Source organism: Blastococcus sp. MG754426, from assembly GCF_021699055.1.
GTDB lineage: Bacteria > Actinomycetota > Actinomycetes > Mycobacteriales > Geodermatophilaceae > Blastococcus.
Window position 1 is genome coordinate 1 of the sequence record NZ_SSXC01000033.1, and the last position, 57,337, is coordinate 57,337.

Sequence of the window (57,337 nt, forward strand, 5' to 3'; positions counted from 1 at the left end):
CCGCCGTCCCGTCCGGCCCCGCCGTCCCGTCCGGCCGCGGCGGCCCGACCGGCGGCCCCCGGGGAGCCCGGCGAGGGGCGGCACTGCTGGGTGCACGACCCCCCGGAGGCGCCCGGCACCTGGCCGGGGCTGCTCGTGGAGTGGCGCCAGCGCGACGGCGCCTGGCAGGGCCGGGTCACCTACGCGGTGAGCCGGCCGCACGGGCCGGCGCTCGTCGAGGCGTGGCTGCCGGCCGCCCGGCTGGAGCCGCGGTGAGCACCGTCGCCGGTTAGCGGCGCGCGGTCGCGGCTATGGCTCTCCCCGACCGCACCGCCGATCGACCGGAGGACGCCACGATGACCGGCCCCCAGGACACCCCGAACCTCGACGACGTCATGGAGCCGCAGGAGCACCCCACCCGCGACCGGACCCAGCACGCCAAGGACCCGCACCCCAGCGACGAGGTGCTCGAGCACCGCACCGAGCAGGAGCGGCAGGCGGTGGGGTCGGACGACGCCGACCCGGCGGGCGCCGACCTGCACTCGGCCACCGACTGACCCGGCGCGTGCACCGGCCGGCGGCGCCGGCGCGGCTGCGGGCCGCCGACGTCGCCGGCTGGCTGCTCAAGAGCGCGCGGCCACCGCCGGCCCTCGACGCCGGCTGGCTGCCCGGCACCGCCCGGGAGCTGGCGCGCTGCGTGCGCCGCAGCTACCGGCTCGACCTGGTCGCGGCCGGGCAGCCGGTCCTGCTGTGGGTGAGCGGGCGGGTGACGCCGGGCGTCCACGCGGTCGGCCGCGTCACCGGCCCGGTCGGCGAGACCGCGGACGGCCCGGTCGTCCCGGTCCGCCTGCTCCGCCTGGACGCACCGGTCGGCCGGGCCGAGCTGCGCGCCGACCCGGCCTTCGCCGACGCCGAGGTGCTGCGCATGCCGGCCGGCAGCAACCCCTCCTGGCTGTCCGCCGCGCAGCTGTCCGCCGTCCTGGACCGGATCGCTCCGGGGCAGCTGGGACGATGGCTGCCGTGACTCCGAACCGCCTCCGCTGGGGTGCGCTGCTGTGGGTGCTGACGCTCCAGTTCTTCGTCGTCGAGGCCGTGGCCCAGGCCCGCTGGACCGGCCCCTACTCGCGCGCCGACGAGGTCATCAGCGCCCTGGGCACGGCCGACTCCCCCGCCCGGCAGCTCATGAACGCCTCGTTCGTCGTCCAGGCGGCGCTGATCCTGGGTGGGGCGCTGCTGCTCCTGCCCGTGCTCCGCGGTGCTGCCGCGCGTGCGGTGCCGGCGCTGCTCGGCGCGGCCGCGCTGGGCGTGCTGCTGGTGGGCGTCTTCCCCACCGACGGCAACGGCACCGTGCACGCCGTCGGGGCCGTCCTCCACCTGGCCGGCGGCGCGCTCGGGCTGATCGCGCTCGCCTACGCCGTCCGGCCGATCTCCGAGGCGCTCGGCACCGTCGTGGTGCTGCTCGGGATCGTCGCCACAGCCGGCACGGTCTTCTTCCTCACCGGGGTCACCCGGTACCTCGGGGAGGGCGGCATGGAGCGCGCCGCGGCCTACCCGCTGCCGATCGCCCTGGCGCTCAGCGGCGCCGTCCTGTGGTGGCTCGGGCGCGGCGGTGACCTCGCGGCCGTGGAGTCGTCCCGGCGCGCCGAGCGCGAGCACGAGCGGGCACGGCTGGCCGAGCAGGCCCGGGCGCGCGATGCCGCGCTGGAGTCCGCCGTCGGCGGCGACCGCCGTACCGGCGCGGACGACGAGGACCCGGGCACCGACCCCGAGGACCCCTGGGCCCCGCCGCGCCAGCGCGGCTGAGCCGTCCGGTGGTCAGCCCGCGGGCTCGAAGCGCAGGACGTCGCGCACCGGGCGCCGGCCGCTGACCGCCGGCGCCGGGTCGCCGGGCTCGGCCGGGCGCGGGTAGCCCAGCCGCAGCAGCATCTGCGGGTGGCCGACCAGTGACAACCGCGCCTGCATGCGCACCCGGGTCGCCGGCCAGTCCAGCGCCTGGGTCAGCGGTGAGGCCACCAGACCGGCCGCGGTGACCCGGAGCAGCAGGTGGCCCAGCGCCCGGCCGGCCCGCAGCCAGTCGGCGCGGTCGTCGCCGTCGGTGCCCATGAGGACGACGGCCGGCCGCTCCACCGCCGGCGGCGGGGCGTCGGGGTCGCCGCCGGCCCGGAACGGTTGCTGCTCGCGCTGCCCCACGACGAAGTCGCGGATCAGCCAGTTGGACGCCCGCTCGTGCGGGTCCCCGCTGGGCACCGCGTTCACCGGCACCCCGTCCTGGGCGGCCGGATCGGTGCGCAGCCACCGCTCCAGCTCGGCGAGGTAGGCGGGATCTCCCTGCTCCATCTCCTCGGCCCGGGAGATGAGGAACACCGTGGCGACCTCCTCCTCGGAGCGCGTGATGGGCTTGAGCCACACCCCTGACGCCCCGGCCTCCCGCTGGAGGCGGTCCAGCAGGTCGCCGGGCACGGCGCGCGGCTCGAACGGCGCCCGCACCGTGTGCCGCTCGGGGATCGCCGCGGCCAGCACACGATCGTCGTCGGTGGGCTCCACGGCCCCGGCGAGCCGGACCGTCGCCAGGTGGTCCACGTCCCCGGCGTCGGGGAGCAGCGCCACCTCGGTGCCGTGGCCGGCAGCGGCCAGGGCGGCGACGGCGAACTCGAGCAGCGCGCCGCAGCTGATCACCTGCTGACGGCCGGTCGGGTCGAGGACCGGCAGTGCGCGGTCCCGGTCCAGGTGCAGCTCCAGCCGGTCGGGCCAGGCGGCCAACCGCCACGGCTGCGTGTTGTGGATCGACGGCGCCCGCGTCGCGGCTGCGACCACCTGCGCCCAGTCCTGTTCCTCCACCACGGACCTCCCGGCCGGTCTCGACGGCGGACCACCGGCGGTGGCCCCGGTGCGTGCCTACCCCATGGTCGCGCCGCGGTGCACACCCGGTCGCCGCCGGGGTGCACCGCGGGCCCGTCGCGGGCCTACCGCGGGTCGAGCGCCCCCGCCCGGGCGACGGGCGGACCGGCGGGCGGCACGAGCGCCGGCCGCGACCGCCGTCGGGACACCGCGACACCGACGAGGCACACCAGGCCACCGGCCACCGCCAGGGGTGGCGGCGCCTCGCCCAGCAGCAGCCAGCCGAGCAGGACGACCAGCGGCGGCACCAGGTAGGTGGTGACCCCCAGGCGTCCGGCGTCGGTGCGCGACAGCGCGTAGGCCCAGGTGGTGAACGCCAGCGCGGTGGGGACGACGCCGAGGTACACCAGGCCTGCCACCGACCCCGCCGGCGCGGCGCCCAGGTCGGCGACCAGCACGCCGGCCCAGGGCAGGCAGGCGACCGCGCCGATCGCGCAGGCCGTGAAGGTGACCTGCAGCCCGGGCAGCCGGCGCAGCAGCGGCTTCTGCGCCACCACGCCCACCGCGTAGGTGACCGCCGCCACCACGCAGAGCACGACGCCGGTCAGGTCCGCCTCCGCGCCGCGCGTCGCCAGCCCGATCAGCAGCACGCCCGCGAACGCCACGGCCAGCCCGGCGACCAGCCACCGCGGGAAGCCCTCGCCCAGCAGCAGCCCGGCGAGCACCGCGATCAGCAGCGGCCCGATGTTGACCAGCATCGCCGTCGTCCCGGCGTCGAGGTGCTGCTCGGCGGCGTTCAGGGCGAGGTTGTAGACGGCGAACCAGCCGAGGCCGCAGACGGCCAGCAGCCGCCACTCACCGGCCGTCGGGCGCACCCAGCCGCGGCGGGCGAGGAGCAGGCCCAGCACCAGCGCGCCGACCAGCAGGCGGCCGAGCGCCAGCGCGCCGGGCGAGAGGTCCTCGCCGACCGCGCGGATGCCCACGAAGGCCGATGCCCAGGCGAGCACGGTGACGGCGACGGCGAGCAGCGTGCGGCCGTCCGGAGGTGCGGGGGTGGTCACGCCCCGGACCCTAGGGGCGCCCACCGGCACGGCTCCGGCGGTTTCCGGCCGTGGCACGCGGCTGGCGCCCGCGGCGCGGAAGGGGGCAGGAACGCTGCGGTCCGCGGCGTCCTCAGCCGTGCAGGTGCTCCGCCCAGGTGCGGTGCCCGCGCGCGCCGCCCGCAGGCACCGCGGCGCCGTCCCGCAGCGCGGCGCCGAGCCGGCCCGGCACGGGGGTGGCGATGACCCGGGCGCCCGGCGCGCGCACGGCCGCCCACGCCCGCGCCAGGTCGGCCACCGAGTGCTCCTCGGGGCCACCCAGCTCCACCACGCCGCCCGACGGCGCCGCGCCCGCCACCCCGACCAGGTGGGCGGCGGCGTCGGCGACGTCGACCGGCTGCACCCGCCAGCCCATGGGCACCGGCAGCAGGGGCCCGCGGCGCGCGGTGCCGAGCAGCTCGTCGACGAAGCCGTGGAACTGGGTGATCCGCACCAGCGTGACCGGCAGCCCCGACGCCAGCAGCACCTGCTCGGCCGAGTACTTCGCGCGGTAGTAGGACAGGGGCACCCGGTCCACCCCGACGATCGAGACGAAGACCAGGTGCGGCGGGCGCGACCGGTCGACGGCCTCCACCAGCCGCCGGGTGCCGGCGACGTCGACCTCCCACGGGTTGCCCCGCGGGTCGCTGGCGGCGTGCACCACCACCTCAGCGCCCGCCACCGCCTGCGCCAGGTCCCGCCCGGTCGCGAGGTCCCCCCGCACCCCGCCGGGACCGGTGCCCCGGCGCGACATCGACCGCACCTGGTGCCCGGCGTCGCGCAACCGCGGGACCAGCTCCTGCCCGAGGCGGCCGGTGCCGCCGGTGACCAGTACGTCCACGCGTGCAGTGTGCCGGTCCCCCGCGCCGCCCCGGCGTCGCACCGCCGTCATCTCAGATACGAGATAACGTGGCCCGGTGACGCTCACCGACCAGCCCGCCGACGAGGCCGTCCGGCGGATCGGCGCCCTCGTCCGCGACGCCCGCCGCCACCGCGGCCTCACCCAGCAGCAGCTCGCCGAGCGGCTGGGCACCAGCCAGAGCGCCGTCGCGCGCATCGAGCAGGGCAGCCAGAACCTCACGCTGGAGTTCCTCGGTCGGCTCTCCGCGGCGCTCGACAGCGAGCTGATCCGGCTCGGCCCGGCCGGCCCGGCGCACCTCCGCGTCACCGGCGGCCACCCGCTGCGTGGCCGGGTCGCGGTCAAGTCCTCCAAGAACGCCGCCGTCGCGCTGCTGTGCGCCTCGCTGCTCAACCGGGGCCGCACGACCCTGCGCAACGTCTCCCGGATCGTCGAGGTCGAGCGCATCCTCGACGTGCTGCGCTCCATCGGCGTCTCCGCCACCTGGGACGAGCACGGGCACGACCTCACCCTCGTCGTCCCCGACGAGCTCGACCTCGAGGGCATCGACGCCGACGCCGCGCGGCGCACCCGCAGCATCATCATGTTCCTGGGGCCGTTGCTGCACCGGGCCCGCTCGTTCCGGCTGCCGTACGCGGGCGGGTGCGACCTGGGCACCCGCACGGTGCAGCCGCACATGATCGCGCTGCGCCCGTTCGGCCTCTCCGTCGAGGCGCACGCCGGGGAGTACCAGGCCGGCGTGGACGGGCCGGCCGCCGCCGACCGCACCATCGTGCTGACCGAGCGCGGGGACACCGTCACCGAGAACGCGCTGCTGGCCGCGGCCCGGACCGACGGCACCACGACCATCCGCAACGCCAGCTCCAACTACATGGTCCAGGACCTCTGCCTCTACCTGGAGCTGCTGGGCGTCGGCATCGAGGGCATGGGCTCGACCACGCTGGTGGTCCGCGGGCGGCCGGTGCTCGACGCGGACGTCGACTACACGATCAGCGAGGACCCGGTCGAGGCGATGAGCCTGCTGACCGCCGGGATCGTCACCGGCTCGGAGCTGACGGTGGCCCGGGCGCCGGTGGACTTCCTCGAGGTGGAGCTCGCCGTCCTCGCGGAGATGGGGCTGCGCTACGAGCTCTCCGCCGAGTACCTGGCCGACAACGGGCACACCCGGCTGGCCGACATCACCATCCACCCGTCGGAGCTGCAGGCACCCCTGGACAAGGTGCACCCGATGCCGTTCCCGGGCCTGAACATCGACAACCTGCCGTTCTTCGCGGTGATCGCCGCGCAGGCGCAGGGGTCGACGCTCATCCACGACTGGGTCTACGACAACCGGGCGATCCACCTCTCCGACCTCACCCGGCTGGGCGCCGACGTCCGCCTGCTCGACCCGCACCGCGTGCTCGTCACCGGCCCCACCCGCTGGCGGGCCGCCGAGGTGGTCTGCCCACCGGCGCTGCGCCCGGCCGTGTGCATCCTGCTGGCCATGCTGGCGGCCAAGGGCACCTCGGTCCTGCGTAACGTCGACATCATCGCCCGGGGGTACGAGCAGCTCTACGAGCGCCTGGTCGAGATGGGCGCCGAGATCGAGGTCTTCCGCGACTGACGAAGGGCCCCGTCCTCCTCACCGCTCGCAGGCTCGCGGCGAGCCTCTGGACGGGGCCGTGCCGGGTGAGCCAGGCCCGCGCCCGGCCGGCCCCGCCCGTCAGAGCAGCGCGTCGAAGCCGTCGTCCGGCAGGCCGACGCCGCCGTCCAGCGGGGGCCGGGCGGGCTGGTCCAGGCCCCGCATGCGCGCGGCGTGCAGCGCCAGCAGGAGGTTCAGCCGCAGCGTCGGGTCGGTGGTGAACGACCCGAGGATGCGCTCCAGCTTCCCGATCCGGTACCGCATCGTGTTGTAGTGGAAGTGCAGCCGCCGGGCCGACTCGGCCACGTTGAGGTTGGTCTCCAGCAGCACGCGCAGGGTCTCCCGGAGGTCGGCGGAGTCGGGGTCGACGGCGTCGGCCAGCGGGCCGAGCACCTCGTCGACGTAGGACCGCAGCTCGGTGCTGTCCGGGATCAGCGAGAGCAGCCGGAAGACGCCGAGCTGGTCGAAGTGGGTGACCGCCGACGCGCCGTGGATCTCCAGCCCCACGCCGAGGGCGCGCTGGGCCTGCCGGTGGGCCTCGGCGAGCTCGGAGAGCGATCCGGCGGGCCGGCCGATGCCGGTCCCCAGCACCCGGCCGACCCGGCGCAGCCGCCCGTTGACCCGGGAGCTCACCGCGGAGACCAGGGCCGAGAGCTCCTCCGGGGTGCGCCCGTCCAGCGGCAGCAGCGTCACGATCTCGGTGGCCAGCCCCGCCACCGCCGCGCCCGCGACCTCCGACTCCAGGGCCGCGCGCCAGCCGTCGGCCAGCCGGTCGAGGACGTCGAGGGCGCGGGTGGGATCCGCCGCGGCGTCGGCCATGGTCTCCGTCGCCGTCACCAGGACCGCGACCGGACCGTCGAGGCGCCAGCCGAAGGAACGGGTGTAGGCCAGGGTCCGCTCGGTGTGCCCGACCGCGCCGCCGACCAGCCGGCGGACGAGGTCGCCCTGGAAGCGCAGCTCCACCGAGTGCACGGCCTGCAGGCGGATCACGGAGAGCGCGGCGATGACGGCGGCCCGCTCGAGGACACCACCGGCGCCGAGCATCATCGCCCCGGTGCGGTGCACGGCGACCAGCCAGCCGTGCCGCTGCTCACCGGCCATGATCGGCGCCACGGCGTACTCGCCGACCCCGCCCGGGAGCTCGTGGTGACCCGGGACGAGCAGGATGCCGTCGGCGGGCGAGAGGTCGGCGTCCAGGTCGGCCGGCGTGACCACCGTCTGGTCGGCCCGGACGCCCGAGAGCCGCAGCGACGGCGCCATCGCGGCCAGCTCGTCGTCGGCCGCGGCGTCCAGGAGCCAGAGCCAGTCGCTGATCTCGGCCACGTCGTCGGCCGGGCCGGCGCTGGTGACGACCTCCCGGTCGGGTCCCAGGCCGAGGACGGCGGCGCCCTCGAGCATCACGGCCAGGCGCTGGGTCACCTCGGCCAGGCCGCCGCCGGTGAGCGCGACCTCGGTGAACTCGTCGTCCATGCGGGAGGAGAGCGCCAGGGCCTGACCCTGCTTGGCGACGACGGCGCCCAGGACCCCGGAGACGATCTCGTCCAGCCGGGCCGCGGGCGGGAGGGCGAGCACCGGCAGTCCCCGGCGCCCGGCCTCGGCGAGCACCTCGGCCGGCAGCGGTGGCGGACCGTCCACGCGCCGGTAGGCCAGCGCCGCGGTGCCGACGGCGTCCAGCCGCTCGACCAGCGCCCGGCAGCTGACCGGGTCGGCGGGCGGCAGCCGGGCCCCCAGGACGACGAGGACGTCGGGGCCGGCGGCGGCCAGCGGGTCGGCGGGGTCGTCGACGACCATGTGGCGGATCACCCGGCCGAGCCCGGCCGCGCCGCCGGTGACGGAGGTCCCGGAGAGCACGGGCAGGGCGAGGGCGTCCTCGACGGTCAGCCCCATGCGCTGCTGCCAGCTCGCGCGCTCGTCGCGCCGGTCGGAGCGGGGCGACTCGGCGACCGCCCAGTTGCGACGGAACGGGGTGGTTCCATTACCGTGCGTGGACGACATGAGCGACGCATCACTCTGTGTCACAAGGCATCCCCTTCCAGTCGTCGTCCAGGGTGCCACACGGCAGGAGCCTGTCAGGTGTCCCCGGACGCCGGACCCCATTCTTGGCGACATCCGCCATAAGAGGGCGTGCGACGCGCCGCTTAGGTTCGACCTCGTTCCACCTGCTCGGTGGATGGTAGGCGGCCCGCAGGTGGCCCGCGCACCGTCCCCGGCGCGGGTGGGCGAGGGCGGAGCGCCGACCCACCGGCCTCCGTGTCCCGACGGGTGGAGGGCGTCCCATGCGCGCGATCGACGACACCGAGGTCCGGACCGGCTCGACCGAGCACCTCGCCCGGCGCGGCCGCACCGCGCGGGCCGGGGCGCCCACGATCCCCCTGCCCCGCGACTCGGCGCGCCCCGCCGGCCGCCCGACCCCGGTGATCGCGACGCCGGGCGCGGTGCCCGCCGCGGCGAGCACCGCGGTGGCCGACGTGCTGCGCGGCCCCGTCCGCCCGGCGCGGGTGCTGCTCAGCGTCCCGGCGGCGGTGTACGTCCAGGTCGTCGGCGAGCGCGGTGGCGGCGAGGTCGTCGGCCTGCTCACCAGCGACGCGGCCCGGCTGCCGCTGGGCTGCGTCCTCTTCCGGCCCAGCAACGGGCGGCCGCTGGTCGCGGTCCCCACGGGCGCCCCCGCCGAGGTGGGCGGGGGCCGGGTCGTCGTCGGCGACCTGGCCGTCAGCGCCTCCGCCTGGTGGGACCCGCGCCCCCGGCTGCCCGGGGGGCGCCCGGCGCTGCTGCCCGAGGGCGTCCGCCAGCTGCGCAACGCCCTCTACGGCGAGGGCGTGCCGCACAGCTCGTTCACGCTGCCCGGCCTGCCGACCGGTCCCGGGGGCCCGCTGGCGGCCCTCCGGGGCGCGGTGCGCCGGGCAGACCTGGAGGCGGCGCTGCGCACAGCCACCCGGTTGATCGGGCTCGGGCCGGGCCTCACGCCGGCCGGGGACGACGTCGTGGCCGGCACGATCGCCGGCCTGGTGCTGCTCGGCCACCCCGCGGCGCAGCGCTTCGCCGCCGGCGTCTGCTCGACGGCAGGGGGCCGCACCACCGAGCTGTCCCGGGCGCTCCTGCGGCACGCGGCCGCCGGGCAGGTGAGCGGGGAGTACGCGGCGGTCCTGCGGGGGCTGGTCGGCGAGCGCCCGCTGGCCCCGGCGATCGCGCGGCTGCTGGCCACCGGCGCCACCAGCGGGCGGGCCATGGCGCTCGGGCTGTGCACGGCCATCGACCTGGTGGACCGCACCGCGCGCGTGCGCTGACCGGGAGGGCCGGCGCGGTCAGCCCAGCGGTAGCGGCCGCTCCCCCACCGGGACGGGCAGCAGGGGGCCCAGCGAGTCCCACTGGGCGATGCGGCAGCCGTCGACGCGGGACAACCGCAGGTCGACCGGCTCCCCGTCCCAGCTCCCTGTGACGTGCGCGGTCTGCGGGCCGCCGTACTGCTCGGTGCAGACGAGGTCGTCGGGCAGCGGGGCGAACGGCTCCGCCATCCCGGCCAGGTGCGCGCAGGCCTCCTCGGCCCGCGGGTGGCTGCCACCCGCGCCCGGCGAGCAGGTCAGCGTCCACGTCTCCGCGGGAGTGCCGTCGCCGCGGTCCACCTCGACCGTCAGGTCGTCGTCGGCCTGCGAGACGCCCGTCGCCGCGGAACGTCCGGTGGTGGGGTCGCCGGCGCTGCCCGGACCGGTGGCGCAGGCGCCGAGCAGCACGCCGGCCAGGAGCAGCACCGCTGCCGCCGTCCTCATCAGATGCGGGAGGCGTGGATGCTGGTCACCAGGATCGCTCGGGCACCGAGCTCCCAGAGCTCGTCCATCACCCGGTTGGTGTCGTTGCGGGCGATCATCGCGCGCACGGCCGACCAGCCCGCCGTCTGGAGAGGGCTCACCGTCGGGCCCTCGATGCCCGGGGTGACCGCGGTGGCCCGGTCCAGCAGCTCGTTCGGGCAGTCGTAGTCCAGCATCACGTACTGCCGGGCGACGAGCACGCCGCGCAGCCGCCGGCGCAGCTGCGCCACGGCGGGGATCTCCTCCGCCCCCTCGCGGCGGACCAGGATCGCCTCGCTGCTGAGCACCGGCCGCCCGATGATGTGCAGCCCGGCGGCGCGCAGCGTCGTCCCGGTCTCGACCACGTCGCAGACCGCGTCGGCGACCCCGAGGCGGCAGGCGGTCTCCACCGCGCCGTCGAGCTTCACGACGTCGGCCTTGAGCCCCTGCTCGTCGAGGTAGCGGCGCAGCAGCACCGGGTACGCGGTGGCGATCCGCTTGCCGGCGAGCTGGGCGACGTCCTGGATCTCCGACTCCACCGGGGTGGCGAAGCGGAACGAGGAGCGGCCGAAGCCCAGCGGCATGTCCTCCACCGCGCTGGGCCCCTCGCCGTCGTCCGGGGCGGTCTCCAGCAGCATGTCCCGGCCGGTGATGCCGACGTCCAGCGTGCCGGCGGCGACGTAGACGGCGATGTCGCGCGGGCGCAGGTAGAAGAACTCGGTGTCGTTGTCCGGGTCGTAGACGGCGAGGTCCTTGGCGCTGCGCCGCTGGCGGTAGCCGCTCTCCGCGAGCATCTCCGCCGCCGGCTCGCTCAGCACACCCTTGTTCGGCACAGCGACGCGCAGCACGACTGGTCTCCTAAGGCGACATGATGGAACGGCCTCGTCCCAGGGACCCGCGGCGCGCGAAGCGTGTCGTGGGGAGGGACGAGGTCCTTTCAGAGGTGAGCGTAGACGTCGTCGAGGGTGAGGCCCCGGGCCAGCATGAGGACCTGCACCCGGTAGAGGAGCTGGCTGATCTCCTCGGCGGTGCGCTCCTCGCCCTCGTGCTCGGCCGCCATCCAGGACTCGGCGGCCTCCTCGACGACCTTCTTGCCGGCCGCGTGCACCCCGTCCCGCACCGCGGCGACGGTGCCGGAGGCGGCATCGCCGGCGGCCACCTTCGCGGTGAGCTCGGCGAACAGGCTGTCGAAGGTCTTCACGGGCGGGCCTCCTGGCCGGCGGGGGCGGCGGAGAACCCGGTCTGCCGCTGGGGGGTGCGCAGGTCGCGGAGCACGAGGGCGGTCCGGAGCGCCGCGAGGGTGGCCTCCCAGCCCTTGTCCTCGGCCGATCCGGGCAGCCCGGCCCGGTCGCGGGCCTGCTGCTCGTCGTTCGTGGTGAGGACGCCGTTGCCCACCGGCCTACCGGCGTCCAGCGCCACGCGGGTGAGCCCCGCGGTGACCGCGTCGCACACGTACTCGAAGTGCGGCGTCCCACCGCGCACCACCACGCCGAGGGCCACGACCGCGTCGTGCCGCTCGGCGAGGGCCTGGGCGACGACCGGCAGCTCGACCGCGCCCGGCACGCGGACGACGGTCGGGGCGGCGACGCCGCAGGCCCGGGCGGCGGCGACCGCGCGGTCCAGCAGCGCGCCGGTGATCTCGGCGTGCCAGGTGGTGGCGACCACCCCGAGGGTCAGGCCGGTGGCGTCGACCGGTGCCGCCTCCGGTGCTCCGGTGCCGCTCATGCGGGCTGCTCGTCCTGGCCGAGGGGGACGTCGGTGCCGGGCACCGTCGTGGCGCCGGGGGCGTCGGCGGGGCCGGACTCCGTCTCGGGCTCGATGATGTCGAGCAGGTGCCCCATGCGGTCGCGCTTGGTGCGCAGGTAGCCGAGGTTCTCCGCGGTGACGTGGCTCGGCAGCGAGACCCGGCCCAGCACCCGCAGCCCGTAGCCCTCCAGCCCGGCGCGCTTGGCCGGGTTGTTGGTGAGCAGGCGCATGGTGCGGATGCCGAGGTCGACGAGGATCTGCGCGCCGGTGCCGTAGTCCCGGGCGTCCGCGGGGAGCCCCAGGTCGAGGTTGGCGTCGACGGTGTCGGCGCCCATGTCCTGCAGCTGGTAGGCCTGCAGCTTGTGCAGCAGGCCGATGCCCCGGCCCTCGTGCCCGCGGATGTAGAGCACCACGCCGCGGCCCTCCTGGGCGACGGCGGCCAGCGCCGCCTGCAGCTGCGGGCCGCAGTCGCACCGCAGCGAGCCGAAGACGTCGCCGGTGAGGCACTCGGAGTGGACGCGGACGAGCACGTCGTCGCCGTCGCCGATGTCGCCGTAGACGAAGGCCACGTGCTCGCGTTCGTCGTAGGAGCTGCGGTAGCCGACGGCGGTGAAGGTGCCCGGGGCCAGCGGGACGATCGCCTCGGCCACCCGCTCGACCAGCTTGTCGAAGCGCTTGCGGTAGGCGATCAGGTCGGCGATGGAGACCATCACCAGGTCGTGGTCGTCGGCGAAGACCCGCAGCTCCTCGCCGCGGGCCATGCCCACCGGGTCCTTCTCGCTGACGATCTCGCACAGCACCCCGGCCGGCCGCAGGCCGGCCAGCAACGCCAGGTCGACGGCGGCCTCGGTGTGCCCGGGGCGGCGCAGCACGCCGCCGTCGCGGGCGCGCAGCGGGACGACGTGGCCGGGGCGGGCCAGGTCGGCCGAGGTGGTGTCGGCGTCGGCCAGGGTGCGGATCGTGTGCGCGCGGTCCGCTGCCGAGATGCCGGTGGTCACGCCCTCGCGGGCGTCGACGGTGACCGTGTAGGCGGTGCCGAGGCGGTCCTGGTTCACCCGGTGCATGGGTGGCAGGTCCAGCCGGTCGGCGTCAGCCTCGGTCACGGCCACGCAGACGTAGCCGGAGGTGTAGCGGACCATGAACGCGACGAGCTCGGGGGTCGCCAGCTCGGCGGCGAAGATGAGGTCGCCCTCGTTCTCGCGGTCCTCGTCGTCGACGACGACGACCGGGCGGCCGTCCTTGATCGCGGCGATGGCGCTCTCGATGGAGTCCAGCCGGGTGCGCGGCTCGCTCATGCGCGTGCTCCCAGCAGGCGTTCCACGTACTTGGCGATCACGTCGACCTCCAGGTTGACGGGCTCCCCCGGGGCGCGCGCGCCGAGCGTGGTCTCGCGGAGGGTGGTGGGGATGAGGCTGACCTCGAACCAGGGCTCGGGGTCGGCGGTGCCGCTGACGGCGCTCACGGTCAGGGAGACGCCGTCGACGGCGATGGAGCCCTTCTCGACGACGTAGCGGGCGAGGTCGGCCGGGAGGGCGATCCGCACGACCTCCCAGTGCTCGCCGGGGGTGCGCGAGGCGATCCGCCCGACGCCGTCGACGTGGCCCTGGACGATGTGCCCGCCCAGGCGGGTGTGCGGCGCGACCGCGCGCTCGAGGTTGACCGGCTGGCCGTCGGCGACCGAGCCGAGGCTGCTGCGCCGCAGCGTCTCGGCCATGACGTCGGTGGTCCACACGCCGTTGCCGTCCTCGCCGGGCTGGACCCCGGTGACGGTGAGGCAGACGCCGTTGACCGCGATGGAGTCACCGAGGGAGACGTCGGTGAGCACGGTCCGGGCGCGGATGCGCAGGACGGCGGAATCACCCTGGTCCTCCCGGGCGGCCAGGGTGCCCACCTCCTCGACGATGCCGGTGAACACCTCAGCTCCCTCCGTCCACGCCGTCCCCGCTCGTGCGGGTGCTCCCACCAGTGTGCCGGGTGGGGTGCAGCCGGATCTGCACGTCCCCACCCAACCGGAGGACGTCGGCGACCGAGAAGGACAGCGCCGAGCCGATGCCGGTGATTCCCAGGTCGCCCACGAGGGACGGGCCGGCACCCAGCAGCTTGGGGGCGAGGTGGACGACGGCCTCGTCGACCAGCCCGTCCCGGAGGAACGCGGCGGCGAGCGTGGGCCCGCCCTCCAGCAGCACGCGCCGGACGTCGCGGGCGAAGAGCTCGGCCAGCAGCTCCCCGGGGGACCCGGCGCGGCTGACCAGCGTGGGGGCGGCGTCGTCGAGCACGCGGGCGTGCGCCGGCAGGCGGTCCCGGCGGTCGACGACGACGCGCAGCGGCTGCCGGGCGGCGTCCCGGCCGTCGGCGTCCCGGACGGTGAGCTGCGGGTCGTCGGTGAGCGCGGTCCCCGAGCCGACGACGACGGCGTCGGAGCCGGCCCGGAGCCGGTGCACCTGGGCGCGCGCCTCCGGCCCGGTGACCCAACGGCTGCTGCCGTCGGCCGCGGCGACCCGCCCGTCCAGCGTGGCGGCCACCTTCCAGACCACGTACGGGCGGTGCTCCCGTACCCCGGTGAGCCAGCCGGCCAGCGCGCCGCGCTCCGCGGCCTCCTGCTCCACGCCCAGGACGACGTCGACGCCGGCCGCCCGCAGGCGGTCCGCTCCCCCGCCGGCCAGCTGGGTCGGCTCGGGCACGGCGACGACGACCCGGGCGATGCCGGCGGCCAGCAGGGCGTCGGCGCACGGGCCGGTCCGCCCGGTGTGCGCGCACGGCTCCAGGGTGACGACGGCGGTGCCGCCCCGGGCCCGCTCACCGGCCTGCGCCAGGGCGACGACCTCGGCGTGCGGGCCGCCGGGCGGGGCGGTGGCCCCCTCGCCGGCGACACCGCCGTCGGCATCGAGGACCACCGCGCCGACCGCGGGGTTGGGGCTCGTCGTCCCGAGGACGGCGGCGGCGAGCTCCCGCGCCCGGGCCATGGCGCTGGACTCGTGCGCCGGGGTGCTCGCGCTGGACTCGTGCGCCGGGGTGCTCGCGCTGGACTCGTGCGCCGGGGTGCTCGCGCTGGATTCGTGCGCCGGGGTGCTGGCGGAGCGCTCGGCCGGGGAGGGGCTCACCCGCGCATCGCGGCGGCGGCCTGCGCGCGGAGCGCGGCGATCGCCGTCGCCGGGTCGTCGGCGCCGTAGACGGCCGATCCCGCGACGAACATGTCGACGCCGGCCTCGGCGGCCTGCTCGATGGTGTCGCCGTTGATGCCGCCGTCGATCTCGACCAGGAGGGTGAGCTCACCGCTGTCGACCAGCCGGCGGGCCTCCCGCACCTTGGGCAGCACGTCGGCGATGAAGGCCTGGCCGCCGAAGCCCGGCTCGACGCTCATGACCAGCAGGGTGTCGAAGTCCCGCAGCACGTCGAGGTGCGCCTCCAGCGGCGTGCCGGGCTTGATCGCCAGCCCGGCGAGCGCCCCGGCGGCCCGGATGTCCCGGGCGACGGCGCGGGCGTCGCGGCAGGCTTCGGCGTGCACGGTCACGTTGCGCACACCGGCCTCGGCGTAGCCCGGCGCCCAGCGCTCGGGGTCCTCGATCATCAGGTGGCAGTCCAGGGGGACGGGGCTGACCCGCTGGATCGCCTCGACCACCGGCAGCCCCAGGGTCAGGTTCGGGACGAAGTGGGCGTCCATGACGTCGACGTGCAGCCAGTCGGCGTCGGCCACGCGCGCCACCTCGTCGGCCAGCCGGGCGAAGTCCGCGGAGAGCAGGCTCGGGGCGATCATCGGTTCGCGGGGCACGTCCGCCGAGTCTAGGTGGCCGCCGGCCGGGAACCGGAGGCGTCCGCCGGGCGTCAGGCGTGGGAGGGGCACGGCGATGGTGCCCCCGCGAGCCACGGGAGGAACCGCCGTGCCGACGTCGGTCTTCGTCGCCCTCGTCCTCGTCATCTGGGTCGCCACCGGGTTCGGGGCCGCCCTCTTCCTCGGCCGCCGCGGCTACCGCGCGCCGCAGTGGTGGTTCCTCGGCGCGGTGCTGGGTCCGCTGTTCGTACCGATGGCGCTCGAACGCGCCCGGAGCGAGGACCGGGTGGTCGAGCGCACGCCCCTGACCGACGAGACACCGGTGTCCGCGGGCGCGGTCACGCTGGTCGCGGGCGTCGACGGGTCCCCGGAGTCCGACCGGGCCCTGCGGGACGCGGTGCGGCTCTTCGACGCCGCGGGCTCACGGGTGGTGCTGGTGATGGCCGTCGACCCCGACGTCGTCGAGTTCCGCGACGAGACCGAGCGGGACCGGTGCCGCGCGCTGCTGGCCGAGCGGGCCGGCTGGTTCACCGCCCCGCGACCGGTCATCGAGATCGTCAGCGGCCGCCCCGCCTCCGCGCTGCTCGACGTCGCGGTGGAGGAGCGCGCCGACGTCGTCGTCGTGGGCCGCCGGGGCCGGGGCCTCTCGCACCGCGTGCTCGGCAGCGTGGCCGAGCACGTCACCCGGCACTCCCCCGTCCCCGTGCTGCTCGCCGGGCCCGCGACCGGCTGACCGGGGACGGACGTGTCCGTTGCGGGCGACCGGGTAGGGCCGCACCCATGGCTTCCGACACCACCGCACCCGCGCCCTACGACGGCTTCGACCGGATGCCCATCGGCGGCACCTGGCGGGCCGGCCGGGCCGGCAGGACCGCCACCGACACCGATCCCTACACCGGCGAGACGCTGACCGAGATCCCGCTCGCGGACGCCGACGACCTCGACGAGGCCTACGCCACGGCGAGGGAGGCCCAGCGCGAGTGGGCCGCCCGGCTGCCCGGCGACCGCGCCGAGGTGATGCGCCGCGCCGCCCGGATCATGGAGGCCCGCAAGGACGAGATCGTCGACTGGCACATCCGCGAGAGCGGCGCCGCGGCGCCGGCCGCCGAGTTCGAGTTCGCGATCACCCTGCGGGACTTCCACGAGGCGTCGTCCTACCCGTACCGGGTGGAGGGCCGGATCCTGCCGGCCGACGTGGAGGGCAAGGAGAGCCGGGTCTACCGCCGGCCGGTCGGCGTGGTCGCGGTGATCAGCCCGTGGAACGTCCCGATGCACCTGTCCAACCGCTCGGTCGCCCCCGCCCTGGCGCTGGGCAACGCCGTCGTCCTCAAGCCCGCCGGCGACACCCCGGTCACCGGGGGCCTGCTGCTGGCCAAGGTCTACGAGGAGGCGGGGCTGCCCCCGGGCCTGCTGTCGGTCGTCATCGGCGCCGGCCGGGACATCGGTGACGCGATCGTCAGCCACCCGACGCCGCGCGTGGTGTCCTTCACCGGCTCCACGCCGGTGGGCAAGGGGATCGCCGAGAAGGCCGGCCTCAAGAAGCTCTCGCTGGAGCTGGGCGGCAACGGCCCGCTGGTCGTGCTCGACGACGCCGACGTGGAGTACGCCGTGGACGCCGCGGTGTTCGGGAAGTTCTTCCACCAGGGCCAGGTGTGCATGATCACCAACCGGATCGTGGTGGACGCCGCGGTGCACGACGAGTTCGTCGACCGCTACGTGGAGCGGGTGCGCGGGCTGAAGGCCGGCGACCCCCGCGAGGCCGACACCGTGATCGGCCCGATCATCAACGGCAAGCAGCTGGAGGGCATCCAGCAGAAGGTGGCCCAGGCCCGGGACGACGGCGCCGAGCAGCTGCTGGGTGGCGACCCCACCGGACCGATCGGCTCGGTGCTGCCCCCGCACGTGCTGCTGGGCGGCAACGACGTCGCCACCGCCCGCCAGGAGGTGTTCGGCCCCGTCGCGACGATCATCCGGGCCCGCGACGAGGCCGACGCGCTCGCCATCGCCAACGACACCGAGTACGGGCTCTCCAGCGCCGTCTTCACCCGGGACACCCTGCGCGGGGTCAACTTCGCGCTGCAGGTCGAGGCGGGGATGACGCACGTCAACGACTCCCCGCTCAACGACGAGAACAACACCGCGTTCGGCGGCGAGAAGGAGTCGGGCCTGGGCCGGTTCGGCGGCGAGTGGGCGATCGAGGAGTTCACCACCGACCACTGGGTGAGCGTGCAGCACACCCGGCGCCGCTTCCCCTTCTGACGACCCCGGCGGGCGCACCGGGTCCACACCGGGTGCGACGGACCCGGGGTCGTCACCCGCTGATCGCCACGAGCCCGTCGCGCCCGGCGCCTCCGGCGGCCCGGCCCGCGAGCCCGCGCGGCGCCCGCCGGTGGGGTGCGGCGGGGGCGAGCTCGCGGTCGGCCCAGCGGGGCCAGGGGCGGTCCGCCCCCCGGCCGGTGCGCCGGACCAGCAGCCGGAGCGCCTGCTCGACGGTCGGCCGGGCCGCCGGTTCCGGGTGGGTGAGCGCGTCCAGCACGCCGTCCAGCGGTCCGGGGCCGCTCGCCGGGTCGAGGACGGCGCGCAGCGTCGCGCCGACCCCGTGGACGTCCATCGCCGCCGTCACCGGCCCGCCCCGAGCCGCGGCGAGCTCCGGTGCGACGAAGCCGTCGGTGCCGACCTCCTCCCCCCGTCGCAGCACGTGCCCCAGCGGGCGGGAGGCGCCCAGGTCCACCAGGCGCGCGCGGCGGTCGACGAGGAGGACGTTGTCCGGGCAGACGTCGAGGTGCGCGTGGCCGGCCGCGTGCAGCCCACGCAGGGCCGAGAGCAGCGCCACGCCCAGGCGCGCCGCGTCGGGCGCGGGCAGCGGCCCGTCCTCGCCGACGACCTCGTCGAGCGCGGGACCGTCCAGGTACTCGAGGACCAGGTGCGGCAGCGGCGCGCGGGTGCCGTTGCCGAGCAGCCGGGGGAAGACCGGGTGCCGCACCGCCCGCAGCGCGCGGGCCTCCCGCCCGAGCGCCCGGGTCCAGCGCGGCCGCGACCAGCCGGGGCGGACGACCTTCACCAGGGTCGGCTGCCACAGCTGCGCCGACCAGCACAACCAGGTCTGGCAGTGGTGCCCGACGGCCAGCTCCTCCCACGCCAGCTGCCCCGGCACGAGGTGGCTCCCGCGCGGCGGGGCCCACACGGGGCCGCCGTCGTCCCGGTCCGGGCGCACGGGCGGCAGGCTCACGGCGGTACTCCTCGAGGGGCTCGGGCGGGGAAGCGTCCCCCCGGCCGGGACTGGGGGGACGGCCGGGGGGACGCTTCGCTCGGGGGAGCGCTCTCAGTACTTCTTCGAGCGCGAGCGCGAACGGGAGTAGCTGCGGCTCTTGCTGCGACTGCGCCCCTTCTTCTTCCGGTGACTCGGCGCGGAGACGACGGCGCCGAGGACGCGGGTGGTGGACATGCAGGTCACCTCCTCTCCCCCTGGGACGGACGACCGGCGCGGGCCGGGCTGCGGCCCGGGCCGGTGGCAGGTGCGCACCCGGCGGGTGCCGTGGGCGCGGGCGCGACCGGCGGCCGCGGCGTGGCGCCGCCGCGGGCGCTGTGCGCCGGGACGGGACGGGCGGCGACCGGGCGGGCCGCGACGACCGGCGGCGGCGCGGGCAGCGGGCCGGCCGGCGGCTGCACCTCCACGGTCCGGTCGGCGATGGCGGCCAGCCGGGGGTCGTGCGTGACGACCAGCACGGTGCGGCCGCGGCCCACGGTGCGGATCGCGGCGATCACCTGGTGGGCCGCCTCCCGGTCCAGGGAGGCGGTCGGCTCGTCGAGCAGCAGGACCGGTGCCGGTGAGATCACGGCCCGGGCGAGGGCCACCCGCCGGCGCTGGCCGCCCGACAGCTGGGCCCCGCTCTCGCCCAGCGGCGTGTCGTAGCCCAGGGGCAGGCGGGCGGCGAACTCCTCCACGCGGGCCGCCTGCGCCGCCGCCACCAGCTCCTCGCAGGTCGCCGCCGGGTTGCCGAACGCGATGTTCTCCGCGAGCGTGCCGTCGAGCAGCCACGGGTCCTGGGGCACGTAGGCCAGGCTCTGGCGCAGCTGCACCGGGTCGAAGCCGCGGAGGTCGGTCCCGTCGAGCAGGATGCGGCCGCCGTCGACGTCGTACAGCCGCAGGACCAGTTGCAGGACGGTGCTCTTGCCCGATCCGCTCGGCCCGAACAGGCAGACCGTCTCCCCCGCCGCGACGGTGAGGTCGAAGCCGTCGAGCACCGGGCGGTCCGGCGCGTAGGCGAACCGCACGCCCTCCAGCCGCAGCCCCTCCCGCACCGGCGGCACCGGGTGCGGGCGGGCGGGCGCGGGCACCGCCTCGGTGCAGTCGAGCACCTCGGCCAGGCGCGCGATGCTGGCCGCGGCCTTCGCCCGCACCCCGGTCAGCCGCACCAGGCCGCGGACCGGGGACTGCAGGTCGCGCAGGTAGGCCAGGACCACCAGGAGCTCCCCGGTGGTCAGCACCCCGTCGCGCACCTGCAGGCCGCCGGCGAGCAGGACGGCGCCGGTGCCGAAGGCGAGGACCACCGACGGCACGGGCGACCACCGGGCCTCGGTGGTGACCGCGGCCTGCTCGGCGGCGACCGTGCTGTCGTTGTGCGCGGCGAACATCGCCTGCGCCCGGTCCAGGCGGCCGAACGCCTGGACGGCCCGCACGTTGCGCAGCAGCTCCACCGCCGTGGCGGCCAGCCGTCCCGACGCGGCGCGGGCGGCCTGCTCGGCCGCCCGGACCCGCCGGCGCTGCCGCGCGGTCAGCCACGCCAGGACCGGCAGCACCGTCGTCCCGAGCAACGCCAGCACCGGGTCGACGGCGAGCAGCACGACCAGCACGCCGGTGAGCAGCAGCAGGTCGGGGACCAGCGTCGTGAACGTGACGACGACGGCGTCGAGGGCCCGCCCCACGTCGGTGGTGAGCCGGTTGGCCACCTCGCCGGAGCGCGTCCGGTCGTGCCAGCGCAGCGAGAGGGTCAGCACGTGGGCGAAGACGCCGGCCCGCAACCGGCCCCCGATGCGCTCGGCCGCCCGTTCGCTGCTCGCCGTCGCGGCGACACCGAGCAGCCCCTCGGCGACGACCAGCGCCACCGTGGCGACCGCGGCGACGACCAGCAGGCCCACCGGATCCACACCGGCGAGCGGCGCCGCCGGGCCCTGCGGCGGCAGCCCGCCGAGCGCGGAGTCGACCGCGAGCGCCAGCGGCCAGGGGCGCAGCAACGAGCAGCCCACCTGACCGATGGAGGCACCGGCCGCCAGCGCGAGCCGGCCGCGCTCGGGACGGACGAACGGCAGCACCGGCCGCAGACCCCGGGGTCCGGGCGGAGCGCCGTGCCGTCGCATGGCGGCACGTTCCCCCGCCGGGGGTCGCGTCCTCCAGTGGACGTTGGGGCTAGTACCGCGGTCCCACCCGAAACTGGGGGTCCGGGGTGCACCCCCCTCTCCACCAGCGCATCCGCGCCTACCCTCCGCCCGTGTCGCGAAGTCGCCGCAGCAGCGGGGTCGGGGCCAGGGTCTCGGTCGCCGGCTCGGTCGCCCGGTTCACCCTCGCCGGGCTGCTGGTGACGGCCGCGCTCATCGGGGTGACCGGGGTCCTCGCCCAGCACGCCGGCGAGCAGGAGGCGACCCGTTCGGCCGAGCGGCTGGCCCGCGTCGTGGCCCACGGCGTCGTGGAGCCGCGGCTGACCCCTGAGGTGGCCGTGGGCGACCCCGGGGCCGGCGCGGCCCTGGCCGACGCCGTCCAGCCCGTCGTCGCCTCCGGTCCCGTCGTCCGGGTGAAGGTCTGGACCGCCGAGGGCCGTCTGGTCTGGTCGGACGAGCCGCGCCTGATCGGCCGCGTGTTCCCCCTGGACGACGCCGAGCTCCGGGTGCTCTCCGGGGACGTCGTCCTCTCCCACGTCAGCGACCTGTCCGACCCGGAAAACCGGTACGAGCGCGGTCACGGGGAGCTGCTGGAGGCCTACGTCGGCGTCCGCGACAGCAGCGGCCGGCCGCTGATCGTGGAGGTGTACCAGTCCTACGACGCGGTCGCCGAGGCCGCCGAGCAGGCCTGGCGGCGCTTCGCCCCGGCCGGGCTGGGCGCCCTGCTGGCCCTCGAGCTGCTGCAGATTCCGCTGGCGTGGGACCTGGCCCGGCGGCTGCGCCGCAGCCAGGAGGGTGAGGCGGTCCTCCTCCGGGCCGCCGTCGACGCCTCCCACGCCGAGCGGCGGCGCATCGCCCACGACGTGCACGACGGCGTCGTGCAGGACCTCACCGGGCTGACCTACGACCTGGACGCCGCCCGGCTGGGCGGCTCCGCGGACCCCCGCACCCGCGCCCTGCTGGCGGCCACGGCCGGCGGCCTGCGCCGCTGCGTCTCGGAGCTCCGCCGGCTCCTCGTGGACCTCAGCCCGCCACCGCTCCCCGCCGCGGGGCTCGGGCCGGCGCTCCAGGGGCTGGCCGCGGGGCTGGAGCGGCGGGGCTGCGAGGTGGTCCTGGACGCGGGCCCGGCCGACGGCCTGCCCCGCCCCGCGGCCGCGCTGCTGTACCGCTGCGCCCTGGAGGCGGTCCGCAACGTGTCCCACCACAGCCGGGCCCGCACCGTCCGGATCACGCTGACCCGCCGCGACGACGTCGTCACGCTGGTCGTGGACGACGACGGGGTCGGCTTCGACGACGCCCGGCTGGCCGAGCGCAGCGCTGCCGGCCACCTGGGGCTGCGCGCGCTGTCGGACCTGATCGGGGAGTCGGGGGGCTCGCTGACCGCGGAGAGCTGTCCCGGGCGCGGCACCCGGCTGACGGTCACCGTCCCCGTCGAGCCGGCCGGCCCCCGGCCGGCCGCCGCCGTGCCCGCGGCCGGGGCGGTCCGGTGATCCGCGTCCTGGTCGTCGACGACCACTCGATCGTCCGGACCGGGCTCGCGCACCTGCTGGGCACCGCCGCGGACGTCGTCTGCGTCGGCACGGAGGCCGACGGGCGGGCGGGCCTGGCGGCCGTGGCGGCCCTGCGGCCGGACGTGCTCCTGCTCGACCTGTCGATGCCCGTGCTCGACGGCGTCGAGGTGATCCGGGCCCTGCGCGCGGCCGGGGACCCGGTCCGCATCCTGGTGCTGACGTCCTTCGCCGACGCCGACCTGGTGCTCGCCGCCGTCCACGCGGGCGCCGACGGCTACCTGCTCAAGCAGAGCGAGGCCGAGACCGTCCTCGACGGGGTGCGGGCGGTGGTCCGGGGCGACGCACCCGTCGACCCTGCGGTCGCCCGGTCGCTGCTGTCCGAGGTGCGCGGGCGGGCGCAGGCCGACCCGCTGACCGAACGGGAGCGCGAGGTGCTGGAGCTGATCCGCCAGGGGCAGCCCAACAAGTCCATCGCGCGCCGGCTGGCCATCAGCGAGCGCACCGTGAAGGCGCACGTGACCCACATCCTCCAGCGGCTGGGGGTCGCCGACCGGACGCAGGCCGCCCTCTGGGCCGAGCGCCACCGGCAGGGCGCGGACCGCGCCTGACGGGGGCGGCCTCAGCGGGTCCGGCGGAGCAGCGCCATGAACATCGCGTCGGTGCCGTGCCGGTGCGGCCACAGCTGCCCGAAGTCCCCGCGCGCGATGCCCGGCACCTCCGGGAACAGCGGGGCCACCGGCAGCACCTCGACGTCGTCCCGGGCGGCGGCGGTGCCGACGACGGCCACCGTCTCCTCCGTGTGCGGTGAGCACGTCACGTAGGCCAGCACCCCGCCGGGGCGCACCGAGGCCAGCGCGGCGGCGAGCAGTTCGGTCTGCAGCTCGACGAGCGCCGGGACGTCCTCGGGGGTCCGCCGCCAGCGCACCTCCGGACGGCGGCGCAACGCGCCCAGGCCCGTGCACGGGGCGTCCAGCAGCACCCGGTCGAAGGAGCCCGGCGCCCACGGCGGCTCCCGGCCGTCGGCGGCCAGCACCTCGACGTCGGCCTCCCCGGCCAGTGCGCGGCGGACCAGCTCGGCCCGGTGCGGCGCGCGGTCGGCGGCGGTGAGCCGGACGCCGCCGGGCCGGAGCGCGGCGAGCAGCCCGGCCTTCCCGCCGGGGCCGGCGCACACGTCCAGCCACGCCTCGTCGGGCCCCTCGAGCGGTGCGCGAGCGAGCAGCAGGGCGGCGAGCTGGCTCCCCTCGTCCTGCACCGCCGCCCGCCCCGAGCGCACCGCCGCGAGACGGCCCGGGTCCCCCCCGCCGAGCCGGACGGCGTACGGCGACCACGGGCCCGGCGAACCGCCGGACTCCTCGGCCAGCGCGGCGCGCTCCATGCGCCGGGCGACCAGGTGCACCTCGGGGGCCGCGTCGTCGGCCAGCAGCGCCGGCTCCAGCTCGTCGTCGCCACCCAGTGCGTCGCGCCAGGCCTCGACGATCCAGCGCGGGTGGTCGGTGGCCAGCGCGAGCCGCTCGTCGCCCCCGGCCCCCAGCGCGGCCAGCCACGCGGCCCGGTCGCCGCCCGCGGCGACCTTGCGCAGCACGGCGTTGACCAGACCGGAGGCACCGGTGCCGACGATGGCGCGGGTCAGGGCGACGGTGGTGTCCACGGCCGCGTGGGAGGGCACCCGCAGGTCGACGAGCTGGTAGGCGCCCAGCCGGAGCAGGTCCAGCACCCGCGGGTCCAGCTCGGTCAGCGGGCGGGACACCAGCCCGGTCAGGATCGCGTCGAGGGTGCCCCGGGCGCGCAGCGCGCCGTACGCGAGCTGGGTGGCGAAGGCGGCGTCGCGGGGCTCGAGGTCGCGCTCGCGCAGCAGCTGCGGGAGGAGCAGGTTGGCGTAGGCGTCGCGCGAGGACACGCCGTCGAGGACGTCGTACGCGGTCAGGCGGGCCCCGTCCAGCGGGCGCCGCCGGGGAGCCGGGCGCGGGCGGCCGCCGCGGCGGGGGGCGCCTCCCTGGCGCTCGGGCGGGCGGGTCACCCGCCGCCCAGCCGCTCGCCCGTGGCGGGACGCGCCCCGCGGGCCCAGTCCGCCGCCGGCAGCATCCGCTTGCCCGCGGGCTGCACCTGGTCCAGCCGCACCGCGCCGTGGCCGGTGCCCACGAGCACGTCCCCGTCGACGTGCAGCTCACCGGGCGCCAGGGCCGGGCCCCCGGGGACGGGCACGGCCGGGCCGAGGCGCATCCGCTCCCCCCGCCACGTCGTCCACGCGCCCGGGGCCGGGGAGACGCCGCGGATCCGCCGGTCCACCACGTGGGCGGGCAGCGTCCAGTCGACCCGGGCGTCCGCCGTCTCCACCTTCGGGGCGAGGCTGACGCCCTCGGCCGGCTGCGGCTGCGGCTCCAGCGCACCGGCGGCGATGCCGTCCAGGGTGGCCAGCAGCAGCTGCGCTCCGCTGACGGCCAGCCGCTCGAGCAGGTCGCCGGCGGTGTCCCGCGGCCGGATGGCCTCGGTCAGGGTGCCGTAGACCGGCCCGGTGTCCAGGCCCGCCTCCAGGAGGAAGGTCGACGCCCCGGTCACCTCGTCGCCGGCCATGATCGCGTGCTGCACCGGCGCTGCCCCCCGCCACGCGGGCAGCAGCGAGAAGTGCAGGTTCACCCAGCCGCGCGGCGGCACGTCCAGCGCCGCCTGGGGCACCAGAGCACCGTAGGCCACCACGGGCACGCAGTCGACGCCGAGGGCCGCGAGCTGCTCGAGGAACTCGGGCTCGCGGGGCGAACGCGGCTGGAGCACCGGGAGGCCGGCCGCGTCGGCCCGCTCCGCGACCGGGGAGCGGCTGACCTTCCGGCCGCGCCCGGAGCGGGCGTCCGGCCGGGTGAGGACGGCGACGACCTCGTGGTCGGAGGCGAGCAGCGCCTCCAGGGACGGGACGGCGGGCGCCGGCGTGCCGGCGAACAGGAGCTTCAGTGCGGGCTCACCTTCACGACGGGGAGGTAGCTGCCGTGGCCGTTCCACTCGGCGGCCCGGATCTCGGCGAGCGCGGCGGCGCGGTCGGCGTCGGCGAGCCGCTCGACGAACAGCACGCCGTCGAGGTGGTCGGTCTCGTGCTGGATCGCGCGGGCCAGCAGCTCGGAACCCTCGACCCGCACCGGGTCGCCGTGCACGTTCCAGCCGGTGGCGACCACGTGCAGGTGGCGCCGGCAGTCGTAGCGCAGGGCGGGGATGGACAGGCAGCCCTCGGGGCCGTCCTGCACCTCCTCCCCCACCGGGGCGACGTCGGGGTTGACCAGGTGGCCGACCTCGCCGTCGACGTACCAGGTGAAGACCCGCAGCCCGACGCCGATCTGCGGCGCGGCCAGACCCGCGCCACCGGCGGCCCGCATGGTGTTGGTGAGGTCGTCGACGAGCCGCCGGAGCTCGGCGTCGAAGTCGACGACGGGGGCCGCGGGCCGGTGCAGCACCGGGTCGCCGAACAGCCGGATGGGGGTGACGCTCACCGGTCGATCGTAGGCGGCGCTGCTGAGGTGCTGGAGCGGCCCGCTGCAGGGTCCCGCCCTGAGCTCGCGAGCGGTGGGGGGCAGCGGGGTCCTTCTCCCAGCGCGGCCCGGACGGCGGCGGCGGCGTGCAGCGCCGTCGTGGGGAAGGTCGGGACGGGGACGTCGTCCGGCCCGATCAGCAGCTCGATCTCGGTGCAGCCGAGCACCACCCCCTGCGCGCCGCGGGCCACCAGCCGGCCGACCACCTCCTGGTAGGTCCGCCGCGACTCCTCGCGGACGACGCCGAGCACCAGCTCGTCGTAGATCACCCGGTGCACCAGGTCGCGGTCGGGCTGCTCCGGGACGTCGATCGCGCCGGTCACCGCATCGGCGACGGTGTGCATCGTGTTGGTGCACAGCAGCACCAGGTCCGCGCCGGCGTCCTGCAGCGCACGCGCGTCGGCCGCCAGCAGCTCCCCCGCGGCGGCCCACTCGCCGGCCGCCTGCAGCCGCTGGACGCCGGCGAAGTCCACCGAGAGGAGGATGCAGCGCGCCGAGTGGAACCCGCCGAGCCGGTCGCGCACCGCCTCGTTGAGCAGCCGGTAGTACAGCGCACTGCTCTCCCAGCTCATCCCGCCCAGCAGCCCGATCGTCCGCACGCCCGGCATCGTCGCAGCTCGCCGGCGCCCGGCGCAGCGGTGCGGGCCTCCGGGCTCTCCCGCGCGTGGTCGCGCCCTGCCCACGCAGACGGGGCAGAGCGCGACCGGCCGGGGGCAGCAGCACCGGGAGACCACCACCGCAGCGGCGACGCCTACACCAGGTCGAGCGGGTCCAGCTGCACGCGCACGTGCTCGGGCACCTTCTTCGCGCTCCGCACGCCCTGCACCTCGGCGAGCGCGTGCGCCAGGGCGGCGCCCTCGGTCCGCGGCACCCGCACCAGGTACCGCTCGCGCTCCCCCTCCTGCCCCGGCCGCGGCCGCTCCGGCACCGGCCCCAGCAGGTCGGCGCCGTCGGGCAGCCGTGCGGTGGCCAGGAACTCCGCCAGCGCGGACGGCGACCCCACCAGCGACGCCATGCGCGTCACCGGCGGGAACCCCAGCTCCCGGCGGTCGGCGAGCTCCCGCTCGGCCAGCCAGGCCGGGTCCCAGCGCACCAGGGCCTGCACCACCGGGTGGGCGGCGTCGGCGGCCACGACCACCTGCCCGCCGGCCGAGGCCGGTCGCACGAGCGCCGCGGCGGTCGTCCACCGGCGCAGCGTCTCCTCCCCCGCCCGCAGGTCGGCCCGGCCCAGCAGCGCCCAGGAGTCCAGCAGCAGCGCGGCGCCGTAACCGCCGTCGGCCACCGGCTCCGCCCCCGGCGTGGCGACGACCAGCGCCGGCCCCGCCGGCACGGTGGCGAGGACCCCGGACGTGCTGCCGGAGGTGCGCACGGTCGTGCCCGGGAAGGCGCGCGCGAGCTCCTCGGCGGTGCGCGACTCCCCCACCACCGCGGCCCGCAGCTTCGTCGCGTGGCAGTGCGGGCAGTCGAAGGTGGCCGCCGGCCGGGCGCACCAGCGGCAGGCCGGGATGCGGGTCCCCCCGGGACCTGGTCGCGGCGATATGCCCAGCGGGCCCGCGCAGTGCGCGCACCGGGCCGGCGCCCGGCAGCGGGCGCACGCCAGCGACGGGACGTAGCCGCGCCGGGGCACCTGCACGAGCACCGGTGCCCCCGCGGCCAGCGCGCGGCGGGCCGTCTCGTAGGCCAGCGAGGGCAGGCGCGCGGTGCGCGCCGCCGGGTCGCGGGCCAGCTCGAAGTCGTCGCCCAGCGCCTGCACCCGCGGGGCCGCGGCGCGCAGCGCCGGGCGGTCGGCGACCAGCTCGTTGGCCCAGCCGGACTCCACGAGCAGCGCGGCCTCGGCGGTGCGCGACGTGCCCGCGACCACCGCGGCGCAGGAGTCGAGCCAGGCGCGCTGGACCAGCACGTCGCGGGCGTGCGGGTAGGGCGCCCGCTCCTCGGAGTGCAGGTCGTCGCCGTCGTCCCAGACGACCACCAGGCCGAGGTCCCGGACCGGCGCGAACATCGCCGCCCGGGTGCCCAGCACCACCTGCGCGGCGCCGCGCGAGGCGGCGAGGAACCGCCGGTAGCGCTTCTCGGGCGAGTCGTCGGCCCGCAGCACGGTGAAGGAGTGCTCGGGCAGCAGGCGCTGCGCCGCCGCGGCCAGCCGGTCGAGGTCCCGGCCGTCGGGGACCACCACCAGCGACCCGCGCCGCCCCGCGAGCGCCGCGCGGCACAGCTCGACGAGCCGGGTGGGCCACTCCTCACCGGGCAGCGCCGTCCAGACCGCGCGCGCCGGCCGCCCCTCGGCCAGGGCGGACAGGAGCGCCGGCCCGGCCTGGTAGCGGGCGAACCCGGCGGGGTCCGGCGGCTCGGGCAGGGCCGCGGGGGTCGGCGACTCCCGCTTCTCGGCGGCGCCCCGGCGCGGCGGCAGGGCCAGCCGCAGCACGTCGCTCGCCGTCCCCGCGTAGCGGTCCGCCACGGCCCGGACCAGCCGCGCGACCTGCGAGGTGAGCACCGGTTCGCCGGAGGGCACGTGCGAGAGCGGCTGCAGCCGGCCGGCGAAGTCGGTGCTCTCCGCCAGCTCCCAGACCACGCCGTCGACGAGCCGGCCGTGGAACCGGACCCGCACCCGGCACCCGGCCTGCACCGTGCCGGCGTACTTCTCCGGGACGGCGTAGTCGAACGGCCGGTCCAGGTGCGCCAGGGGCACGTCGACGACGACCCGGGCGACCTGCACCGGACCAGTCTCCGTGCTCACACCGACAACTCCCCGGCTCCGGGGGTCGGCGGGGTCCTTCGGTTCAGGCGACCGCGGCCTTCAGCGCCTCGACCCGGTCCAGCCGCTCCCAGGGCAGGTCGAGGTCAGCGCGGCCGAAGTGGCCGTAGGCGGCGGTGGGGCCGTAGATCGGGCGGAGCAGGTCCAGGTCGCGGACGATGGCGCCCGGCCGCAGGTCGAACACCGAGGTGATCGCCTTCTCCAGCACCTCGTCGGCGACCGCGCCGGTGCCCTGCGTGTCGACGAACAGCCCGACCGGGTGCGCGGCGCCGATGGCGTAGGCCACCTGCACCTCGCAGCGGCGGGCCAGGCCCGCGGCCACCACGTTCTTGGCGACCCAGCGCATCGCGTACGCGCCCGAGCGGTCGACCTTCGACGGGTCCTTGCCGGAGAAGGCACCGCCGCCGTGGCGCGCCATGCCGCCGTAGGTGTCGACGATGATCTTCCGGCCGGTGAGCCCGGCGTCGCCCATCGGGCCGCCGATGACGAACTTGCCGGTCGGGTTCACGAGCAGCCGGTGCCCCTTGGTGGGCAGGCCGAGCGCGGCCAGCTCCGGCTCGACGACGAGCTCCTCGATGTCGGGGGTGAGCAGCGTCTCGATGGAGATGTCCTCGGCGTGCTGCGAGGAGACGACGACCGTGTCGACGGCCACCGGGCGGTCGTCCTCGTAGACGACGGTGACCTGGGTCTTGCCGTCGGGCCGCAGGTAGGGCACCGAGCCGTCCTTGCGCACCGCGGAGAGCCGGCGGGACAGCCGGTGGGCCAGCGCGATCGGCAGCGGCATCAGCTCGGGGGTCTCGTCGGTCGCGTACCCGAACATCAGGCCCTGGTCGCCGGCGCCCTGGCGCTCGATCGCATCCTCGACGGCCTGCTCCTGGTCGCGGACCTGGGCCTGCGTCCGCGACTCGTACCCGACGTCCACGCCCTGGGCGATGTCGGGCGACTGGGCGCCGATGGACACGCTGACGCCGCAGGAGGCACCGTCGAAACCCTTGCGCGAGGAGTCGTAGCCGATCCGGAGCACCGTCTCGCGGACGATCGCCGGGATGTCGACGTACCCGGCCGTGGTGACCTCGCCGGCGATGTGCACCTGGCCGGTGGTGATGAGCGTCTCGACGGCGACGCGGCTGCGCGGGTCCTGGGCGAGCATCGCGTCCAGGATCGAGTCGCTGATCTGGTCGGCGATCTTGTCCGGGTGGCCCTCGGTCACCGACTCGGACGTGAAGAGGCGGCGTGGCACTCGGTGACTCCCTGGGACGGTGGGCGGGTGGGGGCGGAGCGACGGCGGCTCGACGGACGTTCGGTGCGGAGCACCGGGGAGGAACGTTACCGGCGCACCCCCGCGACGGGCACGACGGCTCCGTCAGGCCTCGCCGGGCCCGCCCAGCCGGGCGGCGACGGCGGTCCAGATCCCGGCGGCGACGGCGTCCTTGCTGCCCCGCGGGACCTCGGTGACCGCGCCGTCGGCGGCGAGCACGACGACGGCGTTGTCCGGCCGGCCGAACACCTGGCCCGCCGAGACGTCGTTGACCACGAGGAGGTCGCAGCCCTTCCGGGCGAGCTTGGCCCGGGCGTGGGTGAGCACGTCGCCGTCGGCGTCCCCGGTCTCGGCGGCGAAACCGATGACGAGCTGACCGGGCCGCCGCTCGCCGACGAGCTCGGCGAGCACGTCGGGGTTGCGGACCAGCTCCACCGCGCTGGGCTCCGCGGCCGAACCCTTCTTCAGCTTGGTCGCGGCGACGCCGGCCGGGCGGAAGTCGGCCACCGCCGCGCTCATGACCACCACGTCGGCGGCCTGGGCCTCGGTCAGCACCGCCGTCCGCAGCTGCTCGGCGGTCTCCACGGGCACGACCCGGACCCCGAAGGGGGTGGGGGCCTCCACGTTGGCCGCGACCAGGACCACCTCGGCGCCGCGGGCGGCGGCCACGCGGGCCAGCGCCCAGCCCTGCCGGCCCGAGGAGCGGTTGCCGAGGTAGCGGACCGGGTCCAGCGGCTCGCGGGTGCCGCCGGCGCTGATGACCACCGTCCGGCCGGCGAGGTCGCGGGGCAGCGCGGCGGCGCCGCCCTCGAGGACGACGGCGGCCAGGGCGGCGACGTCGCCGGGCTCGGGCAGCCGGCCGGGGCCGGAGTCGGGCCCGGTGAGCCGGCCGACGGCGGGCGGGAGGACGATCGAGCCCCGGCGGCGCAGCGTCGCCACGTTGTCCTGCGTCGCGGGGTGCAGCCACATCTCGGTGTGCATGGCCGGCACGAAGACGACCGGGCAGTGCGCGGTGAGCAGGGTGGCGGTGAGCAGGTCGTCGGCCCGGCCCGCCGCGGCCCGCGCCAGCAGGTCGGCGGTGGCCGGCGCGACGACGACGAGGTCGGCGGTCTGCCCGATGCGCACGTGGGCGACCTCGGGGACGTCGGACCATACGTCGGTGGTGACGGGGTTGCCGGAGAGGGCCTCGAAGGTCGCCGCCCCGACGAAGTGCAGCGCACCGGGCGTGGGGACGACGCGGACGTCGTGCCCCGCCTCGGTGAGGGCCCGCAGCAGCAGCGCGGCCTTGTAGGCGGCCACTCCCCCGCTGACACCCAGCACGATCCGGCTCATGCGCTCATCCTGCCGCAGGCACGACGACGCCCCCGGCGCGGGCCGGGGGCGTCACCAGAAAGGGATGGAACGGCCCCCTCGCAGGGGCCCGCCGCGAGTAGAGCGAGCGGTGGGGGGCGAGGGGGTCCTGTCTCAGTTCTCGCCGGCGGTGTGCGCCAGGAGGCCCTCGTTGATCTCGCGGAGCGCGATCGACAGCGGCTTCTCCTGGGGCGCGGTGTCGACCAGCGGGCCGACGTACTCCAGCAGGCCCTCGGAGAGCTGGCTGTAGTAGGCGTTGATCTGGCGCGCGCGCTTGGCGGCGAAGATCACCAAGCCGTACTTGCTGCTGGTGCGCTCGAGCAGCTCGTCGATCGGCGGGTTGGTGATGCCCTCGGGGGCGGGTGCGACTCCGGACACGGTCGGACGGGTCTCCTCGATCGTTTTCGTGGGAGCGGGCGGCCGGCGGACCGGCGGGCTCACTCGTGGGCGCCGGTGCCCGGAAGGGGTCCGGGCGAGGGCGCAGTCAGCAAGCCTACCAACTCGTCCGCGGCGCGGGCGACGTCGTCGTTGACCACCACCACGTCGAACTCGCCGGAGGAGTCCAGCTCGGCCTGCGCGATCGCCAGCCGGCGCTCCTGGACGGCGGCCGGCTCCGACCCCCGCCCGGCCAGCCGGCTCACCAGCTCGGCCCACGACGGCGGGGCGAGGAAGACCAGCTGCGCCTCGGGGGCGCGGGCCCGGACCTGCCGGGCGCCCTGGAGCTCGATCTCCAGCAGCGCCGGCCGGCCGCTGGCGAGTTGCGCCTGCACCGGCGCGAGCGGGGTGCCGTAGCGGTTGCCCGCGTACTCCGCCCACTCCAGGAGCCCGTCGGTGGCGATCAGCCGGTCGAACTCGGCGGCGGAGACGAAGTGGTAGTGCACGCCGTCGACCTCGCCGGGCCGGGGACGACGAGTGGTGGCCGACACCGACACCCAGACCTCGGGGTGCCGCCGCCGGACCTCGGCGACCACGGTGCCCTTGCCGACCCCGGAGGGTCCGGAGAGCACGGTCAGCCGTGCCGGTGTCGCTGCTGCCACTCGTCGTCCTCGCCCGGGGTCGTCGGCGGTTGCCGACGACCCCCTCAGACGGAGCCGTCGGCGGGGACCTGGTCGGCGTCGATCGTGTCGCCGCCGAACTCGGCCTCCAGCGCCCGCCGCTGGTTGGCGCCCAGCCCCCGCACGCGTCGCGTGGGGGAGATCTCCAGGCGCTCCATGATCTTCGCAGCCCGCGCCTTGCCCACACCGGGCAGGGATTCCAGGACCGCGGAGACCCGCATCTTGCCGATCACTTCATCGGTCTCGCCCTGCTTGAGGACGTCGCCGACGGTGGCGCCCTTGCTCTTGAGTCGCTCGCGCAGCTCGGCGCGCGCCTTGCGGGCCGCGGCCGCCTTCTCGAGGGCGGCGGCCCGCTGTTCCGGGGACAGTTCAGGCAGGGGCATCGTGCAACCCAATCGTGTCGTCGTCGGCCGATGTGCGACCGGCGGTCGTTCGGTTTCCGGGGACGCACCGCGTCCCCGGCTGCGAGCCTGTCCGCCCTGGGAGTTCAGGGCAAATCCGCAGGTCCGCGCGGACGCGGCGACCCGCGGCACGGCCCCGGCACCCCGGGTCCGCACGATCGCCGCCCTTTCGGTGACCCTCCGTGATCAGCCCAGGTCGGATGCGCTAACCGGACGGTCGGGTCTCGCCGGGTCGGTTGCCCGCGCACCTGGTCCGAGGCGCCGCGACACGCCGACGGGACGACACGCCCGGCAGCGGTTCCCGCCCCGCTCAGGCCGCCAGCGCCTCCGCCCAGCGCTCGGCGGCGGCCCGCAGCGCGGCCGGGTCCGGGCCCGCGCCGAGCACGTCCCGGGACACCGTGGGCACGACCGCGGCGCGGACGCCGAACAGCCGGCGCAGGTCGCGCACCGTGCCGCCCTGCGCACCGAGGCCGGGTGCCAGCACCGGACCGCCCAGACCGGCCAGGTCGACGTCCAGCTCCCGCAGCGTCGCCCCGACCACCACCCCGAACGAGCCGGTGGTGGGCCCGAACCCGGTCGCCAGGTCCCGCACGGCACCGGGGTCGGGCAGCGGATCGCCCACGACCCAGCCCGGGGTGTTCCACCCGCGCACGGTGTCGACGACGACCTGCGCGGCCGACCGCTCGCCGGCGCGCGCGTGCTGGAGCGTCCCGGCGTCGGGGTTGGAGGTGCGGGCCAGCACGAACAGCCCCCCGCCGTGCTGCCGCGCGGTGTCGACCGCCGGCTGCAGCGAGCCCGGTCCCAGGTAGGGGTTGACGGTCATCGCGTCCACCGCCAGCGGGTGGTCGGCGCGCAGGTGGTCGGCGTAGGCGGCCATGGTCGAGCCGATGTCGCCGCGCTTGGCGTCCAGCAGCACCAGCGCCCCGGCGGCCCGCGCCCGGGCCACCCCCTCCTCCAGGACGGCGACGCCGCGGGAGCCGAACCGCTCGTAGAAGGCGATCTGCGGCTTGAGGACGGCGACCGACCCGGCCAGCGCGCCGATGACGGCGTCGGTGAACGCGGCTATCCCCTCGGCGCTGTCGGGCAGCCCCCAGGCGTCCAGCAGGGCGGCGTGCGGGTCGATGCCGACGCACAGCGGCCCCCGGGCGGCCACGGCGTCGGCGAGCCGTTGACCGAAGGGTGCGTTCACGGGGCCTCCACGGATCGGGGCAGGGTCTCGCCGAGCGCGTCGACGCAGCGCCGCGCGAGCATGGGGTCGGCGAACGCGCCGGCGGCGGCCTGCACGGCGTCGGCCCCGGCGGTGAAGAGCGCCTCGAACGAGGCGGGGTCGGTCACCCCGCCCATCGCCAGGACGTCGAAGTGCGCCCCGCCCGACGCGCGCAGGGCGACCAGGCGGCGGGTGAAGTCCAGCGCCGGCTCGCGGACGGCTATCCCGGACAGCCCGGCCAGCTCGCGCCCCGGGAAGGTGGGCGTGCCGTCGCTGCGGCGCACCCGGCTCTGCACGGTGTTGATGCCGGCGATCCCGTCGACCAGCGGGGCCAGCCGAGGGACGAGCGCAGCCAGCCGGTCGACGTCCAGCCAGGAGAGCTTGGCCACCAGCCCCGTGCGGTCGTCGAGCTGCCGTCGCACCGCCTCGACGACCGCGACGGTCGCGTCGGCGTCCAGGCACAGCGGCGGCTTCACCCCGGCCGCCGACCGGTCGAGGGTGTTGGGGCAGGAGAGGTTCAGCTCGACCACCGTCGCGCCGGCCTCCTGCGCCAGGAGCGCGGTGCGGGCGAAGTCAGCCGCCAGGTCGTCGCCCTCCCCCATGACGCTCACCAGCAGCACCTGCTCCTCGCCGACGGCGGCCACGGCGCGCGCCAGGTCGGCCATCCACTCCTCCGGCTCGGGCGACGGGACGCCGAAGGAGTTGACGCTGCTCACCGCCGGCGAGCCCGGCGGCACCCAGTCCCAGGGGTCGGATACGACGTCCGCGACGGCTCCCGGGGGAAGGCTCGCCGTCTGCGCCGGGGCGACCGTCCAGTTCGGGGCCTCGTTGGGCGGGTGGGCGCGGCCGCGCACGGTCTTGTACGTGAGCACGTTCCAGCCGTTGGCCACGTTGTGCCGCACCCACGCCGCGCTGCCGTTGAGGACGCACGAGGAGACCCCGACGGGGAACCCCACCGTGCGGCCGAGCAGCGGCCAGCGCCGCCCACCCGCGGTCGGCCGCTCGGGCAGCCGCGGGCCCAGCGGCCGCTCCAGGTTCTCGCGGAAGGAGCCGAGCACGTCGTAGGCGGGCGTGGGCAGCCCGTGCGCGGCCAGCAGGTCGGCCCGGCGGGCGGTGCAGAGCACGCGGGTGAGGAGCGGCAGGTCGTCCTCGCCGACCGCGCCGGTGGCCAGCCGGGCGGCCAGGTCGGTGGCCGCACCGGTCAGCGCGTCGAGGTCGGCCTGCGGGGGCCGCCCGAACCGGGTGAGCCCCGCCGCGAACGCCGCGGGCAGCCCCTCGACCAGCCCGCGGGCGACGACGTCGTCGCGCAGCCGGGCGACCGCGCCGGGCGACGACGTCGTCACGCCTGCGTCCCCGCGAAGGTGCTCGGGCCGCCGTGCGTGCCGCCGGCCAGCGCCGCGTGCACCTCCTGCAGGCTGCGCACGCCGATGCCCCCGTGGCGGAGCGCCTCGATGCCCTGGACCGCGGCGGCCATGCCCTGCACCGTCGTGATGCACGGGATGCCGGCGCTGACCGCGGCCGTGCGGATCTCGTAGCCGTCCAGCCGCGGGCCGCTGTTGCCCGGGGCGCCGAACGGGGTGTTGAAGACCAGGTCCACCTCGCCGGCCTGGATGAGCTCCACGATGTTGCCCGGGCCCTCGCTGAACTTCCCGACCACCTCGGCGGCGACGCCGTGGCGCCGCAGCACCTGGGCGGTGCCCGTGGTCGCGAGCAGGCGGAAGCCCAGGTCGGCGAGCCGCTTGATCGGGAAGACCGCGGAGCGCTTGTCCCGGTTGGCCAGGGACACGAAGACCGTGCCCCCGGTGGGCAGCGAGCCGTAGGCGGCGGCCTGCGACTTGGCGAACGCCGTGCCGAACTGCGCATCCAGGCCCATCACCTCGCCGGTGGACTTCATCTCCGGGGAGAGGACGGTGTCGACCCCGTGGCCCTCGACGGTTCGGAACCGGTGGAACGGCAGCACCGCCTCCTTCACCGCGATCGGCGCGTGGTCGGGCAGGTCGGTGCCGTCGCCGGTGGCCGGGAGGACACCCGCGGCCCGCAGCGAGGCGATCGACTCGCCGACGGCGATCCGCGCCGCCGCCTTCGCCAGCTGCACCGCCGTCGCCTTGGAGACGAAGGGCACCGTGCGGCTGGCCCGCGGGTTGGCCTCGATGACGTAGAGGATGTCGTCCTTGATCGCGTACTGGACGTTCATCAGCCCGCGGACGCCGATCCGCGCGGCCAGCTTCCCCGTCGCCGCCCGGATCTTGAGCAGGTCGGCCGACCCGAGGGTGATCGGCGGCAGCGCGCACGCGGAGTCACCGGAGTGGATGCCGGCCTCCTCGATGTGCTCCATGACCCCGCCCAGGTACAGGTCGGTGCCGTCGTAGAGGGCGTCGACGTCGATCTCGACCGCGTCCTCCAGGAAGCGGTCGACCAGCACCGGGTGGTCGTCGCTGACCTCGGTCGCCTTGGCGATGTAGCCCTCCAGCGTGGCGTCGTCGTAGACGATCTCCATGCCGCGCCCGCCGAGCACGTAGGAGGGGCGCACGAGCACCGGGTAGCCGATCCCCGTCGCGATCGCGTGGGCCTCGGCGAACGTCGTCGCCGTGCCGTGCTTGGGGGCCAGCAGACCGGTGTCGGCCAGCACGCGGGAGAACGCGCCGCGGTGCTCCGCGGCGTCGATCGCCTCCGGGGAGGTGCCCAGCACCGGGACGCCGGCGTCCTTGAGCCGCTGCGCCAGGCCCAGCGGCGTCTGCCCGCCCAGGGTGCAGATCACCCCGGCCACCGGCCCGGCCGCGCGCTCGGCCTCGACCACCTCGAGGACGTCCTCGAAGGTCAGCGGCTCGAAGTACAGCCGGTCGGCGGTGTCGTAGTCGGTGGAGACGGTCTCGGGGTTGCAGTTGACCATCACCGCCTCGTAGCCGGCGTCCTGCAGCGCCATGACGGCGTGCACGCAGGAGTAGTCGAACTCGATGCCCTGGCCGATCCGGTTGGGGCCGGAGCCCAGGATGAGCACCGCCTCCTTCTCCCGCGGCTGCACCTCGGTCTCCTCGTCGTAGGAGGAGTAGTGGTACGGGGTGCGGGCGGCGAACTCCGCGGCGCAGGTGTCGACGGTCTTGTAGACCGGCCGCACGCCCAGCCGCCAGCGCAGCGACCGGACGCCGTCCTCGCCGGCGAGCTCGGGGCGCAGCGCGGCGATCTGCCGGTCGGACAGCCCGTGCCGCTTGGCCCGCCGGAGCAGCCCCGCGGTGAGCGACGGCGTCGCACGGACCTCCTCGGCGACCTCGCGGACCAGGGCGATCTGGTCGACGAACCACGGGTCGAAGCCGCTCGCCTCGGCCACCTGCTCGACGGTCGCGCCCGCCGCCAGCGCCGCCTCGGCGGTGTAGAGCCGCCCGTCGACCGGGGTCCGCAGCGCCTCGAGCAGCTCCTCGGCCGACCGCGGTTCCGGACCCCCGGTCCAGAACCCGGCCACCTTCGTCTCGGTGGAGCGCATCGCCTTGCCCAGGGCCTCGGCGAAGTTGCGGCCCATCGACATGACCTCGCCGACGCTCTTCATCGTCGTGGTCAGCCGGGGGTCGGCGCCGGGGAACTTCTCGAACGCGAAGCGCGGGATCTTCACGACGACGTAGTCCAGCGTCGGCTCGAACGCCGCCGGGGTGACGCCGGTGATGTCGTTGGTGATCTCGTCGAGGGTGTAGCCGATGGCGAGCTTCGCGGCGATCTTGGCGATCGGGAAGCCGGTCGCCTTGGACGCCAGCGCGGAGCTCCGCGAGACCCGCGGGTTCATCTCGATGACGACCAGCCGGCCGTCGGCGGGGTTGACGGCGAACTGGATGTTGCAGCCGCCGGTGTCCACCCCGACCTCGCGCAGCACGGCGATGCCGACGTCGCGCATCCGCTGGTACTCGACGTCGGTGAGCGTCATCGCCGGGGCCACGGTCACCGAGTCGCCGGTGTGCACGCCCATCGCGTCGATGTTCTCGATGGAGCAGATGACGACGACGTTGTCGCTGCGGTCGCGCATCAGCTCGAGCTCGTACTCCTTCCAGCCGAGCACCGACTCCTCGATCAGCACGGTGTGCACCGGGGAGTCGGCCAGCCCGTGCGCGGCCATCCGCCGCAGCATCGCCTCGTCGGTGGCGAACCCGGAGCCGAGGCCGCCCATGGTGAAGCTGGGCCGGATGACGACCGGGTAGCCGACCTCCTCGGCGGTCTCCAGCGCCTCCTCGACCGTCGCGCAGACCCGCGAGCGCGGGGCGTCGGCGCCGATGGACCGGACGATGTCCTTGAACATCTGCCGGTCCTCGCCGCGGTTGATCGCGTCGACGTCGGCGCCGATGAGCTGCACGCCGTACTTCTCCAGCACGCCGTTCTCGTACAGGCCGATCGCGATGTTGAGCGCGGTCTGCCCGCCGAGGGTGGCCAGCAGCGCGTCGGGGCGCTCCTTGGCGATCACCTTCTCGACGAACTCCGGGGTCAGCGGCTCCACGTAGGTGGCGTCGGCGATCTCCGGGTCGGTCATGATCGTCGCCGGGTTGCTGTTGACCAGGCTGACCCGCAGCCCCTCGGCCTTGAGCACGCGGCAGGCCTGGGTGCCGGAGTAGTCGAACTCGGCGGCCTGGCCGATGAGGATCGGCCCGGAGCCGATCACCATCACGTGCTGGATGTCGGTGCGCCTGGGCACGTCAGGCCTCCTTCTCGCCGGTGCTGCGTTCCACGACGGGAGGCGGGCTGACCGCGTCGCCACCGCGGCGGGCGGTCTCCATCAGGTCCACGAAGCGCTGGAACAGGGGGGCGGCGTCGTGCGGGCCGGCCGCCGACTCCGGGTGGAACTGGACGCTGAACGCGGGGGCGTCGACCAGCCGCAGCCCCTCGACGACGTCGTCGTTGAGGCCGACGTGGCTGACCTCCACCGGGCCGTACGGCGTGTCGGTGGGCCGGTCCAGCGGGGCGTCGACGGCGAAGCCGTGGTTGTGGCTGGTCACCCGCACCGTGCCGCTGACCCGGTCGAGCACCGGCTGGTTCAGCCCGCGGTGGCCGAAGCGCAGCTTGTAGGTGCCCAGGCCCAGCGCCCGGCCGAGGATCTGGTTGCCGAAGCAGATGCCGAACAGCGGCCGGCGGGCGTCGAGCACCCCGCGCACCGCCTCGACGGCGTAGCCCGCCGCGGCCGGGTCGCCGGGGCCGTTGGAGAGGAACACCCCGTCGGGCCCGGCGGCCAGCAGCTCCTCGGCGGTGGCCGTGGAGGGCAGCACGTGGGTCTCGACGCCGAGCGCGGCCAGGTGGCGCGGGGTGGCGGTCTTGATGCCGAGGTCCAGGGCGGCGATGGTGAACCGCTTCTCCCCCACCGCCGGGACGACGTAGGGCTCCCCCGTGCTCACCGTGGGGGCCAGGTCGGCACCCGACATGCTCGCGGCGGCGGTCACCCGGGCCAGCAGCGCCTCGGCGTCCAGCTCGGTGCTGATGCCGGCGCGCATCGCGCCCCGGTCGCGCAGGTGCCGGGTCAGCGCGCGGGTGTCGACGCCGCTGATGCCGACGACCCCCTGGGCCGCCAGCTCGTCGTCCAGGCCGCCCGTGGCACGCCAGTTGCTCGTGCGCCGCGCGGGGTCGCGGACGACGAAGCCCGCGACCCACATCCGGCTGCTCTCGTCGTCCTCGCCGTTGACGCCGGTGTTGCCGATGTGCGGCGCCGTCATGGCCACGATCTGGCCGGCGTAGCTGGGGTCGGTGAGCGTCTCCTGGTAACCGGTCATCCCGGTGGCGAAGACCGCCTCCCCGACCGTCGTCCCGGTGGCGCCGTAGGACTCGCCCCGGAACGTGCGCCCGTCCTCGAGCACGAGGATCGCGTCGCTCACCGCTGCACCCTCCGGCTGCCTGCCACCTCGGACGAGATCGCCGATCTCGTCCCCGTCCGCGCGTTGATGGGGCCGAGATCGCCGATCTCGCCGCCGGAAGTCGCGTCGATCACCGTGTTGCCTTTCCGTCCAGGACGGTCGCGGTCCCCCGCAGGAACGTCGCGACCACCCGGCCGGGGAGCTCCCGGCCGGCATAGGGGCTGTTGCGGCTGCGGCTGGCCAGCGCCGCGGGGTCGACCGCCGCGCGGGCGGTCGGGTCGACGAGCACCAGGTTGGCGGGCTCGCCGGGGGCGATCGGGCGGCCGTGGTCGGCCAGGCGGCCGATCTGCGCGGGGCGGACCGACATGCGGTCGGCGACCCCGGCCCAGTCCAGGCGGCCGGGCTCGACCATCGTCTCGATCACGACCGAGAGCGCCTGCTCCAGCCCGAGCATCCCGGGCCGGGCCTGCGCCCACTCGCTCTCCTTGTCCTCCACCGCGTGCGGGGCGTGGTCGGTGCCGACGGCGTCGATCGTGCCGTCGGCCAGCCCGGCGCGCAGGGCCTCGACGTCGGCGTCCGTCCGGAGCGGCGGGTTCACCTTGAACACCGGGTCGTAGGACTCCGCGCAGGCGTCGGTGAGCAGCAGGTGGTGCGGGGTCACCTCGGCGGTCACCCGGACACCGCGGGACTTCGCCCAGCGCAGGATCTCCACCGAGCCCGCCGTCGAGACGTGGCAGACGTGCAGCCGGGCACCGACGTGCTCGGCGAGCAGCACGTCGCGGGCGATGATCGCCTCCTCCGCGGCGGCCGGCCAGCCGGTGAGCCCGAGCCGGGCGGAGCGGTCGCCCTCGTGCATCTGCGCGCCGGCGGTGAGCCGCGGCTCCTCGGCGTGCTGGGCGATCACCCCGTCGAAGGCCTTCACGTACTCCAGCGCGCGGCGCATGAGCGCGGGGTCGGCGACGCAGTGCCCGTCGTCGGAGAAGACCCGCACCCGGGCGGCGGAGTCGGCCATCGCGCCGAGCTCGGCCAGCCGCTCGCCCGCCAGCCCGACGGTCACCGCGCCCACCGGGACGACGTCGACCAGACCCGCCTCCTGACCCAGCCGCCACACCTGCTCGACCACCCCGGCGGTGTCGGCGACCGGGTCGGTGTTGGCCATGGCGTGCACCGCGGTGAACCCGCCGAGCGCCGCGGCGCGGGAACCGGTCTGCACCGTCTCGGCGTCCTCGCGGCCGGGCTCGCGCAGGTGGGTGTGCAGGTCGACCAGGCCGGGCAGCGCGACCAGGCCGGCGGCCTGCACCACCTCGGCGCCGGTCGCGTCCAGCGAGTCGCCGATCGCGGCGATCCGGCCGTCGGTGACCAGGATGTCGGCGGGCGCGCCCCCGAGGGGGCGGGCGCCCTTGATGAGGTAGGTCGTCACTGGGGGGAGCCTCCGAGCAGCAGGTAGAGCACGGCCATGCGGGTGGAGACCCCGTTGGCGACCTGCTCGACGATCGTGGAGCGGACGGAGTCGGCCACCTCGGCGGCGATCTCCATGCCGCGGTTCATCGGGCCCGGGTGCATGACGATCGCCTCGTCGGGCAGCGCGGCCATGCGCCGGGCGTCCAGCCCGTAGCGGCGGCTGTACTCGCGGGCGCTCGGGAAGAACGAGGCGTTCATCCGCTCCGCCTGCACCCGCAGCATCATCACCACGTCGCTCTTGGGCAGCGCCGCGTCCAGGTCGTAGCCCACCTCGGCCGGCCAGCTGCCCACACCCACCGGCAGCAGGGTCGGTGGGGCGACCAGCGTCACCTGGGCGCCCAGGGTGTGCAGCAGCCCGACGTTGGAGCGGGCCACCCGGCTGTGCAGGACGTCGCCGACGATCGTCACGCGGACCCCGTCGAGCCGGCCCAGCCGCTGCCGGATCGTGTAGGCGTCCAGCAGCGCCTGCGTCGGGTGCTCGTGGGTGCCGTCGCCGGCGTTGACCACGCTGCCGCGCACCCAGTGCGCCAGCCGGTGCGGGGCCCCGGAGGCCGAGTGCCGGACGACGACGCCGTCGGCACCCATCGCCTCCAGGGTCAGCGCGGTGTCCTTCAGGCTCTCGCCCTTGGAGACGCTGCTGCCCTTCGCGGAGAAGTTGATGACGTCGGCGCTCAACCGCTTGGCGGCGAGCTCGAAGGAGATGCGCGTGCGGGTGGAGTCCTCGTAGAAGAGGTTCACCACCGTGCGGCCGCGCAGGGTGGGCAGCTTCTTGACCTCGCGACCGGCCAGCGCCTGGTCGATCTGCGCGGCGGTGTCGAGCACCAGCGTCGCGTCGTCCCGGTCGAGGTCGGCGGCCTCCAGCAGGTGCCGCTTCACCGGTTGCCCTCCTCGGTCACGAGCACCTCGTCGACCCCGTCGACCTCGGTCAGGTGCACCCGCACCTGCTGGGCCCGCGACGTCGGCACGTTCTTGCCGACGAAGTCGGCGCGGATCGGCAGCTCGCGGTGCCCGCGGTCGACCAGCACCGCCAGCTGGACGCTGCGCGGGCGGCCCAGGTCGCGCAGGGCGTCCAGCGCCGCGCGCACCGACCGGCCGGAGAACAGGACGTCGTCGACCAGGACGACGAGCCGGTCGTCGATCCCGCCGTCGGGCAGGACCGTGGGCTCCAGCGCCCGGACGCCGCGCAGCCGCAGGTCGTCGCGGTACAGCGTGATGTCGGCGGTGCCGACGTCGACCGCGACGCCGGTGAAGGCCTCGATGCGGGCGGCCAGCCGGCGGGCGAGCGGAGCGCCGCGGGTCGGGATGCCGACGAGCACCAGGTCGGAGAGCCCGGCGGTGCCGTCTCCCCGCCCACCCCCGGGGTCGACGTCGTCATCACCCACCCCACCAGCCCGGGCGTACCGCTCGATGAGCTGGTGGGCCATGCGGTCGACGACGCGGGCGACGTCGGCGGGCGAGAGGAGGGTGCCGGGAGTGCTGCCGGGTGGGGTGCTCCGGGCAGGATCGGACGAGCGGGCCATGAGGCCTCCTTCCCCGCCTCACGGGACGGGTCGTTAAAGGAGTGGTCGGACCGCCGACGACGGTACTGCACGACCCCTCCGCGCCGACCGGCCCCCGGACGCGCCCGGGGGCGCGTCGCCCGCCTGCGCTTTCGCGCCGACCCCGCTGTTGCGATCCCCGCTTCGCACGTACGCTGCGTGACGAACAGCCCCGATCCGAGACGACGGACAGTGAGCAGACAGCGATGAGCACCGACTACTCACGGGCCCTCGGCGCCCGGCTCCGCGCGATCCGCAACCAGCAGGGCCTCTCCCTGCAGGGGGTGGAGGACAAGTCGCACGGCCGCTGGAAGGCGGTCGTCGTCGGCTCCTACGAACGCGGTGACCGGGCCGTGACCGTCCAGCGCCTCTCCGAGCTCGCGGTGTTCTACGGCGTGCCGGTGTCCGAGCTGCTGCCCGACCCGCGCCCCAGCTCCGCGGTGACCTCCACCAACAAGATCGTGCTGAACCTGGAGTCGCTGGGCTCGCTGCCCGCCGACGAGGCCGGCCCGCTGGCGCGCTACGCCTCGACCATCCAGGCGCAGCGCCACGACTACAACGGCAAGGTGCTGTCGATCCGCGCCGAGGACCTCAAGTCCCTGGCGATCATCTACGACATGAGCCCCGACGAGCTCACCTCGCGGCTGATCGAGTGGGGCGTGCTCTCCCCCGGCATGGAGGGCATCGTCAGCTCCGGCGGGGACGAGGAGCTCGAGGAGGACGTGGACGACACCTGGGGGGACCGCCGGCGCTCCCCGCGCTGATAGAAGGACCCCTGCCCCCGGCGCTCGCACCGGGTCCCTGCAGGGGGCCGTTCCATCGGTTCACCGGGGCCCCGGACACGCGCGGTGGGTGCTGTCGCCGGGGTCGCCGATGTGCCAGGGTGCGGCGACCCGGGCGCACGACCGGGAGGTGGGAGACCGGCGTGCCGGCGGTGCACATGGCGGGGGTCGCCAAGACCTACCGCGGGCGGGGCGGCCAGGTCCTCCGGGCGCTCGACGGCCTGGACATGACCGTCGACTCCGGCGGCGTGCACGGGCTGCTGGGACCCAACGGATCGGGCAAGACCACCTCCATCCGGATCCTCCTCGGCCTGGTGCGGCCCACCGCCGGTGACGTGCGGCTGCTCGACCGGCCGGTGCCCGACGACCTGCCCCGGGTGATCGGCGAGGTCGGCGCGCTGGTGGAGACGCCGCTGTTCTTCCCCGGCTTCACCGGCCGGCGCAACCTCCGGCTGCTCGCCGAGACCGCGGGGGTCCCCGCGGCGCGTGTCGAGGAGTGCCTGGAGCTGGTGGACCTGCGCGAGCGCGCCGACGAGCGGTTCACGGGCTACTCGCTCGGGATGAAGCAACGTCTCGGCATCGCCGCGGCGCTGCTCAAGGCGCCCCGCCTGCTCGTCCTGGACGAGCCGAGCAACGGGCTGGACCCGGCCGGCATCCGCGACGTCCGGGAGCTGATCCGGCGGCTGGGGTCCGGCGGCCGGACGACGGTGCTGCTCTCCTCCCACCTGCTCCCGGAGATCCAGCAGGTCTGCGACTCGGTGACCATCCTCGCCCGGGGCCGCCAGGTGGCCGCCGGGCCGGTCTCCTCCGTCCTGGACCGGGCCGGCACCGGCGACGTCCGGGTCGCGGTGCCCGACCCGGCCGCCGCCGCCGCGGTGCTGCAGGGCGCCGGCTTCTCCGTCTCCCCCGCACCCGACGGGCAGATCCTCGTGCACGGCGCCCCCGCCCCCGGCGAGATCACCCGGGTGCTGGCCGGCCACGGCCACTACGTCGAGGAGCTGGTCCGCGTGACCCCCGACCTGGAGAGCGCCTTCCTCGCGATCACCGGGGATCGGGCGTGAGCGCGGCGACCGAGCAGCCGACGACCACCCCGGGCCCGGCCGCCAACCGGGCGCGGGGCAGCCTGTTCCGCGCCGAGGTGCTCCGGTTCACCTCGCGCCGGTTCATCCAGGTGCTGCTCGGCCTGGCACTCCTCGGCTGGCTCGGCGCCGTCGTCATCGGGCTGCTGAACTTCGGCGAGCCGAGCGACGCCGACCTCGCCACCGCGACCCAGCAACGCGACCAGTTCCTCGCCGCCGAGCAGGAGTTCCGGCAGGTCTGCGAGCAGGACGCCGAGCAGGCCGGACAGCCCGTCGACCAGTTCTGCGGCCCGGCGCTGACCGCCTCCGACGTCCCGGTCCAGGACTTCCTCACCACGGCCCCGTTCGACCTCGCCTCGGCCGGCGAGCCCGGGGCCATCGGCTTCGCCGCCGCCGCCGCGGTCCTCGCCTTCCTGGTCGGCGCCACCTGGATCGGGGCCGAGTGGTCCACCCGCACGATCGTCGCCCTGCTGTTCTGGGTGCCCCGCCGGCTGAAGGTCATCGGCACCAAGGCCGCCGTCCTCGCCCTCGCCGCGCTGGCCCTGGGCGTCCTCGCGCAGCTCGGCTGGCTGGCGATGGCGTGGGTGCTCGACGCGCTCGTGGGCACCGACGACCCGCTCCCGGACGGCTTCTGGTCCGGGCTGCTGGCGGTGCAGGCCCGCGGCGTCCTGCTCGCGGTGCTGGTCGGGCTGATCGGCTTCGGCCTGGCCAACCTGACCCGCAACACCGGGGCGGCGCTGGGCGTGGCGTTCGTCTACTTCGCCGTGGTGGAGAACGCGCTGCGCATCTGGGACCCGATGGTCGACCGGTGGCTGGTGGTCTCCAACTCGGTCGCGCTCGTCGCCCCCGGCGGGTTCCGGGTGTTCGACCACAGCGAGTCCAGCAGCAGCGGCGAGCCCCCGTCCTACCTGCTCACCAACCTGCACGGCGGGCTGGTGGTGACCGCTTTCGCCGCGGTGGTCGTCGGGGCCGGGGTCTGGCTCTTCGTCCGGCGCGACCTGCACTGAGGAAGCCCCCCCGGCAGCGTCGTCTTCGGCGTCGCGGGCCCGGTGACCCCGGGGTCGCTCCCCACCCCGGGGTCACCCTGCTGCCGGGCTCAACGGGTGGTGAAGGCCCACCGCTCGGGGGCGACGGGCAGGCCCGCGACATCCGCGACCCCGGCGGTCAGGACCACCGTGTACGTCGCGCCCGCCGCGAGGTCCGCGGTGGGGTTGAGGATCACGGTGCTGCTGGTGGCGTTGTAGTTCACCGTCGCCGGGACCGTCGAACCGTCCGGCGCCTCGAGCCACACGACGGACGCGTCGGGCTTGCGCATCGGCTCGCTGAAGGTGATGAACACGTTGGCCGCCCGGCCCACGCCGGTGGCGTCGGGGTCCGGCGCGCGGCTGGTGACCGTCGGCGCGACCGTGTCCGACGGGGCCGTCCCGACGGTGAACGTCCAGCTCGTCGGCGCCAGCGGGTTGCCGGCCAGGTCCACCACACCCTCGGTCAGCACGACCGTGTAGGTGCCGGCGGCCAGATCGGCATCCGGGTTGACGATCACCGTCCTGGTCGTCCCGTTGTAGTTGACCGCCGCGGGGACCCGCGAGCCGTCCGCCGCCTCCAGCCACACCGCCGACGCAGCCGGCCTGACGACCGGCTCGCTCATGCCGACCAGCACGTTCGCGCCCCGGGCCACCCCCGTCGCGCCCGCCGCGGGCGACTGGGCGGTGACCGTCGGCGGCACGGTGTCCCCGGACGCCGTGCCGCTCGTGGTGAACGTCCAGCTCGTCGGCGCCAGCGGGTTGCCGGCCAGGTCCACGACGCCCTCGGTCAGCACGACCCTGTGGGCGGTGCCGGCAGCGAGGTCGGCATCCGGGTTGACGATCACCGTCCTGGTCGTCGCGTTGTAGTTGACCGCCGCGGGGACCTTCGAGCCGTCCGGCGCCTCCAGCCAGACCGATGCCGGGTCGGGTCTCGCGACGGCCTCGCTCATGCCGACCAGCACGTTCGCGCCCCGGGCCACCCCGGTCGCGTCCGGCTGGGGTGACCGGCTGGTGACCGTGGGCGCGGTGCGGTCGTTGTCCGGACCCTCGCCGCTGGTGACGAACGACCAGCTGGTCGTCGCCGGCGGGTTCCCCGCGGCGTCGGTGACCGCCTCGCTGACGGTGGCGGTGTAGCGGGTACCCGCGGCCAGGGGGTCGGTGGTGCCCGGGTACGGGTTGAGGGTGGCCACGCCGGTGGTCCGGTTGTAGGAGACGCCCGCGGCCACCGCCGTCCCGTCGGATGCGGTCAGCGTGAAGGTCGAGGCGCTGAGCCCGGTGACCGGCTCGTCGAACGCGACGGCGACGTTGGTCAGCCGGCCCACGTCGCGGCTGTCGGGGGCCGGGGTCAGGGTGACCGCCCGGGGAGGCAGCAGGTCCTGGCTGAAGCCCTCGCAGCCGGGCGCGGGGCCGGTCACGTCCGCCAGGCCGTCCACGAGCATGGACTCCCGCGGCAACGGCTCGGTGTGGCCGAACCCGATCGCGTGCCCGTCCTCGGTCAGCAGCGCCTGCCGCCGCTGCGCCTCGCTCAGGCCGTCGCTGTTGCGGAAGCCGGGGTAGGGCGCCCGGTACCGCACGACGAAGCCGCCGTGCACCCCGGGGTCGGCCTCGATGGTGTCCGGGGTGGCGCGGTACTTGCCGCTCTCGTTGCGGAACTCGCCGGAGTCGAGCTCCGCCGGTGGGATGACGGTGCCGTCGAAACGCCGGGCGACACCGTGGACGACGACGGAGTCGGCCGTACCGTCCCCGTCCTCGTCCGCCGACTGCGGAGCGCCGGTCCAGCGGATGTCGTCGACCGTCACCTCGTTGCGGGCCTTCCCCGCGTACACCACGACCCGGTCGCCGGGCCTGATGTCGGGGGTGCCGCCGGCCCAGCAGTCCCCCGGGAAGGGCGTCCCCGTCTCGACGCCGTGGTTGACCTCCAGCCCGACGCCCTCGTCGGTGCCCCAGGCGGGGCCCTGGGCGACGCCGATGAGCGCGCCGTCGCGGAGGACCTCCACCCGGATGGTCTGGCCGATCGTGCCGTAGCCGAAGACCCCGACGAAGTCGAGGTTGTGGAAGACGGTGATGTTCTTGCCGGGCCCGACACCCGGCCCGGTGAGGGACGCCGACGCCGGCACCGTGCCGGCGAGGACCGGCGCGACCAGGGCGACCGCCGTCCCGGCGGCTGCGGCCCTCCACCGACGACGGTGGGCACGGGGTTGCTGCACCTGGCGCTCCTCGCACTCCGGTGGTCGGGGCCTCCGCCCCTCCGGACCCCGACGGCGCGTGCCCGCCCGGACCGGTCGACCACCGGCGATGGTGCTGCATCCCGCCGTCCGGGCGACCCCCTCGGGAGGGGGTGGGGCCACCCCCAGACCTGGCGGCGCCGCCGGTCAGGCGGTGGGGACCTCGGCGGCGAGGATGGCGCCGAGGACGCCGTTGACGTACCGGGGCGACTCGTCGGTGGAGATCGCGCGGGCGAGCTCCACCGCCTCGTCGATGACGACGGCGTCGGGCACGTCGTCCACCCAGAGCAGCTCGAAGGTCGCCATGCGCAGGATCGCGCGGTCCACGTCGGGCAGCCGCTGCAGCGACCAGCCGGCGGTGTGCGTCTCGATCAGCTCGTCGATGCGCGCCCCGTGCTCGGCGACACCCTCGACGAGGCGGATGGCGTGGTCGGGGATCGGGGGGTTGCCGTCGGCGACCCGCTCGCGGAGCAGCTCCACCCGCTCCCGGCCCCGCACGTCGGCCTCGTAGAGGACGTCGACGGCGCGCTTGCGCGCCTTGGTCCGCGCAGCCACGGAGTCAGCTCGCGGTCAGTTGACGCGGCCGAGGTACCGGCCGTCGCGGGTGTCGACCTTGAGCTTCTCACCGGTGCTGATGAACAGCGGCACCTGGATCTGCGCGCCGGTCTCCAGCGTCGCGGGCTTGGTGCCACCGGTGGAGCGGTCGCCCTGCAGGCCCGGGTCGGTGTGCTCGACGACGAGCTCCATGGTCACCGGCAGCTCGACGTACAGCGGGGTGCCCTCGTGCACCGCGACGATGACCTCGGTGTTGTCGAGCAGGTAGTTGGCGCCGTCGCCCACGGTCTCGGCCGGCACGTAGATCTGCTCGAAGGTGTCGCCGTCCATGAAGACGAAGTCGGTGCCCTCCTTGTACAGGTAGGTCATCGACCGCTTGTCCACGGTGGCGGTCTCCACCTTGGTGCCCGCGTTGAAGGTCTTGTCGACGACCTTGCCCGACAGCACGTTCTTCAGCGTCGTGCGCACGAACGCCCCGCCCTTGCCGGGCTTGACGTGCTGGAAGTCGGTGACGGTCCAGAGCTGCCCGTCCAGGTTGAGGACGATGCCGTTCTTCAGGTCGTTGGTGGTAGCCATCTAGAGGACCAGCAGTTCCTTGCTCGTGAGGGTCAACAACTCGGGCGCGTCGTCGGTGACGATCAGGGTGTCCTCGATCCGGACACCGCCGTGGCCGGGCAGGTACACGCCCGGCTCCACGGTGACGGCCATACCGGCGGCCAGAGTACCCGCGCCCTGCTGGCCGATGCCCGGCGCCTCGTGGATCTCCAGGCCCACGCCGTGCCCGAGGCCGTGGGTGAAGTGCTCGCCGTGCCCGGCCGCGACGATCACGTCGCGCGCGGCGGCGTCGACGGCGACGACGTCGGCCCCCACCGCGAGCGCCGCCCGGCCGGCCGCCTGGGACTCCGCCACCAGGGCGTAGACCTCCCGCTGCCAGTCCGCCGCCCGGGCCAGCACCAGGGTGCGGGTCATGTCGGAGTGGTAGCCCTCGACGGTGGCGCCGAAGTCGAGCTTGAGGAAGTCCCCGGGGCGCAGCTCGGTGCGGTCGGGCCGGTGGTGCGGGATGGCCGAGTTCGCCCCGGTGGCCACGATCGTCTCGAACGACGGCGCCTCGGCACCCAGTGCCAGCATCCGGGCGTCCAGCTCGCGGCCCACCTCCAGCTCGGTGCGGCCCGGGCGCAGCGCGCCCTCGGCGGCGAGCTCGGCCAGCGCCTGGTCGGCGACGGCGCACGCCCGGCGCAGCGACTCGACCTCGTCGGCGTCCTTCACCGCGCGCTGGGCCTCGACCGCCCGGCGCACCGACGCCAGCTCCGGGACGGGCCCGCCCGCGGCGGCGTCGGCGAGCACCCGCTCCAGCCCGTGCAGCCCGTCGACGGTGAGGTCGTGGGACTCGTAGCCGATCCGCCCCGAACCGCGGCGCACCGCCTCCCGGGCCAGCGCGGGCACGGTGGCCCGGTCGACGAGCAGCTCCACGTCGGGCACCTGCACGCCGGCCTGGGTGGTGTAGCGGCCGTCGGTGCCGAACAGGTCGCGGCCGTCGACCCGCAGCAGCAGGGCGCCGTTGGAACCGGTGAACCCGGTGAGGTACCGGACGTTGAGCAGGTTGGTGACCAGCACGGAGTCCAGCCCGCGCTCCGCGGCGGTGGCCCGGAGCACCTCGCGCCGCTCACGGGCGCGGCTCACGAGACACCCCGCAGCGTCATCCACTGCAGCGCCAGCACGTAGCCGTGCACGCCGAGGCCGGCGATCGTGCCGTCGGCCACCCGCGAGACGTAGGAGTGCCGCCGGAACTCCTCGCGGCGGTGGATGTTGCTGATGTGCACCTCCACCACCGGGGCCGTGACCGCGGCGAGGGCGTCGTGCAGGACGACGGACGTGTGCGTCCACCCCCCGGGGTTGATCACGACGGGGGCGCCGGCGTCGGTCGCCTCGTGGACCCAGCGCAGCAGCTGGCCCTCGTCGTCGGTCTGGCGCACCAGCACCTCGACGCCGAGCTCCCGGGCGGCCGTCTCCACCAGCTCGACCAGCTGGTCGTAGGTGGTGGTGCCGTAGATCTCGGGCTCGCGGGTGCCGAGCCGGCCGAGGTTCGCGCCGTTGAGCACGTGGATCGTCATGAGTCGTCTCCGGAGACGGCGGCCCAGGCCGCGTCGAGCCAGGCCTGGTCGGGATCGGTCAGGATGCGGGGGTTGCCCAGCCCGTCGAGGACGACGAACCGCAGCGAGGCGCCGCGGGCCTTCTTGTCCACGCGCATGACCTCCTGCAGCCGGGCCCAGTCGCCGGCGTAGGTGGTGGGCAGCCCCATGGCGGTGAGCAGCTCGCGGTGCCGGTCGACCTCCGCGCGGGTGAGCAGCCCGGCCTGCCCCGCCAGCTCGGCGGCGAACACCAGCCCCACGGCGACCGCCTCGCCGTGGCGCCAGCCGAAGTCCTCGACCCGCTCGACCGCGTGCCCGAGGGTGTGGCCGTAGTTGAGGAACTCCCGGACACCGGTGTCCAGCAGGTCCTCCCCCACCGCCGCGGCCTTCACCCGCACCGCGCGCTCGATGAGCTCCTCGGTGTCGCGGCGCCCCGTGGGGTCGGCGGCCAGCAGCTCGAGGATCCGGCCGTCGGCGATGAAGCCGCACTTGACGACCTCGGCCAGCCCGGCACGGAACTCCGCGTCGGGCAGCCCGGCCAGCAGATCGGTGTCGGCGAGCACGCCGGCGGGCGGGTGGAACGCGCCGACCAGGTTCTTGCCGGCGGCGGTGTTGATGCCCGTCTTCCCGCCGACGGCGGCGTCGACCATGCCGAGCAGGCTGGTGGGCACCTGGACGACGCGGATGCCGCGCGTCCAGGTGGCGGCCAGGAAGCCGGCGAGGTCGGTGACCGCGCCACCGCCGAGCCCCACGACGGCATCGGACCGGGTCAGGCCCAGCCGGCCGAACTCGTCCCACACCTCGGCGGCCACCTGCGCGGTCTTGGCCGCCTCGCCGTCCGGGACCACGACCGCCTCGGCCGCGACGCCGGCGGTCTGCAGCGTCTCCACGGCGGCGCCGGCGGCGGCGGCGAGCGGTGGGGCGTGCACCACGGCCACCTTGGGGGTGCCGGCCAGGACGAGCGCGAGCTCCGCCTGGGCGCCGGGGCCGATGACGACCTCGTAGGGCCGCTCCCCCGCGACGGGGACGCGGCGGGTCACCGGCCCCCCTCCGGGTCCAGGACGGCGAGCACCTCGGCGACGACCTCCTCCGGCGGGCGCCCCGCGGTGGCGACGCGGTGCGTGGCCACCTCCGTGTAGAGCGGGGCGCGCTGTTCGAGCATGGCGCGCAGCATCGCGCGCGGGTTGACGGCCAGCAGCGGGCGGTCGCGGGACAGCCCGACCCGGCGGGCGGCGGAGGCGACGTCGACGTCGAGCCAGACGACGGCCCCGCCGGCCCGGCCGTGGGCCACGAGCAGCTCACGGGTCGCGGCGCTGGTCACCGCGCCCCCGCCCAGCGCGAGCACCCCCGGGTGCTCGCCGAGCGCCCGGGCGACCGCCTGCTCCTCCAGCGCGCGGAAGTGCGGCTCGCCGTGCTGGACGAACAGGTCGGCGACGGTCGACCCGGTGGACTCCTCGACGTCGCGGTCGGTGTCGCGGAAGGCGAGCCCCCGCGCGGCGGCGACCGCCGTGCCGACCGTCGTCTTCCCCGAGGCGGGCGGGCCGACGAGGACCAGGGCCGGACGGCTCACCGGTAGCGCAGGGCGTCGAGGTAGGCCTGCGCGTTGCGCCGGGTCTCGGCGACCGAGTCGCCGCCGAACTTCTCCAGCGCGGCGTCGGCCAGCACGAGCGCCACCATCGCCTCCATGACGACGCTGCCGCGCGGCACGGCGCACGCGTCGCTGCGCTGGTTGATGGCGACGGCGGCCTCCCCGGTGGCGACGTCGACGGTCTGCAGCGCGCGGGGGACGGTGCTGATCGGCTTCATGGCGGCGCGGACGCGCAGCACCTCGCCGTTGGTCATGCCGCCCTCGATGCCCCCGGCCCGGTCGGTGAGCCGCTGCACCCGCCGGCCGTCGTCGGCCAGGACGATCTCGTCGTGGGCCACCGAGCCGCGGCGGCGGGCGGTCTCCAGCCCGTCGCCGACCTCCACGGCCTTGACCGACTGCACCCCCATGAGGGCGGCGGCCAGCCGGGCGTCCAGGCGCCGGTCCCAGTGCACGTGGCTGCCCAGACCGGGCGGCAGCCCGTGGACGACGACCTCGATGACGCCGCCGAGGGTGTCCCCGTTCTTGCGGGCGTCGTCGATCTCGGCGGTCATCCGCTCGCTGGTGGCGGGGTCGGCGCAGCGCACCGGGTCCTCGTCCAGCCGCGGGTTGTCGTCGGGCCCGGGCACCAGCCCGTCGGGCGCGGCCACCGGCCCGATGCCCACCACGTGGCTCACGACCGACACCCCGAGCGCCTGCCGCAGGAACGCCTGGGCGATGGCGCCGAGGGCGACCCGGGCGGCGGTCTCGCGGGCGCTGGCCCGCTCGAGCACCGGCCGGGCGTCGTCGAAGCCGTACTTCTGCATGCCGGCGAGGTCGGCGTGACCGGGCCGCGGGCGGGTCAGCGGCGCGTTGCGCGCCTGCCCGGCGAGGACCTCGGCGTCGACCGGGTCGGCGGACATGACCGTCTGCCACTTCGGCCACTCGGTGTTGCCCACCTGCACCGCGATCGGCCCGCCCTGGGTGCGGCCGTGGCGGACCCCGCCGGTGAGGGTGACGACGTCCTGCTCGAAGGACATCCGGGCACCCCGCCCGTGGCCCAGCCGGCGGCGGGCGAGCTGCAGGTCGAGGTCGGCCGTCTGCACCTCGACCCCGGCCGGGAGGCCCTCGAGGATGGCGGTGAGCTGCTGGCCGTGCGACTCACCGGCGGTCAGCCAGCGCAACATGCAGCGCATTGTGCCTTACCCGGGCTCCGTCCCGAGGCGCGCCCCGAGCCTGCGGGGGGTGCGGAGGACGGGGTCCCTCACCCGGCGGGTGGCAGCCCGCCGAGCGCCAGGGCCAGGGCGGCGCCGGCCAGCAGCGGTGGGCCGAACGGCACGGTGCTGCGCCAGCCCGCCCGCCCGGTCGCCACCAGCACCAGCGAGACCAGTGCCCCGGCGACCAGGCCGAGGAAGAGACCGGCGAGCAGCACGCCCCAGCCCGCCCAGCCGAGCACCATCCCCAGCAACCCGAGCAGCTTGACGTCGCCGAACCCCAGGCCCGCGGGCGCGGCCAGCCGCGCGGCTCCCGAGAGGAGCAGGGCGGCGGCGCCCGCCCCGAGGGCCCGGAGCAGCGCCGCCCAGGTGCCCAGCACCGCGGCGTCGGCGAGCAGGGCTGCTCCGCAGACGACGGCGGCGGGGAGGAGGACGCGGTCGGGCAGCCGGTGCGCCGCCAGGTCGACGCCGCCCAGCACGACCGCCGCGCCCGCGGCCCAGGCCAGCGCCAGCGTCGCGGGGCGGGGCCCGCCGAGCAGCACCGCAGCGGCCAGCGCCCCCGCCGTGAGCGCCGCGGTCAGCGCCACCCGGGCCGGCGACGGGGTGGCGGCGTCGTCCCGGGCGGCCAGGCGGACGGTGCCCCGCGCCAGGACGGGCCCGAGGACCGACCCGGCGACCACCGCGGCGCCGGCGAGGACGGCGTCGGACACCTCCACGGCGGTCGGCTCAGCGGGCGTCGAGCGCGGCGCGCATGGCGCCGATGGGCGCCGGCTGCCCGGTCATGAGCTCCACCTGCGCGGTGGCCTGCCAGAACAGGACCTCCAGCCCGCTGATCACCGCGCCGCCGGCGGCGGAGACCCGCTCGGCCAGCGGGGTGGGCCAGGGTGCGTAGAGGACGTCGAGCACGGTCTGGCCGCCGTGCCACTGCAGGGCCGCGACGGCCGGCTGGCCCGCCACCGGGACGGTGCTGACCACGACGGGCGCCTCGACCAGCGTCCCGGCCAGGGGCAGCACCCGCGCCGTCACGCCGAGGGTCTCCAGGACCCGCACCACGTCACCGGCCCGGGCCGGCTCGCGCACGACGACGTCGACCCGCTCGGCGCCCAGCGAGGCCAGCGCCACCGCCGCGGCCGCCGCCGTCCCCCCGGCGCCGAGCAGCGCCGCGTGCCGCACGTCGTCGACGCCGGCCACCTGCAGCGCGGTGCCCACGCCGGCGACGTCGGTGTTCTCGGCCCGCCAGCCGGCCGGGGTGCGGACGAGGGTGTTGGCCGCTCCGAGCAGCCGCGGGAGGGGCTCCACCACGTCGGCGACCGCGACCGCGGCCTGCTTGCAGGGCATCGTCACCGAGAAGCCGCGCCACTCCTCGCCGAGCCCGGCCAGCAGCACCGGCAGGTCCTCGGCCCCCACGTCGAGGGCGTCGTAGCTCCACCCGGTGAGCCCCAGCGCCGCGTAGGCGGCACGGTGCAGCAGCGGGGAGAGCGAGTGGCTCACCGGCCGCCCGAGGACCGCTGCCCGCTGCGGCCGCTCAGCCACCGCACCCGAGGCCGGCGTCGGCGCACCGCTGGCGGGCCTGCTGGAACTCGGCGTAGTCGCTGGTGAAGAAGTGCGCCCCGTCCTGCGACTCGAGCACGTAGTACAGGAGGTCACCGGTGCTGGGGGCCAGCGCCGCCTCCAGGCTCGCCTCGCCCGGCGAGCTGATCGGGGTCGGGGGCAGGCCGCGCCGGTTCCGCGTGTTGTACGGGTCGTCGCTCTGCAGGTCGGTGACGGTCAGCTCGTTGCCGCTCTTGTCCAGGCCGTAGGCCAGCGTCGCGTCGATGCCCAGCGCGATGCCGGCGTCCAGCCGGTTGTAGATGACCTGGGCGACGTCCGGCCGCTCCTCGTCGAGCCGGGTCTCCGACTGGATCATCGAGGCGATGGTGACCACCTCGCCGGGCGTGCGCCCGAGGGCGGCGGCCCGCTCCTCCAGCTGCAGCCGGGCGGCGACCTCGTCGAAGGTCTCGACCATGCGCTGCAGCATCTGCTGCGGGGTGGTGCCGGGCTCGAAGTCGTAGGTCGCCGGGAAGAGGTAGCCCTCGAGCTGCCCACCCGCGTACGGGGGCAGCGGCAGCGCGGCGGGATCGGCCGCCGCCTCGAGCTCCGCCAGCGGCGTGCCGGTCTGCTCGGCGAGCCGGGCGAGGACCTGGTCCACGGTGAAGCCCTCGGGCACGGTCACCCGCGAGACCTGGCGGGAGGCCGGGTCCAGCAGCAGCTCCAGGGCGCCCTGCCCGCTCATCTGCAGCCGCAGCGAGTAGACGCCGGGCTGGATGCCGGTGGCCGCGGGTTCGTCCTGGGCGGCATCCACGAAGGGACCTGTGGAGGCGATGACGTCGGCGTCGGCCAGGGTGCGGGCGATGTCGGTGAGCGTGTCGCCCTGCTGCACCCGGACGTCGACGCTACCGGTGCCGGGGCCCGCGTAGTCCCGGGCCTCCGGGTCGAGCATCCCGAGCAGCCGCTGCCCGGCGAGGACGATGCCGACGACCATCCCGCCGAGGATCAGCAGGGCCAGCCCGATCGCCAGGGGGCGGCGGCGCCGGCGGCGGCGCTGCGGGTCCGAGCGCGGGTCGTAGGGGGCGACCGGGATCTCGTCGTCGTGCAGCAGGCCGCCGTCGTCGGGGTCCCCGTGCCGGTCCAGGTCGTCCTGCGGGTGGAGCGCGACCGTCTCGTCGTCGGCGACGGCCCCGGGGGCGTCGTCGTCCCGGCGCCGGCGCAGGCCCCGTCGCCGCGGCCGGTCGTCGTCGACGTTCGCGCCGATGACGTCGAGCCCGCCGGTCGGGTCGTCCGCGGCGGGCTCGGCCGGCGGCTCCTCGGTCGCGTCGTCGCGCGGGCCGGAGAGCCGGGGGGCGGCGACGGTCGCGTCGTCGTCCATGTCGTCCTCGCGCGGCCGCAACCGGTTCCACGCGCCGGCCGGCATCGGCGGCAGCGGGGCCGAGGGGTGCTGGCGGCCGGGGACGGGGTCGTCCCCGCCGGCGTGCCGGGCGACCGGGAGGTGGCCGCCGGTGGGGCCCGGCGGGAAACCACCGGCGGGGGCGCCGAAGCCGGTCGGGAACGGCGCCGGCATGCCACCGGTTCCGTCGTCGAACGCGTGCCTCCCCCGCCGTGGCCCGCCGGGCGCGGTCACGAGGGGGCCTTCCGGCTGTCCAGGTACTGCTGCAGGATGACCACGGCGGCCGCCTGGTCGATCACCGCGCGCTGCCGACGGCTGTCGATGCCGCCGTCCCGGAGGTGGCTGGCTGCGGTCACGGTCGAGAGCCTCTCGTCGATCAGGTTCACCGGCACGTCCGGGATCCGGTCGGCCAGTTCCTGTGCGTAATCGGCAGCATCCTGCGCCGAGGCACCGGCGGCACCGGACAGGTGCACCGGCTCCCCCACGACCACCTCTGACACCTCGTGCTCCACCACCAGGGCGGCCAGGCGGTCCAGGTCGGCCCCGTCCCTGGCGCGGCGGAGGGTCTCCAGCGGGCCGGCGAGGGTGCCGGTCGGGTCCGACAGCGCCAGACCGACCCGCACCGTGCCGACGTCGACGCCCAGCACCCGGCCCCGCGCGGGACCGGCGCCGGGGCGGCGCGGGGGCACCTGGAGGTGCTCCGGCCAGCCGCCGGACAGGTCGATCTCGGTGGTCTCGTGCGTGACCGGCGGGAAGCCCTGGCTCAGGTCGATCTCGGTCGTCGGGTGGTACGTCGGCTGCTCGCCCGTGGACGGGCGCGGGCGCGCCGGCGGCACCGCCGGCAGGTCGCGCCGCCGGCCACCGACCGGACCGGTGTCCTCGGGGTTGTACTCGGTGTCGGGCACGTTGGTCACCTTCCCGTGGCGGTCGC

General features: G+C 76.1%; 58 protein-coding genes (1 of these 58 cut by a window edge). 13 read left to right on the forward strand and 45 right to left on the reverse strand.

The annotated features are described in order from the left end of the window. From E9549_RS12350 to E9549_RS12365, 4 genes are all read left to right on the forward strand, one after another. Window positions 1–255, forward strand: a 255-nt coding sequence (locus E9549_RS12350) for a hypothetical protein (protein WP_236826836.1), incomplete at its 5' end; no start/stop codon positions are given. A gap of 80 nt (window positions 256–335) precedes the next feature. Then, window positions 336–536, forward strand: a complete 201-nt coding sequence (locus tag E9549_RS12355) for a hypothetical protein (RefSeq protein ID WP_236826837.1) — start codon at window positions 336–338, stop codon at window positions 534–536. 8 nt (window positions 537–544) lie between these two features. Beyond that, the gene (locus E9549_RS12360; RefSeq protein ID WP_236826838.1) at window positions 545–1,003 is read left to right on the forward strand and encodes a hypothetical protein; all 459 of its coding nucleotides are present in this window, start codon (window positions 545–547) and stop codon (window positions 1,001–1,003) included. After that, window positions 991–1,782 (forward strand): DUF998 domain-containing protein, encoded by a 792-nt coding sequence (locus E9549_RS12365; RefSeq protein WP_236826839.1) that lies wholly within the window; start codon window positions 991–993, stop codon window positions 1,780–1,782. The genes E9549_RS12360 and E9549_RS12365 overlap by 13 nt, the downstream gene beginning before the upstream one ends. Before the next feature lie 12 nt (window positions 1,783–1,794). On the opposite strand, the gene E9549_RS12370 is transcribed toward E9549_RS12365, so the two are convergent. The 3 genes from E9549_RS12370 to E9549_RS12380 all read right to left on the reverse strand — a co-directional run bounded on the left by E9549_RS12370 (window position 1,795) and on the right by E9549_RS12380 (window position 4,737). Beyond that, window positions 1,795–2,820 carry a hypothetical protein gene (locus tag E9549_RS12370; RefSeq protein WP_236826840.1) on the reverse strand — a complete coding sequence of 342 codons (1,026 nt, stop codon included), beginning with the start codon at window positions 2,818–2,820 and terminating at the stop codon, window positions 1,795–1,797. 122 nt (window positions 2,821–2,942) lie between these two features. Beyond that, window positions 2,943–3,878, reverse strand: a complete 936-nt coding sequence (locus tag E9549_RS12375) for a DMT family transporter (protein ID WP_236826841.1) — start codon at window positions 3,876–3,878, stop codon at window positions 2,943–2,945. A 112-nt stretch (window positions 3,879–3,990) separates the two neighbouring features. Beyond that, window positions 3,991–4,737 carry an SDR family oxidoreductase gene (locus tag E9549_RS12380; RefSeq protein ID WP_236826842.1) on the reverse strand — a complete coding sequence of 249 codons (747 nt, stop codon included), beginning with the start codon at window positions 4,735–4,737 and terminating at the stop codon, window positions 3,991–3,993. A gap of 76 nt (window positions 4,738–4,813) precedes the next feature. On the opposite strand from E9549_RS12380, the gene E9549_RS12385 reads away from it, so the two are divergent. Further along, complete coding sequence (locus E9549_RS12385; protein WP_236826843.1) at window positions 4,814–6,358, forward strand: UDP-N-acetylglucosamine 1-carboxyvinyltransferase; 1,545 nt, start codon at window positions 4,814–4,816, stop codon at window positions 6,356–6,358. A gap of 99 nt (window positions 6,359–6,457) precedes the next feature. Here E9549_RS12385 and E9549_RS12390 read toward each other — a convergent pair whose 3' ends face one another. Beyond that, the gene (locus E9549_RS12390) at window positions 6,458–8,371 is read right to left on the reverse strand and encodes a helix-turn-helix domain-containing protein (RefSeq protein WP_236826844.1); all 1,914 of its coding nucleotides are present in this window, start codon (window positions 8,369–8,371) and stop codon (window positions 6,458–6,460) included. 281 nt (window positions 8,372–8,652) lie between these two features. Here E9549_RS12390 and E9549_RS12395 point away from each other — a divergent pair, with 281 nt between their 5' ends. Continuing rightward, entirely contained in the window at window positions 8,653–9,660 is a 1,008-nt protein-coding gene (locus tag E9549_RS12395) for a DUF2877 domain-containing protein (RefSeq protein WP_236826845.1), read from the forward strand. Between the two features lie 18 nt (window positions 9,661–9,678). Here the strand turns inward: E9549_RS12395 and E9549_RS12400 are convergent, their stop codons facing one another. The 8 genes from E9549_RS12400 to rpe form a co-directional block, all read right to left on the reverse strand. Continuing rightward, window positions 9,679–10,122, reverse strand: a complete 444-nt coding sequence (locus tag E9549_RS12400) for an SSI family serine proteinase inhibitor (RefSeq protein ID WP_236826846.1) — start codon at window positions 10,120–10,122, stop codon at window positions 9,679–9,681. A 17-nt stretch (window positions 10,123–10,139) separates the two neighbouring features. Beyond that, window positions 10,140–11,006: an ATP phosphoribosyltransferase gene (gene hisG, locus E9549_RS12405; RefSeq protein ID WP_236826847.1), complete on the reverse strand. Its 867-nt coding sequence runs from the start codon at window positions 11,004–11,006 to the stop codon at window positions 10,140–10,142. A gap of 89 nt (window positions 11,007–11,095) precedes the next feature. Then, window positions 11,096–11,359, reverse strand: a complete 264-nt coding sequence (locus E9549_RS12410; protein ID WP_236826848.1) for a phosphoribosyl-ATP diphosphatase — start codon at window positions 11,357–11,359, stop codon at window positions 11,096–11,098. Next, window positions 11,356–11,883 (reverse strand): 6,7-dimethyl-8-ribityllumazine synthase, encoded by a 528-nt coding sequence (ribH, locus tag E9549_RS12415; protein ID WP_236826849.1) that lies wholly within the window; start codon window positions 11,881–11,883, stop codon window positions 11,356–11,358. The genes E9549_RS12410 and ribH overlap by 4 nt, the downstream gene beginning before the upstream one ends. Further along, complete coding sequence (locus E9549_RS12420) at window positions 11,880–13,199, reverse strand: bifunctional 3,4-dihydroxy-2-butanone-4-phosphate synthase/GTP cyclohydrolase II (RefSeq protein WP_236826850.1); 1,320 nt, start codon at window positions 13,197–13,199, stop codon at window positions 11,880–11,882. Before E9549_RS12420 ends, ribH begins: the two co-directional genes overlap by 4 nt. Continuing rightward, on the reverse strand, window positions 13,196–13,819 hold the full coding sequence (locus E9549_RS12425; protein ID WP_236826851.1) for a riboflavin synthase: 624 nt from the start codon (window positions 13,817–13,819) through the stop codon (window positions 13,196–13,198). The genes E9549_RS12420 and E9549_RS12425 overlap by 4 nt, the downstream gene beginning before the upstream one ends. Window position 13,820: 1 nt before the next feature. Continuing rightward, window positions 13,821–15,005 carry a bifunctional diaminohydroxyphosphoribosylaminopyrimidine deaminase/5-amino-6-(5-phosphoribosylamino)uracil reductase RibD gene (gene ribD / locus E9549_RS12430; RefSeq protein ID WP_236826852.1) on the reverse strand — a complete coding sequence of 395 codons (1,185 nt, stop codon included), beginning with the start codon at window positions 15,003–15,005 and terminating at the stop codon, window positions 13,821–13,823. Next, window positions 15,002–15,673: a ribulose-phosphate 3-epimerase gene (gene rpe, locus E9549_RS12435; protein WP_236826853.1), complete on the reverse strand. Its 672-nt coding sequence runs from the start codon at window positions 15,671–15,673 to the stop codon at window positions 15,002–15,004. Before rpe ends, ribD begins: the two co-directional genes overlap by 4 nt. A gap of 109 nt (window positions 15,674–15,782) precedes the next feature. On the opposite strand from rpe, the gene E9549_RS12440 reads away from it, so the two are divergent. After that, the gene (locus E9549_RS12440; protein WP_236826854.1) at window positions 15,783–16,406 is read left to right on the forward strand and encodes a universal stress protein; all 624 of its coding nucleotides are present in this window, start codon (window positions 15,783–15,785) and stop codon (window positions 16,404–16,406) included. Window positions 16,407–16,453: 47 nt separating this feature from the next. Continuing rightward, window positions 16,454–17,932 (forward strand): aldehyde dehydrogenase family protein, encoded by a 1,479-nt coding sequence (locus tag E9549_RS12445; protein ID WP_236826855.1) that lies wholly within the window; start codon window positions 16,454–16,456, stop codon window positions 17,930–17,932. 52 nt (window positions 17,933–17,984) lie between these two features. Here E9549_RS12445 and E9549_RS12450 read toward each other — a convergent pair whose 3' ends face one another. From E9549_RS12450 to E9549_RS12455, 3 genes are all read right to left on the reverse strand, one after another. Then, window positions 17,985–18,902 (reverse strand): protein kinase, encoded by a 918-nt coding sequence (locus E9549_RS12450; RefSeq protein ID WP_236826856.1) that lies wholly within the window; start codon window positions 18,900–18,902, stop codon window positions 17,985–17,987. A 93-nt stretch (window positions 18,903–18,995) separates the two neighbouring features. Then, a complete protein-coding gene (locus tag E9549_RS23395) occupies window positions 18,996–19,118 on the reverse strand; it encodes a hypothetical protein (protein ID WP_255709039.1) in 123 nt (40 codons plus the stop codon). 5 nt (window positions 19,119–19,123) lie between these two features. After that, the gene (locus E9549_RS12455) at window positions 19,124–20,986 is read right to left on the reverse strand and encodes an ABC transporter ATP-binding protein (RefSeq protein ID WP_236826857.1); all 1,863 of its coding nucleotides are present in this window, start codon (window positions 20,984–20,986) and stop codon (window positions 19,124–19,126) included. Between the two features lie 176 nt (window positions 20,987–21,162). Here E9549_RS12455 and E9549_RS24165 point away from each other — a divergent pair, with 176 nt between their 5' ends. Both E9549_RS24165 and E9549_RS12465 read left to right on the forward strand, forming a co-directional pair. Next, entirely contained in the window at window positions 21,163–22,539 is a 1,377-nt protein-coding gene (locus E9549_RS24165; protein WP_236826858.1) for a sensor histidine kinase, read from the forward strand. Continuing rightward, window positions 22,536–23,168, forward strand: coding sequence for a response regulator transcription factor (locus E9549_RS12465; RefSeq protein ID WP_236826859.1), 633 nt, complete (start codon window positions 22,536–22,538; stop codon window positions 23,166–23,168). Before E9549_RS24165 ends, E9549_RS12465 begins: the two co-directional genes overlap by 4 nt. A gap of 11 nt (window positions 23,169–23,179) precedes the next feature. Here E9549_RS12465 and E9549_RS12470 read toward each other — a convergent pair whose 3' ends face one another. From E9549_RS12470 to pyrR, 17 genes are all read right to left on the reverse strand, one after another. Continuing rightward, entirely contained in the window at window positions 23,180–24,577 is a 1,398-nt protein-coding gene (locus tag E9549_RS12470) for an RsmB/NOP family class I SAM-dependent RNA methyltransferase (RefSeq protein WP_236826860.1), read from the reverse strand. Beyond that, window positions 24,574–25,551 (reverse strand): methionyl-tRNA formyltransferase, encoded by a 978-nt coding sequence (fmt, locus tag E9549_RS12475; RefSeq protein ID WP_236826861.1) that lies wholly within the window; start codon window positions 25,549–25,551, stop codon window positions 24,574–24,576. The genes E9549_RS12470 and fmt overlap by 4 nt, the downstream gene beginning before the upstream one ends. Continuing rightward, window positions 25,500–26,033, reverse strand: a complete 534-nt coding sequence (gene def, locus E9549_RS12480) for a peptide deformylase (protein ID WP_236826862.1) — start codon at window positions 26,031–26,033, stop codon at window positions 25,500–25,502. Before def ends, fmt begins: the two co-directional genes overlap by 52 nt. Next, on the reverse strand, window positions 26,030–26,671 hold the full coding sequence (locus E9549_RS12485; RefSeq protein WP_236826863.1) for an aspartate/glutamate racemase family protein: 642 nt from the start codon (window positions 26,669–26,671) through the stop codon (window positions 26,030–26,032). Before E9549_RS12485 ends, def begins: the two co-directional genes overlap by 4 nt. A gap of 152 nt (window positions 26,672–26,823) precedes the next feature. Next, entirely contained in the window at window positions 26,824–28,806 is a 1,983-nt protein-coding gene (locus tag E9549_RS12490) for a primosomal protein N' (protein ID WP_236826864.1), read from the reverse strand. Between the two features lie 43 nt (window positions 28,807–28,849). Beyond that, window positions 28,850–30,064 carry a methionine adenosyltransferase gene (metK, locus tag E9549_RS12495; protein ID WP_236826865.1) on the reverse strand — a complete coding sequence of 405 codons (1,215 nt, stop codon included), beginning with the start codon at window positions 30,062–30,064 and terminating at the stop codon, window positions 28,850–28,852. Window positions 30,065–30,187: 123 nt separating this feature from the next. Then, window positions 30,188–31,414: a bifunctional phosphopantothenoylcysteine decarboxylase/phosphopantothenate--cysteine ligase CoaBC gene (coaBC, locus tag E9549_RS12500; protein WP_236826866.1), complete on the reverse strand. Its 1,227-nt coding sequence runs from the start codon at window positions 31,412–31,414 to the stop codon at window positions 30,188–30,190. 132 nt (window positions 31,415–31,546) lie between these two features. Continuing rightward, entirely contained in the window at window positions 31,547–31,810 is a 264-nt protein-coding gene (gene rpoZ, locus E9549_RS12505) for a DNA-directed RNA polymerase subunit omega (protein ID WP_014376157.1), read from the reverse strand. 59 nt (window positions 31,811–31,869) lie between these two features. Then, entirely contained in the window at window positions 31,870–32,469 is a 600-nt protein-coding gene (gmk, locus tag E9549_RS12510; protein WP_236826867.1) for a guanylate kinase, read from the reverse strand. Window positions 32,470–32,513: 44 nt separating this feature from the next. Continuing rightward, complete coding sequence (gene mihF / locus E9549_RS12515; protein ID WP_236826868.1) at window positions 32,514–32,870, reverse strand: integration host factor, actinobacterial type; 357 nt, start codon at window positions 32,868–32,870, stop codon at window positions 32,514–32,516. Window positions 32,871–33,198: 328 nt separating this feature from the next. Then, the gene (gene pyrF / locus E9549_RS12520) at window positions 33,199–34,077 is read right to left on the reverse strand and encodes an orotidine-5'-phosphate decarboxylase (RefSeq protein WP_236826869.1); all 879 of its coding nucleotides are present in this window, start codon (window positions 34,075–34,077) and stop codon (window positions 33,199–33,201) included. Then, complete coding sequence (locus tag E9549_RS12525) at window positions 34,074–35,438, reverse strand: dihydroorotate oxidase (RefSeq protein WP_236826870.1); 1,365 nt, start codon at window positions 35,436–35,438, stop codon at window positions 34,074–34,076. Before E9549_RS12525 ends, pyrF begins: the two co-directional genes overlap by 4 nt. After that, entirely contained in the window at window positions 35,435–38,764 is a 3,330-nt protein-coding gene (gene carB, locus E9549_RS12530; protein WP_236826871.1) for a carbamoyl-phosphate synthase large subunit, read from the reverse strand. The genes E9549_RS12525 and carB overlap by 4 nt, the downstream gene beginning before the upstream one ends. 1 nt (window position 38,765) lies before the next feature. Next, complete coding sequence (gene carA, locus E9549_RS12535) at window positions 38,766–39,932, reverse strand: glutamine-hydrolyzing carbamoyl-phosphate synthase small subunit (protein ID WP_236826872.1); 1,167 nt, start codon at window positions 39,930–39,932, stop codon at window positions 38,766–38,768. A 109-nt stretch (window positions 39,933–40,041) separates the two neighbouring features. After that, window positions 40,042–41,331, reverse strand: coding sequence for a dihydroorotase (locus tag E9549_RS12540; protein ID WP_236826873.1), 1,290 nt, complete (start codon window positions 41,329–41,331; stop codon window positions 40,042–40,044). Next, complete coding sequence (locus E9549_RS12545) at window positions 41,328–42,248, reverse strand: aspartate carbamoyltransferase catalytic subunit (protein WP_236826874.1); 921 nt, start codon at window positions 42,246–42,248, stop codon at window positions 41,328–41,330. The genes E9549_RS12540 and E9549_RS12545 overlap by 4 nt, the downstream gene beginning before the upstream one ends. Beyond that, window positions 42,245–42,892 (reverse strand): bifunctional pyr operon transcriptional regulator/uracil phosphoribosyltransferase PyrR, encoded by a 648-nt coding sequence (gene pyrR, locus E9549_RS12550; protein ID WP_236826875.1) that lies wholly within the window; start codon window positions 42,890–42,892, stop codon window positions 42,245–42,247. The genes E9549_RS12545 and pyrR overlap by 4 nt, the downstream gene beginning before the upstream one ends. A gap of 224 nt (window positions 42,893–43,116) precedes the next feature. On the opposite strand from pyrR, the gene E9549_RS12555 reads away from it, so the two are divergent. From E9549_RS12555 to E9549_RS12565, 3 genes are all read left to right on the forward strand, one after another. Continuing rightward, window positions 43,117–43,674 (forward strand): transcriptional regulator, encoded by a 558-nt coding sequence (locus E9549_RS12555; protein ID WP_236826876.1) that lies wholly within the window; start codon window positions 43,117–43,119, stop codon window positions 43,672–43,674. A gap of 161 nt (window positions 43,675–43,835) precedes the next feature. Further along, window positions 43,836–44,753, forward strand: a complete 918-nt coding sequence (locus tag E9549_RS12560; protein ID WP_236826877.1) for an ABC transporter ATP-binding protein — start codon at window positions 43,836–43,838, stop codon at window positions 44,751–44,753. Beyond that, a complete protein-coding gene (locus E9549_RS12565; RefSeq protein WP_236826878.1) occupies window positions 44,750–45,778 on the forward strand; it encodes an ABC transporter permease subunit in 1,029 nt (342 codons plus the stop codon). The genes E9549_RS12560 and E9549_RS12565 overlap by 4 nt, the downstream gene beginning before the upstream one ends. Window positions 45,779–45,867: 89 nt before the next feature. On the opposite strand, the gene E9549_RS24170 is transcribed toward E9549_RS12565, so the two are convergent. From E9549_RS24170 to alaS, 13 genes are all read right to left on the reverse strand, one after another. Further along, a complete protein-coding gene (locus tag E9549_RS24170; protein WP_236826879.1) occupies window positions 45,868–48,003 on the reverse strand; it encodes an Ig-like domain-containing protein in 2,136 nt (711 codons plus the stop codon). Between the two features lie 165 nt (window positions 48,004–48,168). Beyond that, window positions 48,169–48,576: a transcription antitermination factor NusB gene (gene nusB, locus E9549_RS12575; protein WP_236826880.1), complete on the reverse strand. Its 408-nt coding sequence runs from the start codon at window positions 48,574–48,576 to the stop codon at window positions 48,169–48,171. A gap of 15 nt (window positions 48,577–48,591) precedes the next feature. Then, entirely contained in the window at window positions 48,592–49,152 is a 561-nt protein-coding gene (efp, locus tag E9549_RS12580; protein WP_236826881.1) for an elongation factor P, read from the reverse strand. Then, complete coding sequence (locus tag E9549_RS24175) at window positions 49,153–50,256, reverse strand: Xaa-Pro peptidase family protein (RefSeq protein ID WP_236826882.1); 1,104 nt, start codon at window positions 50,254–50,256, stop codon at window positions 49,153–49,155. It lies immediately after the preceding gene. Beyond that, complete coding sequence (aroQ, locus tag E9549_RS12590; protein ID WP_236826883.1) at window positions 50,253–50,687, reverse strand: type II 3-dehydroquinate dehydratase; 435 nt, start codon at window positions 50,685–50,687, stop codon at window positions 50,253–50,255. The genes E9549_RS24175 and aroQ overlap by 4 nt, the downstream gene beginning before the upstream one ends. Beyond that, window positions 50,684–51,745 (reverse strand): 3-dehydroquinate synthase, encoded by a 1,062-nt coding sequence (aroB, locus tag E9549_RS12595; RefSeq protein WP_236826884.1) that lies wholly within the window; start codon window positions 51,743–51,745, stop codon window positions 50,684–50,686. Before aroB ends, aroQ begins: the two co-directional genes overlap by 4 nt. Beyond that, a complete protein-coding gene (locus E9549_RS12600) occupies window positions 51,742–52,275 on the reverse strand; it encodes a shikimate kinase (RefSeq protein WP_236826885.1) in 534 nt (177 codons plus the stop codon). The genes aroB and E9549_RS12600 overlap by 4 nt, the downstream gene beginning before the upstream one ends. Continuing rightward, complete coding sequence (gene aroC / locus E9549_RS12605) at window positions 52,272–53,456, reverse strand: chorismate synthase (RefSeq protein WP_236826886.1); 1,185 nt, start codon at window positions 53,454–53,456, stop codon at window positions 52,272–52,274. The genes E9549_RS12600 and aroC overlap by 4 nt, the downstream gene beginning before the upstream one ends. Window positions 53,457–53,533: 77 nt before the next feature. After that, complete coding sequence (locus E9549_RS12610) at window positions 53,534–54,199, reverse strand: prepilin peptidase (protein ID WP_236826887.1); 666 nt, start codon at window positions 54,197–54,199, stop codon at window positions 53,534–53,536. Between the two features lie 10 nt (window positions 54,200–54,209). Beyond that, window positions 54,210–55,016, reverse strand: coding sequence for a shikimate dehydrogenase (locus E9549_RS12615; RefSeq protein ID WP_236826888.1), 807 nt, complete (start codon window positions 55,014–55,016; stop codon window positions 54,210–54,212). Next, window positions 55,009–56,580 carry an endolytic transglycosylase MltG gene (gene mltG / locus E9549_RS12620; RefSeq protein WP_236826889.1) on the reverse strand — a complete coding sequence of 524 codons (1,572 nt, stop codon included), beginning with the start codon at window positions 56,578–56,580 and terminating at the stop codon, window positions 55,009–55,011. The genes E9549_RS12615 and mltG overlap by 8 nt, the downstream gene beginning before the upstream one ends. Before the next feature lie 56 nt (window positions 56,581–56,636). After that, on the reverse strand, window positions 56,637–57,311 hold the full coding sequence (ruvX, locus tag E9549_RS12625) for a Holliday junction resolvase RuvX (protein ID WP_236826890.1): 675 nt from the start codon (window positions 57,309–57,311) through the stop codon (window positions 56,637–56,639). A 5-nt stretch (window positions 57,312–57,316) separates the two neighbouring features. Continuing rightward, a protein-coding gene (gene alaS, locus E9549_RS12630; RefSeq protein WP_236826891.1) for an alanine--tRNA ligase crosses the window boundary here: on the reverse strand, window positions 57,317–57,337 show its 3' portion. 2,664 nt of this gene lie beyond the right edge of the window; only the last 21 of its 2,685 coding nucleotides appear in the window; the start codon falls outside the window, past its right edge; it ends in the stop codon at window positions 57,317–57,319.

Coding starts and splice junctions, on each gene's coding strand:
- E9549_RS23395 (WP_255709039.1), bottom strand. CDS start 19,118: ATGTCCACCACCCGCGTCCTCGGCGCCGTCGTCTCCGCGCCGAGTCAC.
- aroQ (WP_236826883.1), bottom strand. CDS start 50,687: ATGACGATCCACGTGCTCAACGGCGCGAACCTCGGCCGGCTCGGCACC.
- E9549_RS12390 (WP_236826844.1), bottom strand. CDS start 8,371: ATGTCGTCCACGCACGGTAATGGAACCACCCCGTTCCGTCGCAACTGG.
- E9549_RS12365 (WP_236826839.1), top strand. CDS start 991: ATGGCTGCCGTGACTCCGAACCGCCTCCGCTGGGGTGCGCTGCTGTGG.
- ribH (WP_236826849.1), bottom strand. CDS start 11,883: ATGAGCGGCACCGGAGCACCGGAGGCGGCACCGGTCGACGCCACCGGC.
- E9549_RS12445 (WP_236826855.1), top strand. CDS start 16,454: ATGGCTTCCGACACCACCGCACCCGCGCCCTACGACGGCTTCGACCGG.
- pyrR (WP_236826875.1), bottom strand. CDS start 42,892: ATGGCCCGCTCGTCCGATCCTGCCCGGAGCACCCCACCCGGCAGCACT.
- E9549_RS12395 (WP_236826845.1), top strand. CDS start 8,653: ATGCGCGCGATCGACGACACCGAGGTCCGGACCGGCTCGACCGAGCAC.
- aroC (WP_236826886.1), bottom strand. CDS start 53,456: ATGTTGCGCTGGCTGACCGCCGGTGAGTCGCACGGCCAGCAGCTCACC.
- mihF (WP_236826868.1), bottom strand. CDS start 32,870: ATGCCCCTGCCTGAACTGTCCCCGGAACAGCGGGCCGCCGCCCTCGAG.
- E9549_RS12355 (WP_236826837.1), top strand. CDS start 336: ATGACCGGCCCCCAGGACACCCCGAACCTCGACGACGTCATGGAGCCG.
- efp (WP_236826881.1), bottom strand. CDS start 49,152: ATGGCTACCACCAACGACCTGAAGAACGGCATCGTCCTCAACCTGGAC.
- E9549_RS12555 (WP_236826876.1), top strand. CDS start 43,117: ATGAGCACCGACTACTCACGGGCCCTCGGCGCCCGGCTCCGCGCGATC.
- mltG (WP_236826889.1), bottom strand. CDS start 56,580: ATGCCGGCGCCGTTCCCGACCGGCTTCGGCGCCCCCGCCGGTGGTTTC.
- E9549_RS12420 (WP_236826850.1), bottom strand. CDS start 13,199: ATGAGCGAGCCGCGCACCCGGCTGGACTCCATCGAGAGCGCCATCGCC.
- coaBC (WP_236826866.1), bottom strand. CDS start 31,414: ATGAGCCGGATCGTGCTGGGTGTCAGCGGGGGAGTGGCCGCCTACAAG.